Annotated in this window: 55 protein-coding genes and 1 other RNA gene (2 of these 56 cut by a window edge); 23 read left to right on the top strand and 33 right to left on the bottom strand. The window is 38.7% G+C overall.

The annotated features are described in order from the left end of the window. Positions 1-1,528, bottom strand: partial view of an aminopeptidase P N-terminal domain-containing protein gene (locus tag EJ994_RS02470; protein WP_126591051.1) — the 5' portion only. The gene continues 89 nt to the left of window position 1, outside the view; only the first 1,528 of its 1,617 coding nucleotides appear in the window; its start codon is at positions 1,526-1,528; its stop codon lies off the left edge, out of view. Positions 1,529-1,657: 129 nt separating this feature from the next. Here EJ994_RS02470 and gcvT point away from each other — a divergent pair, with 129 nt between their 5' ends. The 6 genes from gcvT to EJ994_RS02440 all read left to right on the top strand — a co-directional run bounded on the left by gcvT (position 1,658) and on the right by EJ994_RS02440 (position 6,212). Next, positions 1,658-2,743 (top strand): glycine cleavage system aminomethyltransferase GcvT, encoded by a 1,086-nt coding sequence (gene gcvT, locus EJ994_RS02465; protein ID WP_126591050.1) that lies wholly within the window; start codon positions 1,658-1,660, stop codon positions 2,741-2,743. A 2-nt stretch (positions 2,744-2,745) separates the two neighbouring features. Beyond that, the gene (locus EJ994_RS02460) at positions 2,746-3,660 is read left to right on the top strand and encodes a glutaminase (RefSeq protein ID WP_126591049.1); all 915 of its coding nucleotides are present in this window, start codon (positions 2,746-2,748) and stop codon (positions 3,658-3,660) included. Between the two features lies 1 nt (position 3,661). After that, complete coding sequence (locus EJ994_RS02455) at positions 3,662-4,483, top strand: sugar nucleotide-binding protein (protein ID WP_126591048.1); 822 nt, start codon at positions 3,662-3,664, stop codon at positions 4,481-4,483. A 23-nt stretch (positions 4,484-4,506) separates the two neighbouring features. Then, entirely contained in the window at positions 4,507-4,794 is a 288-nt protein-coding gene (locus EJ994_RS02450; RefSeq protein WP_099572938.1) for a 4a-hydroxytetrahydrobiopterin dehydratase, read from the top strand. Positions 4,795-4,872: 78 nt separating this feature from the next. Beyond that, complete coding sequence (locus EJ994_RS02445; protein WP_126591047.1) at positions 4,873-5,583, top strand: YebC/PmpR family DNA-binding transcriptional regulator; 711 nt, start codon at positions 4,873-4,875, stop codon at positions 5,581-5,583. 131 nt (positions 5,584-5,714) lie between these two features. Next, positions 5,715-6,212 carry a hypothetical protein gene (locus tag EJ994_RS02440; protein WP_126591046.1) on the top strand — a complete coding sequence of 166 codons (498 nt, stop codon included), beginning with the start codon at positions 5,715-5,717 and terminating at the stop codon, positions 6,210-6,212. Here EJ994_RS02440 and EJ994_RS02435 read toward each other — a convergent pair. The 6 genes from EJ994_RS02435 to EJ994_RS02410 all read right to left on the bottom strand — a co-directional run bounded on the left by EJ994_RS02435 (position 6,202) and on the right by EJ994_RS02410 (position 11,458). Next, on the bottom strand, positions 6,202-6,744 hold the full coding sequence (locus EJ994_RS02435; RefSeq protein WP_126591045.1) for a 1-acyl-sn-glycerol-3-phosphate acyltransferase: 543 nt from the start codon (positions 6,742-6,744) through the stop codon (positions 6,202-6,204). The two genes, EJ994_RS02440 and EJ994_RS02435, sit on opposite strands and share 11 nt — an antisense overlap. Before the next feature lie 62 nt (positions 6,745-6,806). Next, complete coding sequence (locus tag EJ994_RS02430; RefSeq protein WP_126591044.1) at positions 6,807-7,934, bottom strand: iron-containing alcohol dehydrogenase family protein; 1,128 nt, start codon at positions 7,932-7,934, stop codon at positions 6,807-6,809. Positions 7,935-7,941: 7 nt separating this feature from the next. After that, positions 7,942-8,640: an HAD family hydrolase gene (locus EJ994_RS02425; protein WP_126591043.1), complete on the bottom strand. Its 699-nt coding sequence runs from the start codon at positions 8,638-8,640 to the stop codon at positions 7,942-7,944. Continuing rightward, positions 8,631-9,344 carry a 3-deoxy-manno-octulosonate cytidylyltransferase gene (gene kdsB, locus EJ994_RS02420; RefSeq protein ID WP_206507192.1) on the bottom strand — a complete coding sequence of 238 codons (714 nt, stop codon included), beginning with the start codon at positions 9,342-9,344 and terminating at the stop codon, positions 8,631-8,633. The genes EJ994_RS02425 and kdsB overlap by 10 nt, the downstream gene beginning before the upstream one ends. A gap of 19 nt (positions 9,345-9,363) precedes the next feature. Beyond that, complete coding sequence (locus EJ994_RS02415; protein WP_126591041.1) at positions 9,364-9,933, bottom strand: DUF4126 domain-containing protein; 570 nt, start codon at positions 9,931-9,933, stop codon at positions 9,364-9,366. 91 nt (positions 9,934-10,024) lie between these two features. Continuing rightward, positions 10,025-11,458: an ATP-dependent RecD-like DNA helicase gene (locus tag EJ994_RS02410; RefSeq protein WP_126591040.1), complete on the bottom strand. Its 1,434-nt coding sequence runs from the start codon at positions 11,456-11,458 to the stop codon at positions 10,025-10,027. Positions 11,459-11,559: 101 nt separating this feature from the next. Between EJ994_RS02410 and EJ994_RS02405 the strand changes: the two genes are divergently transcribed. From EJ994_RS02405 to EJ994_RS02375, 7 genes are read left to right on the top strand one after another with little or no spacing between them, the layout of a single operon-like run. Further along, positions 11,560-12,207, top strand: coding sequence for a hypothetical protein (locus EJ994_RS02405; protein ID WP_099574461.1), 648 nt, complete (start codon positions 11,560-11,562; stop codon positions 12,205-12,207). After that, positions 12,185-13,021, top strand: coding sequence for a DUF3822 family protein (locus EJ994_RS02400; RefSeq protein ID WP_099574460.1), 837 nt, complete (start codon positions 12,185-12,187; stop codon positions 13,019-13,021). Before EJ994_RS02405 ends, EJ994_RS02400 begins: the two co-directional genes overlap by 23 nt. Then, positions 13,022-13,555: an RsmD family RNA methyltransferase gene (locus EJ994_RS02395; protein WP_126591039.1), complete on the top strand. Its 534-nt coding sequence runs from the start codon at positions 13,022-13,024 to the stop codon at positions 13,553-13,555. A 21-nt stretch (positions 13,556-13,576) separates the two neighbouring features. Then, positions 13,577-13,957 carry a DoxX-like family protein gene (locus EJ994_RS02390; protein ID WP_126591038.1) on the top strand — a complete coding sequence of 127 codons (381 nt, stop codon included), beginning with the start codon at positions 13,577-13,579 and terminating at the stop codon, positions 13,955-13,957. Between the two features lie 9 nt (positions 13,958-13,966). After that, entirely contained in the window at positions 13,967-14,701 is a 735-nt protein-coding gene (locus tag EJ994_RS02385) for a DUF2071 domain-containing protein (protein WP_126591037.1), read from the top strand. Beyond that, complete coding sequence (locus tag EJ994_RS02380) at positions 14,692-15,444, top strand: methyltransferase domain-containing protein (protein ID WP_126591036.1); 753 nt, start codon at positions 14,692-14,694, stop codon at positions 15,442-15,444. Before EJ994_RS02385 ends, EJ994_RS02380 begins: the two co-directional genes overlap by 10 nt. A 9-nt stretch (positions 15,445-15,453) precedes the next feature. Further along, the gene (locus tag EJ994_RS02375; RefSeq protein ID WP_126591035.1) at positions 15,454-15,849 is read left to right on the top strand and encodes a hypothetical protein; all 396 of its coding nucleotides are present in this window, start codon (positions 15,454-15,456) and stop codon (positions 15,847-15,849) included. Positions 15,850-15,924: 75 nt separating this feature from the next. Here EJ994_RS02375 and EJ994_RS02370 read toward each other — a convergent pair whose 3' ends face one another. Together EJ994_RS02370 and rnpB are read right to left on the bottom strand one after the other, a co-directional pair. After that, the gene (locus tag EJ994_RS02370) at positions 15,925-17,442 is read right to left on the bottom strand and encodes an NADP-dependent isocitrate dehydrogenase (RefSeq protein ID WP_126591034.1); all 1,518 of its coding nucleotides are present in this window, start codon (positions 17,440-17,442) and stop codon (positions 15,925-15,927) included. Between the two features lie 401 nt (positions 17,443-17,843). Then, positions 17,844-18,158: RNase P RNA component class A (gene rnpB / locus EJ994_RS02365), an RNA gene on the bottom strand. Positions 18,159-18,264: 106 nt separating this feature from the next. Between rnpB and EJ994_RS02360 the strand changes: the two genes are divergently transcribed. Beyond that, the gene (locus tag EJ994_RS02360; RefSeq protein ID WP_126591033.1) at positions 18,265-20,247 is read left to right on the top strand and encodes a DNA polymerase III subunit gamma/tau; all 1,983 of its coding nucleotides are present in this window, start codon (positions 18,265-18,267) and stop codon (positions 20,245-20,247) included. Here EJ994_RS02360 and EJ994_RS02355 read toward each other — a convergent pair. From EJ994_RS02355 to EJ994_RS02325, 7 genes are read right to left on the bottom strand one after another with little or no spacing between them, the layout of a single operon-like run. Next, positions 20,236-20,589 (bottom strand): transmembrane 220 family protein, encoded by a 354-nt coding sequence (locus tag EJ994_RS02355; protein ID WP_126591032.1) that lies wholly within the window; start codon positions 20,587-20,589, stop codon positions 20,236-20,238. The two genes, EJ994_RS02360 and EJ994_RS02355, sit on opposite strands and share 12 nt — an antisense overlap. A 6-nt stretch (positions 20,590-20,595) precedes the next feature. Continuing rightward, positions 20,596-21,969 (bottom strand): alkaline phosphatase family protein, encoded by a 1,374-nt coding sequence (locus EJ994_RS02350; RefSeq protein WP_126591031.1) that lies wholly within the window; start codon positions 21,967-21,969, stop codon positions 20,596-20,598. A 1-nt stretch (position 21,970) separates the two neighbouring features. Continuing rightward, complete coding sequence (gene eboE, locus EJ994_RS02345) at positions 21,971-23,164, bottom strand: metabolite traffic protein EboE (protein WP_126591030.1); 1,194 nt, start codon at positions 23,162-23,164, stop codon at positions 21,971-21,973. Positions 23,165-23,170: 6 nt separating this feature from the next. Then, the gene (locus tag EJ994_RS02340) at positions 23,171-24,331 is read right to left on the bottom strand and encodes a 3-dehydroquinate synthase (RefSeq protein ID WP_126591029.1); all 1,161 of its coding nucleotides are present in this window, start codon (positions 24,329-24,331) and stop codon (positions 23,171-23,173) included. Between the two features lie 5 nt (positions 24,332-24,336). Next, complete coding sequence (gene eboC / locus EJ994_RS02335) at positions 24,337-25,236, bottom strand: UbiA-like protein EboC (RefSeq protein WP_126591028.1); 900 nt, start codon at positions 25,234-25,236, stop codon at positions 24,337-24,339. Between the two features lies 1 nt (position 25,237). Then, positions 25,238-26,146 carry a TatD family hydrolase gene (locus EJ994_RS02330; RefSeq protein ID WP_126591027.1) on the bottom strand — a complete coding sequence of 303 codons (909 nt, stop codon included), beginning with the start codon at positions 26,144-26,146 and terminating at the stop codon, positions 25,238-25,240. Between the two features lie 3 nt (positions 26,147-26,149). Next, positions 26,150-27,007 carry an EboA domain-containing protein gene (locus EJ994_RS02325; protein ID WP_126591026.1) on the bottom strand — a complete coding sequence of 286 codons (858 nt, stop codon included), beginning with the start codon at positions 27,005-27,007 and terminating at the stop codon, positions 26,150-26,152. 101 nt (positions 27,008-27,108) lie between these two features. On the opposite strand from EJ994_RS02325, the gene EJ994_RS02320 reads away from it, so the two are divergent. Beyond that, positions 27,109-27,690, top strand: a complete 582-nt coding sequence (locus EJ994_RS02320; protein ID WP_126591025.1) for a tRNA-(ms[2]io[6]A)-hydroxylase — start codon at positions 27,109-27,111, stop codon at positions 27,688-27,690. Here the strand turns inward: EJ994_RS02320 and EJ994_RS02315 are convergent. From EJ994_RS02315 to rpsA, 9 genes are all read right to left on the bottom strand, one after another. Continuing rightward, on the bottom strand, positions 27,687-28,586 hold the full coding sequence (locus EJ994_RS02315) for a Ppx/GppA phosphatase family protein (protein WP_126591024.1): 900 nt from the start codon (positions 28,584-28,586) through the stop codon (positions 27,687-27,689). The genes EJ994_RS02320 and EJ994_RS02315 overlap by 4 nt on opposite strands. A gap of 3 nt (positions 28,587-28,589) precedes the next feature. After that, positions 28,590-30,674 carry a polyphosphate kinase 1 gene (ppk1, locus tag EJ994_RS02310; RefSeq protein ID WP_126591023.1) on the bottom strand — a complete coding sequence of 695 codons (2,085 nt, stop codon included), beginning with the start codon at positions 30,672-30,674 and terminating at the stop codon, positions 28,590-28,592. Further along, positions 30,671-31,198, bottom strand: coding sequence for a SixA phosphatase family protein (locus EJ994_RS02305; RefSeq protein ID WP_317128093.1), 528 nt, complete (start codon positions 31,196-31,198; stop codon positions 30,671-30,673). The genes ppk1 and EJ994_RS02305 overlap by 4 nt, the downstream gene beginning before the upstream one ends. Continuing rightward, positions 31,171-31,818 carry a pyridoxamine 5'-phosphate oxidase gene (gene pdxH, locus EJ994_RS02300; RefSeq protein WP_126591022.1) on the bottom strand — a complete coding sequence of 216 codons (648 nt, stop codon included), beginning with the start codon at positions 31,816-31,818 and terminating at the stop codon, positions 31,171-31,173. The genes EJ994_RS02305 and pdxH overlap by 28 nt, the downstream gene beginning before the upstream one ends. A gap of 107 nt (positions 31,819-31,925) precedes the next feature. Beyond that, a complete protein-coding gene (locus EJ994_RS02295) occupies positions 31,926-32,831 on the bottom strand; it encodes a ribonuclease Z (RefSeq protein WP_126591021.1) in 906 nt (301 codons plus the stop codon). Continuing rightward, the gene (locus EJ994_RS02290; protein ID WP_099574444.1) at positions 32,828-33,160 is read right to left on the bottom strand and encodes a ribonuclease Z; all 333 of its coding nucleotides are present in this window, start codon (positions 33,158-33,160) and stop codon (positions 32,828-32,830) included. The genes EJ994_RS02295 and EJ994_RS02290 overlap by 4 nt, the downstream gene beginning before the upstream one ends. A 4-nt stretch (positions 33,161-33,164) precedes the next feature. After that, the gene (locus EJ994_RS02285; RefSeq protein ID WP_099574443.1) at positions 33,165-34,094 is read right to left on the bottom strand and encodes an aspartate carbamoyltransferase catalytic subunit; all 930 of its coding nucleotides are present in this window, start codon (positions 34,092-34,094) and stop codon (positions 33,165-33,167) included. A gap of 1 nt (position 34,095) precedes the next feature. After that, positions 34,096-34,635 carry a bifunctional pyr operon transcriptional regulator/uracil phosphoribosyltransferase PyrR gene (gene pyrR, locus EJ994_RS02280; protein WP_126591020.1) on the bottom strand — a complete coding sequence of 180 codons (540 nt, stop codon included), beginning with the start codon at positions 34,633-34,635 and terminating at the stop codon, positions 34,096-34,098. A gap of 134 nt (positions 34,636-34,769) precedes the next feature. Beyond that, positions 34,770-36,611 carry a 30S ribosomal protein S1 gene (gene rpsA, locus EJ994_RS02275; RefSeq protein WP_126591019.1) on the bottom strand — a complete coding sequence of 614 codons (1,842 nt, stop codon included), beginning with the start codon at positions 36,609-36,611 and terminating at the stop codon, positions 34,770-34,772. A gap of 263 nt (positions 36,612-36,874) precedes the next feature. Between rpsA and EJ994_RS02270 the strand changes: the two genes are divergently transcribed. Then, positions 36,875-37,255, top strand: coding sequence for a LysM peptidoglycan-binding domain-containing protein (locus EJ994_RS02270; protein ID WP_099574440.1), 381 nt, complete (start codon positions 36,875-36,877; stop codon positions 37,253-37,255). Between the two features lie 100 nt (positions 37,256-37,355). On the opposite strand, the gene cmk is transcribed toward EJ994_RS02270, so the two are convergent. The 4 genes from cmk to EJ994_RS02250 all read right to left on the bottom strand — a co-directional run bounded on the left by cmk (position 37,356) and on the right by EJ994_RS02250 (position 45,893). Further along, positions 37,356-38,045 carry a (d)CMP kinase gene (cmk, locus tag EJ994_RS02265; RefSeq protein WP_126591018.1) on the bottom strand — a complete coding sequence of 230 codons (690 nt, stop codon included), beginning with the start codon at positions 38,043-38,045 and terminating at the stop codon, positions 37,356-37,358. 78 nt (positions 38,046-38,123) lie between these two features. Beyond that, positions 38,124-40,577 (bottom strand): endopeptidase La, encoded by a 2,454-nt coding sequence (lon, locus tag EJ994_RS02260; RefSeq protein ID WP_126591017.1) that lies wholly within the window; start codon positions 40,575-40,577, stop codon positions 38,124-38,126. A gap of 207 nt (positions 40,578-40,784) precedes the next feature. After that, positions 40,785-43,730 (bottom strand): discoidin domain-containing protein, encoded by a 2,946-nt coding sequence (locus EJ994_RS02255; protein ID WP_126591016.1) that lies wholly within the window; start codon positions 43,728-43,730, stop codon positions 40,785-40,787. A gap of 69 nt (positions 43,731-43,799) precedes the next feature. Then, the gene (locus EJ994_RS02250; RefSeq protein ID WP_126591015.1) at positions 43,800-45,893 is read right to left on the bottom strand and encodes a galactose oxidase-like domain-containing protein; all 2,094 of its coding nucleotides are present in this window, start codon (positions 45,891-45,893) and stop codon (positions 43,800-43,802) included. A 206-nt stretch (positions 45,894-46,099) separates the two neighbouring features. Between EJ994_RS02250 and EJ994_RS02245 the strand changes: the two genes are divergently transcribed. From EJ994_RS02245 to EJ994_RS02230, 4 genes are read left to right on the top strand one after another with little or no spacing between them, the layout of a single operon-like run. Further along, the gene (locus tag EJ994_RS02245) at positions 46,100-46,654 is read left to right on the top strand and encodes an RNA polymerase sigma factor (protein WP_126591014.1); all 555 of its coding nucleotides are present in this window, start codon (positions 46,100-46,102) and stop codon (positions 46,652-46,654) included. Continuing rightward, positions 46,654-47,214, top strand: coding sequence for a hypothetical protein (locus EJ994_RS02240; protein ID WP_126591013.1), 561 nt, complete (start codon positions 46,654-46,656; stop codon positions 47,212-47,214). Before EJ994_RS02245 ends, EJ994_RS02240 begins: the two co-directional genes overlap by 1 nt. Continuing rightward, the gene (locus tag EJ994_RS02235) at positions 47,195-48,286 is read left to right on the top strand and encodes a hypothetical protein (protein ID WP_126593630.1); all 1,092 of its coding nucleotides are present in this window, start codon (positions 47,195-47,197) and stop codon (positions 48,284-48,286) included. The genes EJ994_RS02240 and EJ994_RS02235 overlap by 20 nt, the downstream gene beginning before the upstream one ends. Before the next feature lie 30 nt (positions 48,287-48,316). Beyond that, complete coding sequence (locus tag EJ994_RS02230; protein ID WP_126591012.1) at positions 48,317-49,042, top strand: head GIN domain-containing protein; 726 nt, start codon at positions 48,317-48,319, stop codon at positions 49,040-49,042. A 55-nt stretch (positions 49,043-49,097) separates the two neighbouring features. Here the strand turns inward: EJ994_RS02230 and EJ994_RS02225 are convergent, their stop codons facing one another. From EJ994_RS02225 to glgB, 4 genes are all read right to left on the bottom strand, one after another. Then, positions 49,098-50,417, bottom strand: a complete 1,320-nt coding sequence (locus EJ994_RS02225) for an MFS transporter (protein WP_126591011.1) — start codon at positions 50,415-50,417, stop codon at positions 49,098-49,100. Positions 50,418-50,484: 67 nt separating this feature from the next. Then, on the bottom strand, positions 50,485-51,294 hold the full coding sequence (locus EJ994_RS02220; protein WP_099574432.1) for a M48 family metallopeptidase: 810 nt from the start codon (positions 51,292-51,294) through the stop codon (positions 50,485-50,487). A 37-nt stretch (positions 51,295-51,331) separates the two neighbouring features. After that, the gene (locus EJ994_RS02215; RefSeq protein ID WP_126591010.1) at positions 51,332-53,731 is read right to left on the bottom strand and encodes a glycoside hydrolase family 31 protein; all 2,400 of its coding nucleotides are present in this window, start codon (positions 53,729-53,731) and stop codon (positions 51,332-51,334) included. A 101-nt stretch (positions 53,732-53,832) separates the two neighbouring features. Beyond that, a complete protein-coding gene (gene glgB / locus EJ994_RS02210) occupies positions 53,833-55,728 on the bottom strand; it encodes a 1,4-alpha-glucan branching protein GlgB (RefSeq protein WP_126591009.1) in 1,896 nt (631 codons plus the stop codon). A 179-nt stretch (positions 55,729-55,907) separates the two neighbouring features. Here glgB and EJ994_RS02205 point away from each other — a divergent pair, with 179 nt between their 5' ends. From EJ994_RS02205 to EJ994_RS02195, 3 genes are all read left to right on the top strand, one after another. Then, entirely contained in the window at positions 55,908-56,495 is a 588-nt protein-coding gene (locus EJ994_RS02205) for a collagen-like protein (RefSeq protein WP_126591008.1), read from the top strand. Positions 56,496-56,653: 158 nt separating this feature from the next. Next, positions 56,654-57,151, top strand: a complete 498-nt coding sequence (gene msrB, locus EJ994_RS02200) for a peptide-methionine (R)-S-oxide reductase MsrB (protein WP_126591007.1) — start codon at positions 56,654-56,656, stop codon at positions 57,149-57,151. A 14-nt stretch (positions 57,152-57,165) separates the two neighbouring features. Further along, positions 57,166-57,671, top strand: partial view of a DUF1572 family protein gene (locus tag EJ994_RS02195; protein ID WP_126591006.1) — the 5' portion only. The gene runs 34 nt beyond the window's last position; only the first 506 of its 540 coding nucleotides appear in the window; its start codon is at positions 57,166-57,168; its stop codon lies beyond the right edge, outside the window.

The raw sequence follows: 57,671 nt of genomic DNA, 5'->3' as shown, positions 1-57,671 counted from the left end.
CGGAAAGATTTACAGGTCCGTCAGCAGTAATTAGTATATCATCTTCGATTCGCACTGCAATACCCCACCATTTCTTATCGCAATCACTTCCTTCCGGGATATAGATTCCGGGCTCAACGGTTATGACCGTATTTGGCTTAAAAGGACCATAAGTTCCCTTGTCATGAACATCAAGACCTAAATAATGCGAAGTCCCATGTGGAAAGTACGTTCTGGCTTCACTAGCTTCTTTTATAATGCCTAATTTAAGGAGGCCATTGGTAACTACTTCACTGGAGGCCTTACCGGGGGCTTGAAAAGGAGCTCCTACTACACTTGCTCTAATCCCCGCTTCCTGAGCGTCATAAACAATATCATAAATTTGTTTTTGGGCCGTAGTAAACTTTCCGTTCGCTGGTATGGTACGGGTAACATCAGCGGTGTACCCGTGGTATTCCGCACCCAAATCCATCAGTACCAAATCATCCCCAACTTTAGTTTTATTATTTTCAATATAATGTAAAATACAACCGTTATTTCCGCCGCCTACTATTGAAGGATAGCCCTCGTATTCCGCTCCATATTTTTTATATACATATTCATGCACCCCTTGAATCTCTGTTTCTGACATATTGGGATGCATCGCTTTCATAACCTCTATCTGCCCCACTGCGGATATTTCAATAGCCTTTTTCAAAAGCACCATCTCTTCCTCCGTTTTCGTTTCTCGTAAAGTGCTCATAATTTCTGAAATGATAGAAGAATCCAGATTGCTAGACTTCTGCACCATCAGAACTTTCTCCTTAATTTCATCTCTTAGACTTTCATCCGCAGCATTTACATAACCGCTTAATAACTTATCCTCTTTTAAATCTGAATAGTAGTTCAAATACCTCCCTAAAGTTTGTGCAACGTTAGCGCTGTTTTCAACTGATGTTGATGTTATCATAGTGTATAACTGCTGCTTTTTTGCATCGTAGTCCGCAGGGTAATTTGACTTCATCTTAAACGTCTTGATCAAGTCGAATAAATCTTCCTTTCCATCCTTATCCCTATAATCATTTTTAAAATCGAAAAAAGATACCTTGTCAAATGAAGTGAAATCTACCGGAATAGAGGAAAATTCGCTACCGTTAAAAGCCATTTCGAAACCAAGTTGTTCTTTGGTTCCGGCCACCCCGAGCCTTTTACCGTTCCATTGTTCTGCTTTAGGGTCTCGCTCTTGAACATAAATAAGTTCATTAAATGTAACGCCGTCAACGCCCGTTTGCGTTTCGGAAAACAAAACCAAAACAGCATTGGGCTCCTTGTACCCTGTCAAGTAATAGAAGTCAGGGTCTTGGTGATAAACATAATCCACATCATTGGCCCTATTTCGCTCTGCATTGGCAAAGAGAACCACGGCGCAATTGGGCGGCATCATTTCACGAACTTGCTCCCTACGCTGCTTATGGAAATTAGCAAAAAGAAAGTCTTTGGGCGTGTCCTGCCCTTGCATTTGGGTTGCAAACAATAAAAGAAACACCGAAACAATAATATTTTTAAGCATGGCTATATTTTAAAATTTCAAAATACTGCTTTTAAATAAATAATCTTTTATAATTATCAAGAAACATACTATTTACCAAGAGCCGTTTACCTAAATAATTCTATAAATTTGCATAAATAAAAAATTAATATGAAAAACACAGCTCTTTCCAAAACTCATGAGTCCCTTGGTGCAAAAATGGTGCCTTTTGCGGGTTATAACATGCCTGTTTCTTATGAAGGTGTAAACGCCGAACATGAAACCGTACGCAAAGGTGTTGGTGTTTTTGATGTTTCGCATATGGGCGAGTTTTTGATATCAGGACCCCAAGCGCTAAACCTCATTCAGAAGGTTACATCTAATGACGCTTCCAAACTCACTATTGGCAGGGCCCAGTATAGCTGTCTGCCTAATGAGACTGGCGGAATTGTAGATGACCTCATTGTCTATAAAATTAAAGAAGAGCAATATTTACTGGTGGTAAATGCCTCGAATATTGAAAAGGACTGGAACCACATATCAAAATATAATACGGAATTCAACGCTGACATGCGTGATATTTCAGAAGATTACTCGCTATTGGCCATTCAAGGACCAAGAGCGGTTGAAGCAATGCAGTCCTTATCCTCGGTGGATTTGGCAGATATCAAATTTTACAATTTCAAAGTGGCGGATTTTGCCGGTGTTGAACACGTGATCATTTCAGCAACCGGATATACGGGTTCTGGTGGTTTTGAAATTTACTGTAAGAATACGGATGTAAAGCAAGTTTGGGACAAGGTATTTGAAGCTGGTGCCGAGTTCGGGATAAAGCCGATAGGACTAGCGGCGCGGGACACCCTACGCTTGGAAATGGGGTACTGCCTATACGGAAATGACATCAATGATACTACTTCGCCCTTTGAGGCGGGACTCGGTTGGATTACTAAATTCACGAAGGATTTTGTAAATAGCGAGGCACTTGCCAAAGAAAAAGCGCATGGCCCAGAGCGCAAGTTAATTGCTTTCGAATTGGACGAAAGAGGAATTCCACGTCATGACTATGATATTGTCGACGGTCAAGGAAAAAAAATCGGTATGGTCACTTCGGGTACCATGTCCCCGTCATTGGGTAAAGGTATCGGTTTGGGGTATGTACCAATTGTCTTTTCTGAAATCGGTAGTAAAATTCAGATACAGATACGAAAAAAGGCTGTTCCGGCTACAGTCGTTAAATTACCTTTTTATAAAAGTTAGAAATGCCAGATTTTCAAAAAAGCATTGATAGCATCTACAAGGAAGTACTCGAGAGTCCGGATAGTGGTACCGTGGCTTCTTATATTCCAGAATTAGCGTCTGTAGAAAGTTCCAAATTCGGGATTCATCTTATTGATACCAATCAGCATAACTATGCCGCTGGTGATTCTGGAGAAAAATTTTCTGTACAAAGTATTTCAAAAGTTCTTACGCTTTCCATGGCTTTAGGACGAATTGGCGAAAAGATTTGGAGGCGAGTGGACGTAGAACCTTCTGGGGACCCATTTAACCACCTTTCTCTTTTAGAGCAGGAAAATGGAATTCCTAGAAATCCATTAATTAATGCCGGAGCCATCGTCATCGCTGATATTCTAGTTACCGAACTAGAAAATCCGAAGGAGGATTTCTTGACTTATGTTAGAAATTTGGCGGATGACACCAGTATTTCCTATGATGAAAAAGTAGCCTTATCCGAGAAAGAAACAGGTTTCAAAAATTATGCGGCGGCCAACCTTTTAAAATCCTACGGCAACCTTAAAAATGATGTTGAAGATGTTTTGGATTTTTATTTTCACCAGTGTTCCTTGAGCATGAGTTGCAAACAACTTTGTGATACGTTCTATCTTTTTATGAACAGGGGAAGATGTAAAAGAGATATTGGTTATCTGGATATTAATCAGATAAAGCGTATTAATGCGCTAATGCTCACCTGTGGGTTCTACGATGAAGCCGGCGAATTTGCCTTCGAGGTAGGCCTACCTGGGAAAAGTGGTGTAGGTGGCGGTATCGTTGCCCTACTTCCCAATGAATTCTGTGTAGCAACATGGTCTCCAGGTCTTAACAAGAAAGGGAATTCTGCACGCGGTATGCAAGCGCTAGAACGTTTAACTACGATGACCGAATTATCAATATTCTAGTTTGGAAAACAAAAAAGTCTTAATACTCGGTGGTAGCGGTTTTTTGGGGAATGCCATTTACAAAGAACTGCGTGGCTACTTTGATACTTATGGCACCTATTGCCATTCTGGAAGGACCTTTGAGTCTAATAAGCAGTTTATACAGTTCGACTTGAACGAAGACGATATCTTTCCGATTCTTGAGCGTATTAGGCCTACGACTATTATTTCTGCGTTGCGCGGAAGTTTTGCGGCTCAGGTTATTACCCATCAGCATATTGTGGAATACTTGAACAAAAATAACTGTACACTCTATTTCCTTTCTTCGGCCAATGTTTTTGATGCTTATAGTAAATACCCCTCTTACGAAAATGACAAAACACTTTCCGAAAGCGTCTACGGGCGTTTAAAAATTAAAATAGAGAACATGTTGCTTAGACTCCCATCAAAAAAAATGGGCATATTAAGAGTTCCCATGGTGTTCGGTAATAGTTCTCCTAGGGTAAGGGAAATGAAAAGACAAATATTGGTGAACGAGCCGGTAGAAGTTTTTCCTAATCTAATTTTAAATGTGACCAACGACGATAAGCTTACGCAGCAAATTCATTATCTTATCAACAGAAATAAAACAGGGATTTATCATTTAGGAAGTTCAGATTTGGTACATCACGAAGATTTTATAAAAGAAGTTTTAGAACGTGTGGGAAATTTTAATCCTATCATCAAAAGGGTATACACCACCAATGACGATAGATACTTGGCCGTTCTACCAAAATCCAACAAACTACCTAAAAACCTGAGGTTTACTTACCAAGACATTATAGACCATCATGTTTTAAATTGATATTAATTGCAAAAAATATACAAATGGAAAAATTTACTGACAAACAAATAGCAGACTACCTAGGCCAACTTGAAGGTTGGGAATATGTTGATGGGGCCATTGAGACTACCTTTGAGTTTAAGGACTTTAAAGAAGCGTTCTCCGTCATGACTAGAATAGCTTTTGAATGTGAAGCACAAGGACATCATCCAGATTGGAGCAACGTCTATAAAACGGTAAACATAAGGCTCAATACCCATGATGCAAATGGTGTAACGGAGAAAGACTTTGCTTTGGCCAGAAGTATTGAAGATATTATTGAAAGTGATTAGAGATACGTCGCTTACTACGTAACTAAACAAGCATTCAATATTTTATTACATTTGAAATTATAATCCTAAAGAAAACACATGGGAAGAGCTTTTGAATTCAGAAAAGCAAGGAAAATGAAGCGATGGGCAGCCATGTCCAAAGCGTTTACACGTATAGGCAAAGACATTGTCATGGCCGTAAAAGACGGAGGTCCGGACCCGGATTCCAATGCCAGATTACGAGCGGTCATACAGAACGCCAAGGCTGTAAACATGCCTAAAGACAATGTGGAACGAGCCATAAAAAGAGCAAGTGATAAAAGTCTTGGCGATTACAAAGAAGTACTATTCGAGGGTTATGCGCCCCATGGTATTGCCATACTTGTAGAAACCGCAACGGATAATAATACTCGCACGGTTGCGAATGTACGTAGCTATTTTAATAAATGTAACGGTAGCCTTGGAACATCCGGTTCTGTTGAGTTTATGTTTGACCATACCTGCAATTTTAGAATTCCCGCAGAAGGTATTGACCCGGAAGAACTGGAGCTTGAGATGATAGATTACGGTGCCGAGGAAGTTTTTGTGGATGAAGACGGCATACTTATCTATGCTCCTTTTGAAAGTTTTGGTGCCATACAGAAAGAATTAGAAAACCGTGAAATAGAAATACTCTCCTCCGGTTTTGAACGTATTCCTCAAGTTACCAAAGCACTTACCGAGGAACAAGCCGCCGATGTAGAAAAACTTCTAGAGAAAATCGAAGAGGACGACGATGTGCAGAACGTCTATCACACTATGCAGGAGTAATATTTCTTTAGGTTACTATTTCATAAGTGACACCTATAATAATTTATTGTTCGTAAAAAATCCTTAGTTTTTCTTTACGCGTATCCTGTAATTTTATTTACATTAAAACGACTGTTTATAAAAATGGTCATATGAGGAATCTACTTTATTTTATTTTTTTTAATTTTTCCTTATTAGTAACGGGACAAGAAATGACTTCTGACAGGTTGGGGCAACTTTTTGAAGAAGTGGCAGAAACCGTTGTTGAAAATGGAAATTCATACAATATCCTATATAAAGAAAAGCCCATATTCTGCATTTTCGATGAACGGGCAAACAGAATGCGGATTATATCACCTATAGTTGAACGTGAGGAAATTGGCGAAAAGGAAATCTTAAATGCCTTAGTAGCAAACTTTCACTCAGCATTGGATGTAAAATACGCCTTAAGTGATGAAATCATCTGGTCCGTTTTTACCCATCCCTTAAAAGAACTATCAGACGATCAAGTTTTAGATGCGCTGGACCAAGTATATTTGGCATCAGCGACATTTGGCAACAGCTATACGAGTACCTCAATAGTGTTTCCAGGAAACACTAAGAAGGAAGAAAAACATACCAAGAAGTTGATTGAACGATCTAAAAACTGAACTTAGGTACCTTTCCTTTAACATTCTCAAAAAAGGACTCGTACACCTTGAAATCGGCTGTCATGTCTGCTGTTGGAAAATAAGGTTCTGATATTTTAATTTGTTTATTACCGTAGTCGAACGCAACGAGTACAATAGGAACGTTTGCGGCTTTGGCAATATAGTAGAAGCCCGTTTTCCACTTCGTGACCTTTTTACGGGTACCTTCTGGCGATAATGCCAATCGAAAAACGTTTCTTTCCTCAAAAATTTGAGCGGTTGCACTTACGGTATCATTAGATTTACTTCTATCGATGGGTGCCCCACCTGTCCATTTGAAAAACCATCCCAATGGAGAATCAAAAAGACTCTTTTTGCCGATATAATTTATTTCCTCGTTCCAAACTTTACGTACCAAAAGTCCCAAAAAAAAGTCCCACCAACTTGTATGTGGTACTACGGGGATTACAAATTTATTGAGGTGAGAAGGGAACGCTCCTTCAAGTGACCACTTCAAAACTTTAAAATAGATAAACTTTGCTATTTGCTGCATCGATAATTATTGATTGCTAATTTTGTTCTCGACTGCCTACAAACAGACCGCTATCAAGAGAATTAAATCTTCTGGTAGATTGATTTTAGTTTTTCGGGAGTTATTAAGTTTCTCCAATTATCTCCCAATGCATTTTCCCAAAGCGGTTCCATGCTTAGAGCTACAGTTACCATTTTATCGAAATCCGTTTCGGATAAATTTTTACAGATTCCGTTGGGAAGTTCAATCTGGTGCCGCTGCATCATTTTATTGAACGTAGCGACCCCTTCTGGATAGAACTCTTCCAAATATTGAAAAACCAAACAGTTTCCAATGCCATGCTTTACCCCTAAGAGATATCCAAGGCCATAGCTCATAGCATGAGCAATACCCACTTGAGAGTATGCGATGCTCATGCCCCCATGCCAAGAAGCCATCATTAACTTATCCTGAGATTCTGACTTTGACAAGTCTGTCAAGAAAACCTCTTTGCACAAATCCATTGCCTTTTCTCCATAACTCTGACTAAAGGCGTTCAGATATGTGCCATTCAAGGACTCCACGCAATGAATATAGCAATCCATACCGGTGTAGAACCACTGGTCGTGCGTTACCCCTTTCGTGAGCTCCGGGTCTAGAATGACTTGATGAAACGTTGTTTCGTCAGAATTTATGCCTAGTTTCTTTTCCGGACCTAATAAGACCGTAGTTCTGGAAACCTCTGCACCTGTTCCGCTAATGGTAGGAACACCAACATGATAAATAGACTTTTTATGTACCAAATCCCATCCTTGGTATTCCGAAGCGCTTCCTTTATTGGTCAAAAGAATAGCTACCGCTTTGGCCAAATCTAACAAAGTACCGCCTCCTATACCAACAATACCTGAAGGGAATTCTTGGTACTCTTCTCGGATCATGGCGACCAAGGCGTCTACTTGAGTCGTCTTAGGTTCCTCCTCGGCCGATATAAAAACAATTTGATCACAGAAAATTTTTGGTATCCGTGGAATCAACGCTGTTCCTTCAAACACATCGTCTACCAAAAATATGATAGGCGACTCGGAATGTTTTCGTTTTGGCAATAGGATATCCCCCAACTGATCAAAACTTCCGTTGCCAAAAACAACTCTTGGAACCATGGGAAAGTTCCTATATTTTTCTGAAGCTCTAGTAGGTATCTTCTTCAATTTTATTTTCTTTTTAATCTCCATTTAAATTCTACAGATATTCCAATACATCGACCAATTTTTGGACGGTCAAATATCCTTTTTTTTCTTTTGGCTCCTCTATTTCTTCATGCTTCCAAGTGGTATGAAACGGAACATGTACGGCCTTAGCGCCAATATTGACCAAGGGCAATACGTCTGATTTTAAAGAATTCCCGATCATTAAAAATTCGTTTGTAGAAATTTCTAAGTGATCTAATAGATCCTTGTAATTTCTTTCTTTTTTATCACTTAATACTTCTACATGATGAAAATAGGTCGATAGGTTAGATTTGCTCAATTTCCTTTCTTGGTCTAATAAATCCCCTTTTGTTAAAACTATTAACCTATATCTTCCTTGTAAACTTTCTAAAACCTCCTCTACGCCGTCTAAAAGCTCTACCGGATGGGCAATCATCTCTTTTCCTAGATTCAACAATTCCAAAAGCGTTGCTTGAGAAATATTATTATCCGAAAGTTCTAAAGCGGATTCTATCATGGAAAGCATAAAACCTTTGATACCGTATCCATACAGTTCCAGATTTTTCATTTCCATTTTAAATAGCTCTTGGTCTATTTTATTCTTCGTTTCATAACCTTCCAGTAATTCTGCGAACCGCTCTTCTGCATGCCTGAAATAGGTTTCGTTTACCCAGAGCGTATCGTCGGCATCGAACCCGATGACTTTAACCTCTTTGAAATCTATCTCCATGCAGCCTGTGCTTTTTCCAAATCTTCTGGAGTATCAATCTCTATCCCCGAGACCGATGTTTCTACCATCTTAATCTTTTTACCGTATTCGAGATAACGGATTGCTTCAATTTTCTCCGTTGCCTCCAAGGACAACATCGGTAATCTTTGAAAATCCATCAAGGCGCGTTTTCGAAACGCATATATTCCCTTATGCTTGTAATATATCGTATGGTTATCTTTTGCTCTTGGGAACGGTATAGGCGACCTGGAGAAATATAACGCAAAATTCCTGTTGTCCACAATTACCTTTACCGTGTTCGGATTGTTTATCTCATCGTCTTCCGTTATTTTAACCATCAAAGAGGCCAAATCTATCTCCTTCGCTACGTCTCCCCTAAAAACTTCGATAACCCCGGCTAAACTCTCTTTATCAGTGAAGGGTTCATCTCCCTGCACGTTAACAATGATGTCCACGTCCATATCCGTGACCGCCTCTGCGATACGATCACTACCACAATCGTGTTCCTTTTTACTCATAATGGCCAGACCGCCCTCTTTTATGATGGTTTCATAGATGACGGTGCTGTCCGTAACCACATAAACCTCGTCAAAAAGTCCGGTTTTGACCGCCGCTTCATAAGTGCGCACAATTACAGGCTTCCCTGAGAGGTCTTGCATTAACTTAGCAGGAAACCTGGATGCCGCATACCTTGCCGGTATCATTGCTATTATCTTCACTACTCTATGTTTTTTGCTTTGGTCTTAAACTTCTATAAATTCTAAAAATAATCGTCAATATAATGATTACCAATACGGCAGCAAGAATAGGTGCAAAAATCGAGGCCACCGTAACCACGGCCGCTGTACCGGTCTCTACCGTTGCGACCACCGGATTAGCTAAACCACCCGTTGTTGCCGTTGATGCCAACCTCCCAGTAGCTCCGGCACCCTTAATCGCCGTTGCCGTGCCACCCCCTGCTATGATTGCCAAGGACCACGTAACCACAGGGTCTAAATTCGCTACCGTAGATACCATTACCGCCGTGCCGGCAATTGCCGCCAACGGTACTGCTATGCTATCCAACAAATTATCCAACCAAGGAATGAAATAAGCGAAGATTTCCACACCCGTAGCTATTCCTAATGTCAGTACCGCGGCCAAACTTCCAATCCACTCCCAATTATCGTTCAAATCCCAAACACCGAAATAAGATGCTAAACTAAGTGCGAATAATGGCAGAAAGACCCTAAAACCAACCGAAGCGGCAAGGCCAACTCCCAGAAAGATGCTTAATATAGTTTCGGTAGTCATGCTCTAATTATACTTTTAATAGGGTAATCTTTTTGATATATTCACTTTCAAAAAACTACAACCCTTTATAAATGACTAAAATAACCTTTTCCTATTCAACAAAAAAATCATCCTTAAAGCCAATTAAATATAATTTTCTTTTGGCCCGGGTAACAGCGGTGTAAAGCCATCGTAGGTATTCTTTGTCTATACCATTGGGCAGATAAGGTTGCTCTACAAAGACGGTGTCCCATTGTCCGCCCTGTGATTTATGACAGGTAATGGCATATGAGAATTTCACCTGTAAACCATTAAAGTATTTATTGTTTTTAACCCCAAGAAATTTCTTGTATTTGGATTTTTCATGTGCGAAATCTTTCATGACTTCTTGATAGAGCCTGTTACCCTCTTCGTAGGACAATGACGGTGATTCCGCTTTTATGGTATCTAACAACAAGACCGTTTCAAAGGGTTTCATATTTGGATAATCTACCATTTGCACCTTTACCTCAGCAAATTTAAATCCGTAAAGGTCCTTAAAAGCGAAGATTTCTAAAATTTCAATAATATCTCCGTTTGCGATAAAACCTGCTTCCGAGTTCGGTTTTAGCCAAAAGTAGTTGTTCTTAACGACCATCATAAAATCACCCGCAGCAAGCTCATTCTCCAAAAACAATATACGTTCCCTAATATTTAGATTGTATAAATTGGCCCGCTTGTTTGATCTAACGATTATCGCTGTTTCTTCTTTTCCGTTTCTAGAATAGGATTCGTCTATAGCTTCCTGGATTTCATGACCGTCTATTAGTCTTACAATATCTTTATAAGGGTTTACATCAAACTGAAAACTTTCATAGTAGTCGCCCTGCAATTGCTCTCTTAAGAGCGTTGCATTGGCCAATATGCCCGAATCTTTGGCTTGCCTAACGACTTCATCCAATTCTAAACGAACGACCTCTTTATTATAATTCAAGGAAAGTTTATCCCCGTCCAAAGCTGGGCTCAACATCAAATGCACAGGAGGTAACTGGGCCGTATCCCCTATTAACAACAGTTTACAGTTATGTCCGGAGTATACGAACATCATTAAGTCGTCCAAAAGTGAACCGTTCTCAAAGAGTTTAGAATCTGCCGGAGTATCCGGTATCATGGAAGCTTCGTCCACAATGAACAATGTATCGCGATGTTTGTTGGGCGCTAAAACAAATTGAACTCCCCCTCCGCTTTGTTTCTTAGGAAAATATATTTTCCTATGGATTGTGAAAGCTTGCGTTTTTGAGTAATTGGACATCACCTTGGCCGCCCTGCCCGTCGGAGCCATAAGAACAGATTTCATGCGCGTCTTCCAAAGGCTGTTCACTAATGTTCCAACCAGCGTTGTCTTACCCGTACCCGCAAATCCTTTCAGCAAAAAAACCTCTTCCTTGACCTTTGATAAGATGAAACTGGCCAACTTTTGCAGCACCAGTTCTTGCTTTAATGTGGGTATATGGGGAAATTTAGACTTTAGTTCAGAATAAAAAGTAGCGTCTGTTAATGGTTTCATCGGTGCCCAAAGATAAAGAGGATTTTTAGCGCAAAACCTTTTCTCATTAAAAAAAAATTGTAGATTTGTGAGAACCACTAAATTAAATTAACACTTAAGAAATGAAGACCATTATTCAAATTGTACTTTGGATTGCTTGTATAGGATTAGGTTACCTTATTTATAATTCGGTTACCGGACCTATTGAATTTAAGAAAGTAAAACAAGAACGCTTTGGCAAGGTAATCGCCAAGCTGAAGGATATTAAAAACTCACAAGAGGCCTATAAAACTGTTAATGGGAGGTATGCAAAAGATTTCAATAGCCTTATCAAATTCATAGATACAGGCAAATATGTGATTACCCAACAAAGAGATTCCTCTTTTATGCAGTTTGATGAAACCTATCAAATTGATTTACTTAAAGAAGTAAAGATTATTGATACCCTAGCTTTTGTTTCTGTTAAAGATTCTCTTTACAAAAAGGATACACGCTATAAAAACCTTATGGAGGTACCCGGAGTACCAGGTGAAAAAATCATCATGAAGGCCGATATTATTGAGAAAAGCGGCTACAGAGCTCCTGTTTTTGAAGCAAAAGTGCCTAAAAGTATTTTATTAAAAGACCAACCCAAAGACCTTGTTGCCCGTGAAAATGCTCAAATGAGCGTTGAGGAGGTTAACGGAAGCGAAATTGTAGTTGGGTCTTTACAAGAAGTAAGTACCAGTGGTAACTGGCCATCGGTTTATGACAAAAAAGAAGATCAATAACGGTTTAGATATAGCCGATAAAAATTTTGAGAAATTGTCCATTCAGGTTAGCTTGAATGGACTTTCTTTTTGTGTGGCAGATGCAGTTTCACAAAGAATCCTTTATTCCGATAAAAAGGTATTTTCCGAGGAGCTAAACCCTATTACGGTTTTAAAGGAACTCAAAGAATTAGTTCAAAAACAAGACTTAGCCAATAAAGCATTCGACGAAGTCGTTGTTATTCATAGAAATACACTTTTTGCCTTGGTACCTAAACCCTTGTTCCAGGTAAACGAACTCTCTAACTATCTTAAGTTCAATACTAAGGTTTTACCTACCGATACGTTGGAATACGACGAAATAAAAAATCAGGATATGGTTAATGTTTATGTGCCGTACACGAACATTAATAATTATATCTATGACCTTTTCGGAGAATTTTCTTTCTTTCATAATGGCTCTATACTGGTGCAGTCCCTTCTTAATAGTTATTCTAAAAACAAAGAGGATGTTTGTTACGTAAATGTTGGTAAGGGGCAGATGGACATTATGGTCTCCTCTGGCAAAAATTTAAAATTGTATAACAGCTTTCTTTATGAAACAAAAGAAGATTTTGCCTATTACCTCTTGTTTGTTTTAGAACAACTGGAATTGGATACGGAAACCGTTCCCGTAAAACTCTTCGGTTCTATATCAGAGGATGACGAACTTTTTCAACTCTGCTATACCTATGTTCAAAACATTGCTATTTTCGCTCCTAATGCAACTCATCATTTAGAATTGGGTGAACCTGGTGATGAATCTATTGATTTTACCATACTAAACTCCCTTTAAATGCGAATTATATCAGGAAAACATAAGGGACGAAATCTTATGGCGCCCAAAAAATTACCGGTACGGCCTACTAAAGATATGGCCAAGGAGGCATTGTTCAATATTTTAAATAATCGCTACTACTTTCCAGATTTAAAGGTCTTGGACCTTTTTTCAGGTACGGGCAATATCAGTTATGAATTTGCATCTAGGGGAGTTGACCAAATACTTGCCGTGGATGTGGATATGGGCTGTATTAATTATATTGATAAAATATCGACTCAGTTAGAATTGGATATCAGAACACTTAAAGCTGATGTTTTCTCTTTCTTAAGCAAGAATTCGGAAAAGTTTGATATCATCTTCGCCGATCCTTTTTATAGCATGGAATTGACAGATTTTGCAAAAATCCCCGAACTGGTCTTTACCAAGGAAATGCTTTTGGAAGATGGGGTTTTAATTATAGAACATTCCAAACACACCAGTTTGAAACACTTACCTCATTTTGAAAGTTCTAGAAAATATGGAGGTAGTGTATTTAGTTTTTTCAAATAATAACAAAGAACGTCAATTTTAGTGCATCTAAAGAACCTTCACAAGGTATTAAATTATAGTATTGCCAGTATTTGGCTTGTCAATGGTCTAGTTTGTAAAGTGCTGAACTTTGTTCCCAGACACCAACAAATTGTTGCAGAGATTTTGGGTAATGAGCACTCAAGATTACTAACTATCGCTATTGGCTTTTCCGAAATCATAATGGCTATTTGGGTAATATCTCAATTTAAGTCTAGGATAAATGCGGTCGCTCAAATTATTATAGTTGCTTTGATGAATCTGTTAGAATTCATTTTAGTTCCCGAACTATTGCTATGGGGGAAACTTAATTCGTTCTTTGCTTTACTATTTATTGGAGTAGTATATTACAATGAGTTTATTTTGAAAAAAGAATTACCCTGAAAAGTTAGCATGGAATTTTTAAAAAATCACCCCTTTGCTGTAAAAACCTATTTTGAAAATTCTATTGTGCTAACATATGCCATAGCCAAGGAAGAACTTGAAGGATTAATTCCTGAATGCCTAACACTAGATACCTTTGATGACAAATGGGCTTTTATAGCATTGGCAATGGTAAATACCAAAGGACTAAGACCAAAAGGTTTTCCGAAGTTTATGGGGAATAATTTCTTTTTAATTGGATACCGGGTATTTGTTCGTTACACGGACAAGAGCGGTAAGCGTTTAAGGGGATTGTACATTTTAAAATCAGAAACCAATAAACATAAAATGTCATTCTTTGGAAATATATTTACGCACTACAATTACACTACCACAGACATTACTTATGACAATGAAGATTCTAACTTAACCATTAGTTCCAAAAAGTCAGGGTTGAATGTAGTAATGGACATAAACCAGGACGGGGTTCCATTACCAAACGGTTCCCCATTCCGGGAATGGAAGGAAGCAAGACGTTTTGCAGGCCCGTTACCATTTACTTTCACTTACAATAAAGAAAAAAAAGAAGTTTTGATAATTGAAGGAGTTCGGCAAAATTGGAAACCTGTACCATTAGCTGTTAAAAAGGCTGAAGTGGGTTTTCTCAAAACAAAACATTTTAAAAATATAATTTTAGCAAATGCTTTCGTTGTAAGTAATGTTCCATATTACTGGAAAAAAGGAAAGATAGAAGCATGGAGCTAAAAAGAAGAAAATTTCAAGGTGTTCTAAATATATTAAGCTTTAACAGACACTTCTATGTAATAGGCTTAATTGTATTGATTTTAATTATCCTTGGGTTAGCGCTTTTCAACGTACCTGTACTATGGCATTGGGTAATAATTGGGGCATTTCTCTATGGATTACTAACGCCCTTGGTGGTTTCGGCTTACGTGTACGATTTTTCTGGATATTACAATTTTAAGTGGCTAAAAGACTTAGGCTTGATACATAAAACTCCAAAGCATATTGTTAATATTAATGCCGGTTTTGATGAGACAAGTTTTATTTTAAAACATAATTTCCCCAAATCTGAATTAAAAGTATTCGATTTTTATAATTCAAAACAGCATACGGAACCAGCAATTGTAAGAGCTAGAAAAGTTAGTCTGGTTTATCCCAATACAGAACAAATTAGTACCGACCATATACCGGTAGCAGATAAATCAGTGAACATGATTTTTTTATTGTCTGCTGCCCATGAAATTCGCACGCATAAGGAAAAAGTAGTTTTTCTTAAAGAATGTCGCAGAATTTGCAAAGAGAATGGTAAAATAATTACTGTTGAACATTTAAGAGATTTGCCTAACTTTTTAGCCTTTTCTGTAGGCTTTACTCATTTTTTCTCACGAAAAGCATGGAAAAAAGCATTTGATGAATCTGGATTTTCATCCTTTGAGGAAACAAAATTCACTCCGTTCATGTCAATCTTCAACTGTTCTCCTTAGCACTAAACTATGCAAACTCATATCAAGATTATCGGGGCATTACTAATAATTCTAGCAATGGTCCATGTGATTTTCCCAAGGTACTTCAAATGGGAGAAGGAACTCAAAGCCCTAAGTTTGATTAACCGGCAGATGATGGTGATACACACCTTGTTCATAGCAATCACCGTATTTTTAATGGGCCTACTTTGCCTTACCTCTTCGGAAGATTTAATCAATACTTATCTCGGCAAGCGTATTTGTTTAGGGTTGGGACTATTTTGGACCATTAGACTCATCGTACAATTTTTTGGATATTCATCAGAATTATGGAGAAGAAAAAAATTCGAAACCACTATTCATATGTTCACCATTATACTGTGGAGTTATCTCAGTAGCGTATTTTGGCTTAGTTATTTTGCTTAGATTCTTTTAGTAAAAAAAATTATAAAAAAATCCACGCAATTGCGTGGATTTTTTAAGCTAACTCAATAATTTCTATTATTCCCCCTGCCCCAGTGAGAATCCTCTTTTTCCGTCAAACTCATAAAGATTTTCCGTTTTAATCACATCGAAACCTTTGGTATGCAATTTTGACAATAAAGCTACTATTTGTTCAAAATTTATTGGTGTGTAGACTGGAGCTTCTCCCGTATTGATTTCTGCGCTTTTAGCGACGAACCTACATCTCCAATGGTCCGTACAATACGTCTCTTTCATACCTTCAGGAAAAACCTTTACGCCCCTGTTGGTAATCATCTTTAATTTTAATTTAAATGCATTTATCTTGGATAATGCCTGCCCTATTTCCTCTGGATCATTTCCTTTCCAATCAATAAAAACATCTACACCAAGCAATACTTTATTTTCAGACTTTCTCGTGTACTCAGGTATTTCTATCTTTCCTTTTCCTTTAGACATATTACTGCCAACGAAATGCTTTGGCTTCTCACCGAGTCTAGAAATGATTTCATCTGCAAATTCTGACGTAGATACTTTTTTGACACTGTTATCTTCTCCATAGATATCTGCCGTGTGAAAACCTGCTTCGATTGTTGCCAACCAGGCATTCTTTATTTTATCGGCAATGACTGTTTGACCTACGTGGGCAAGCATGGATATTGCAGCGTTGATCAAACCGGAAGGATTAGCTATATTCTGCCCGGCAATATCAGGAGCCGAACCATGTATGGCTTCAAACATTGCCACATTCGTGCCAATATTTGCCGAACCCGCCATGCCTACAGAACCGGCAATTTCAGCAACTATGTCGGAAACGATATCTCCGTATAAATTTGAAGTCACCACAACATCATAGTTTTCAGGGTTTGCGGCCAATCGGGCTGCACCTATATCTATTATCTGTGTTTCGTTCTGTATCTCTGGATATTCCGTAGCGATTTCATCAAAAACCTGATGGAACAAACCATCCGTGAGTTTCATGATATTGTCCTTTACCATACAGGTTACTTTCTTTCGTCCGTAAACCCTAGCGTATTCAAAAGCATATCTCACAATTTTTTCGCAACCAGGCCTTGTAATCAACTTTAAACATTGCACTACATCCTGTGTTTGTTGGTGTTCGATACCGGCGTATAAATCCTCTTCGTTTTCCCTGATCACCACAACATCCATTTGTGGAAAATTCGTTTCCACGTAAGGGTACAATGCGCTTACCGGCCTTACATTTGCAAATAATCCAAGAGATTTGCGCAAGGTTACGTTCAAACTTTTGTAGCCCTTACCTTGGGGTGTAGTGATAGGAGCCTTTAATATAATTTTGTTCTTGTTTATAATCTCCCAAGTTTCCTTTGCAATACCAGCGGAGTTTCCGGATAAATATACCTGTTCTCCCAACTGTATGTACTCCGGTTCAATATTTGCACCTGCGGCTTCAAGAATTTTCAAGGTGGCATCCATAATTTCAGGACCTATACCATCTCCTTTAGCTACTGCAACTTTTACTGCAGTTTCATTTAAATTTTCATTTGATTTTTGATGCAATACACTTGATTTCATATAAACGCTGTTTTAGTTATCGAGTGTAAAGTTCAACTAATTAATTCATATATTTTTATTTATGTTTTTGATGATATGCATTAAAATATTTTATAATTTACGTAATACTTCTGCTTCGGTTGAAATAATCGCACATCAGATTGACGATTGTAATAAGTCCATCTCAAAGAGAAATAATAGCTTTACTCTAAACTAATCGTTCACTTATTGGAATAAAGTGCTTCAATACACATAATATGAGGGCTACACTAGCTACCATTGGGATTCTATGAAGTACTCTGGGTTCGATAAAACTACGCAAATCACAGATTTGCCAAAGAAATACTACATATTCTGGATAGACCCTTCGACTTCGCTCAGGGTTCAATAAAACTACGCAAATCACAGATTTGCTGTTTTATTGAAAAAGCAGGCCATAAGCCGGATTCTGTGTATCTAGAACTGCGTTCTAAATTACCTATCATTTATCTAGGCCCTTAGTTACCCAAAGACTCTAACCGCCTACCCTTCGACTTGGACGTGCCGCCCTCAAACGTCGGTTTACATGACGTTTCACCGTATAGAGTTTACCTGGTTTCACTACAGCCGAACTGTACTTGCTTTCTGTTGCACTTGTCCTCACCTCTCGGCGGACGGGCGTTACCCGCTATACTGCACTATGGTGTCCGGACTTTCCTCGTTTTAATAAATTAAACCGCGATAGGTTGGCCTGCTACGAACAAATGTACTGCAATTGTTGATAACTAAGGATGATCTCTGTTTTAAATACCTCCTAGAATTAAGCTCAATTTTTATATTTGTATAGGCACGAAAAACTCTAATTTGGAACCATTTATAGTATCGGCACGGAAGTATAGACCTCAAACATTTAAAGATGTTGTTGGGCAACGGGCCATTACCAATACTCTCCAAAATGCAATAGATAACAATCACTTGGCACAGGCCCTGCTTTTCTGCGGCCCCAGAGGTGTCGGTAAAACTACATGTGCTAGAATTCTTGCAAAGCAAATAAACGCCGACGGAACCGAAAGTCCGGATGAAGATTTTGCCTTTAATATTTTTGAACTGGATGCGGCTTCCAACAATTCCGTTGATGATATCAGAAGTTTGATAGATCAAGTGCGCATACCGCCACAAGTGGGTAAATACAAAGTCTATATCATTGACGAGGTACATATGCTATCCACAAGTGCCTTCAACGCCTTTTTAAAGACCTTAGAGGAGCCTCCAAAACATGCTATTTTTATTCTTGCCACAACGGAAAAACACAAAATTATTCCTACGATTTTATCTCGTTGTCAAATTTTTGATTTTAAGCGGATAACCGTAAAGGATGCCGCAGAATATTTGAAATATATTGCGGAGAGCCAAGATATCAATGCTGAAGAAGATGCGCTACATATCATTGCTCAAAAAGCGGATGGCGCCATGCGTGATGCACTCTCCATCTTTGACCGGGTTGTAAGTTTTTCCGGAAAGGACCTCACTAGAAAAGCGGTGACAGAAAATTTAAACGTCTTGGATTATGATACCTATTTCGAGGCAACCGACCTGATATTAGAACATAATATTCCGCACTTATTGGTATTGTTCAACACAACCTTAGGTCTTGGATTCGACGGGCATCATTTTATAGCTGGTCTGGCTTCACATTTTAGGGATTTGATGGTATGCCAGCATCAAGACACCATAGCGCTCTTAGAAGTGGGTGAAATGGCTCAAAAAAGTTATCGAGAACAATCCCAACGTACGTCGAGTAGTTTTCTATTGAAAGCATTGGATATTGCCAATGATTGTGACCTGAAATACAAAACCAGTAAAAATCAACGGCTTTTGGTAGAGCTTTCGTTGATGAAATTAGCCTCTATCGACTTTGATGGAGAAAAAAAAAATCCTGAATCAGTAGCAGTACAGGACAAAACAATAGACTTTATTGCCCCTGCCTCCTTTTACGAGAACACTACCCCAAAACCAAAGCAAAACGCGCTTTCCGAACCTAGTAACGAAACGAATACTTTACCCGAGCAGCGAGCGGAAACATTTCAAAAATTAGTTGAGCAACATGCCCCTAAAGCGGAAGAACGAGAAGAAATAGAGGCTCCTCATTTTATAGAAGACAACATTCAGCAAGGCACAGCACCAATAAAAAAAGTACAGCCCCTTACAAATACTACTGAAATACCGACTACGGTACAAGAACCGGTTGCTAAAGAAATTAATACAAAAAATAACGGCCAACCCACGGAGCCGGTATACAAGGTTTACCCCTCTACTAATGCCGTTAAAACAACAACCACACGACAAGAACCGGTTGCGAAAAAAATTAATATTACCGTACCCGAAAAACGGGTTTCTGGCCTATCCATCTCTAGTTTAAAGGCTAAAAAAGAGCACGAACTCAACAGAATTGAGGTTGTTCTAGACGAGGATGCGCTACCTAAGGACGACTTTACCGAAGAAGAGTTAAGAAAACACTGGGCAGATTTTGTTCAAGAAATTGATGCTAAAGGTCAAAAAATACTTGCATCGAACTTAAATACGGATATTCCGAAACTAAAAGAAAATTTCACCATTAGTATTGAACTTCCTAATGGTACGATGAAAAAGGAAATTGAACGTGGCAACTACGACCTTATGGAATACTTAAGGGCTAAGCTCAACAATCACTTCATTCAACTTGAAATTTCCGTAAACGAGGCCACTGCTAAGAAATTCGCTTTTACCCCAGAGGAGAAGTATGAAAAGTTAAGAGAAAAGAACCCGGCCATAGACCTGTTACGAAAAGAGTTTGACCTAGATCTTTGACATTCTCTTTAAGCCAAAGACGTACAGAAAAAATACGATAGCGATTATTAAGAGTCCAAAGGCCTCTCTACCCAGCTCAACCGTCCTAATATCTCCATCATTTAAATCGAAACCTTGAAAATCCGGTGGATATAAATAAACAAAGCCTGCGAAACATAATACCCCTAAAACTAAAGGCACTACTATTTTTAATCTGTTAAGTACAAAAAGCAGTGAAATTACCGCGGCGATGGCATAAATTATAATCCACACCAATGAATCTGGATCATTGTACTGCACCACCGCACCTAAAGTGAATAAAACAGTAAACAAACAACCGATAACCTTAAATAATATATTCATATCAACTTATTTTATTACGTGATCTTCAATGATTTTGCGTACAGCTACGGCTTTAATCATGGCCTCTTCCTGCGGTATGCTATAATTGGTAATTAACATAGGGTAATCTTCTATATCTTCTGGAATGCGCCCATGGGATCCTTTGATCAATGTAGCATCTACAGGTATAATATTCATTACCGTTCTAAAGCCCAACCTCTTTTTAAAAAGCTTCCAAAGCACCTTAGCAGTTACAAATTTATCCTTAGGATTGGTCAACATTTCAACGGGATCGTATCCCGGTTTTTTATGGATGTCCACCATTCTTGCATAATCTGGTGCCTTGGCATCATCCATCCAAAAATAATAGGTAAACCACGAATCCTTATCGGCTAGGACGACGAGGTCACCACAGCGTTCATGTTGCAAATGTTCTTTTTGGATTTCTGTTCCGGACAGCACCTGCTGTACGCCATCTATCTTTTGCAATAAGTTCTTAATGGCCATAATGCTAGATTTGTCCTTCACGTACACATGGGCTATCTGATGATCTGCAACGGAAAACGCATTACTAGCCCCAGCATCTAAAAGCTCTAGACCGCGCTCCGTTCTTATGCTCAGGTAGCCATTTTTCCTTAAGACCCGATTAAGGTGTACGGGATTATTTACATTAGTAATACCATACTCAGATAGTAGAACAATGTTTGCACCTTGGTTTTCATAATAATTTACCAACTCCGCCACTACCCCATCTATCTCCCGTAAATCTTTGGCGATGCTATCAAAATCAAGTCCGTAGCGCTGTAGATTGTAATCTAGGTGTGGTAAATAGATAAATGTTAAGGTAGGATCATGAAGTTTATCCGTTTCCATTGCCCCATCCGCTATCCATTGCGAAGAATTAATCGTGGTTCTAGGCCCCCAAAATTCAAATAAGGGAAAAGTACCTAAAGTGGCCTGAACCTTATCTCTCAAATCTGCTGGATGTGAATATATATCGGGTATTTTACGACCGTCCGCCAAATAATTAGGCCTAGGTGTTATGCTATAGTCTGCAGTGGAATACATATTGTACCACCAAAAATGGTTAGCACAGGTAAAGTCCGGGTTTTTTGCTTTTAAAACATCCCATACTTTCGGTTGTTGTACCAATTTATTGGACTGCCGCCAAAACTTAACCTCACATTCTTCCTTAAAATACCAACCATTGCCCACGACACCATGTTCCGATGGCCATTTACCGGTAAGGTATGTAGATTGCGCTGAACAAGTAACCGCTGGCAATACGGGTTTTATGTAGTTGAATGTTCCCTTTTCTAAAAACGATTTTATAAAAGGAGTATGTTCACCTATTAGGCGTTTGGTTAAACCTACCACATTGATGACTACCGTTTTTTTCATACTATAAGCGGTCTTTTAACCAGTTGATCTCACGAACAATTGAGTTCCCCAGATCTTCCTTTAGTTCAATAGGTAAGACATCCCAAGTATAGGTCTCTATCTCAAGATGCTCCGTCAGCGGATTCTCTTTTAAGAAAGTTATTACTTTTAAAATATGGTCTTGCGTAGAAAACAACGGGCCAAATTCTTCCACAAAAATGGGCACATGAAAATGGGCTCGCAGTTCCTTAAAACTATGCTTATTCTCTAAAACTACGGGAAGATCGTTATATGTTTTTACCCCATTATCCATTTTTTCCGTTACCTGATGTAAATAGGTGGGTTCGTTGAATTGTGAAAGTAATTTCCAAATCCTTGCATCATCCTTGCCATTAAACAAGATTTTCAGGGCAGCACTGACTTGAATCTTACCTACATTAATATGGGCCGATTTAAACTTCTTAAAAGTATCAGTAGGCTCCTCATAAGCCAAGGAAAAATGGCAAATATCATAACAAACGGTTATGTGCCTTTTTATAATGTTCTCAATTTCGGAAGCTTCAAGACCTAGCTCATCCTTCAACGTCATAAGTCCTATGGGAACTAAATATTCCTCATAAAAAGAGAGCACCTCATCACTATTCTCCAAGAGACCGTCCGGCTCTGGCTCTACATCTAAATGCATATATGTTCCGGTAACTCGCTCCAAATCAAAAAGATGTTTTGCTACCTTGATCATATTCCTAGCACCAAGCTCAAAAGCTCTGTTTTTATCCGCATTGGTCTTATGCCAATATTTATAACTAATGGGAGAAGTGGATATCCCTCCCGAAAGTCCTTTGGGCAGTAAGGTTTCTAGTTGATTGAAAAGCCTAATGGTATAGTCAACACGCTTCTGGGCCGTCCAATCTGGTGCGTGTACGTTTTCTTTCACCCGTTCATCATGAAAGTTTCCGTAGGGAAAACCGTTCATGGTAAATACATATACGTTGTTTTGATTTAACCATTGCTTAAAACCTACCATATTATTGCCCTGCCCTAATTCTTCACTGGCTTTATTGGACAAACGCAACCCTAATCCAAAGGAATGCTCCGGTGATACCTCTTGCTTAATTTTAGGAACGTAATCTTTCAAACTCTGGAAAGTACTTTCCCAATCCTGTCCTGGATGTATATTCGTGCAATACGAAAGATGAAAAGTATCTTCTATGAACATGTCTGATTATTTTAAAATTGGTTGGTCCCGGAGGTCTTCTATCGCTTTTCGCATTAGGGCTACATCTATTTCGTGTACATCGTGCTTTTTACCAATTTCGGATAGTAATGTAATGGTTAGTTTACCTCCTAAATGTTCCCTGAATTCTTCGATACCACCTAATAGTTGACTTATTTCTTCTCCTGTTCCTATCGGAAGTTGCAAATTAAAGCCTATGGTACTAAGCACCTCCAATATTACCTGCAATTCCTTTTCTGTAATTAGTCCAACTAAATGAGCATAGGTAACATCTAAGGCTATACCCATGGCAACGGCCTCTCCATGACGCAATTCATAATTGGTCATATGTTCTAGTTTATGCGCCGCCCAGTGCCCAAAATCCAGCGGTCTTGAAGAACCAGATTCAAAAGGGTCTCCTCCTTGCGCGATATGATGCATGTGCATTTGGGCGCATGTATAAATAACATGATGCATGGCATCCATCTCCCGCATCTTCAATGGGATGGCGTTTTTAGCTATATACTCAAAAAAAAGCTTGTCCTTTATCAGCGCAACCTTAATGGCTTCGGCAATACCGGAAATCCAATCGCGTTGTGTTAATGTCTTTAGAAAGTCGCTATCGTTTATAATCGCAAAAGGTGTGGCGAAAGTTCCCAAGAAATTTTTTTTTCCAAAAGCATTAACGCTATTCTTTACGCCAACGGCAGCATCGTTTTGCGCGAGTACCGTGGTAGGTATCCTAATTAACTTTACACCCCTATGGGCAATTGTAGCGGCATAGCCAACCATATCTATTACGGCCCCACCTCCTATGACAACCACAAAAGAATGTCTGCAAATAGCGTTTTCGTTGATGCCCTTGAGTATCGTATCTACGAGTTCAGCTTTGTTTTTGGACTGCTCTCCCCCCGCAATGAGTAGCGTCTGCGTATAATTTAAATGATTAGGGTTTGCTTCGCAATATGCTTCTATTTGATTTAACAAATCTGGATGCGCTGCAGAAACGACTTTATCGATTACGAAGAGTAATTTTATTTTTTCATCGGCTTTGTAACCCTTTAAAATATCTAGAAATACACTGTTGCCTCTTTGAAACAAACCTTGGGTAAAATACAAGTTGTATTCATACCGAACCGAAAAAGACTGTGTAATAGGCTTTAATTTCATATGGCTTAAGTAACCGCAAATAATTTAGAGAGTACTAAAGATAGGGGCAAAAGTAATAAAACGGCTAATCCAACATAAATATTGGAAAAACCAGCGGCCCAGCAGGCATCTATGACCACTAAGGATACTACCCCTACAATAACAGATTTCTTAATATTCTCGGGAGAATTTATCCGATATGCCTTCCATAGAGGCCTAAAAATTAAAACAACAAATAAAAATAGAAAAGGTAATGCCCATAGCAAATTAGTAGTATAAATACCGATAGCGAGCGTTAATAATACCACAACGACAATATACATCACCGCTGCTTTTATAATATGATTTTTGTTGTTGCCATGTACCTCCCCCCTACTTATTAAAGTAATAGCAAAAATATAGAGAACCGGAATGATAGCGACCCACCAAGTCGTGATATCTCCGATTATGGACATCCCCAACATAAGATTAAGACCTCTGCAAGTACCCATATTTAATGGGCCAAAAAAACCAAATTGCTTAAAATAAGCATCGTAAGAAAAGATTGAAGCCGTGAGCACCAAAGCAATTATTCCGCTTAATAGCGTTACGTTTAAAGCTAAGATTAACCCAACAAGAATTAATAGGCTACCCCAAAGTACGGCCTGCCGTAATGAGACTACACCATTGGGAATTGCTCTTTCGGGCCGTTCGACAGCATCTAACTTTGCATCGAAAACATCATTGAAAACTACGCCACCTGCATACAAGCATATTGACGAAACCACTAGTAAAATTAGTTTTGAAGCATCATCCGTAATAGCAACAAAATCATTGTTAATGCTAAAAAAATCAGCTATAGCCGCACCAGCAAGAATATCAGCTGCAGCAGTAGGCAAATTTGCAGGTCTTGCCAAACGGGCAAAACCCATAATTTTTTTTCTCATTCTAGGTGATTTGGTCATCATCAATCCGAGGTTTCTGACCACGTAGTACACTATTGTCGTTAAAAAGTTGGGACTGATCAATGCTATTTGGTTTCATCCAATGTTCCTCTTTCATTTTTCCGTTTTTACCAAAGGCATCTAATGCATTTTGATAGCATGTTTTTACGACATCCTCCTTGGGAATACCTCGTTTAAGCATTAATGAAGCTGTTTTTGGAACAGCTAACGGGTCGCTCACGCCCCAATCTGCAGAGCTATCAACGATAATATTAGTACTGCCAAATTTACGCACCAACTCAACCATACGTTCATTACCCATTTTGGTTTTGGGATAAATTGTGAAAGCTGCAATGAAACCTCTATCCAGTACCTCTTTTACCGTCTCTTCGTTATTATGGTCTATGATTACATTAGCGGGGTCTAATCCGTGTTCTAGACATACCTCCATACTTTTAATGGTGCCTGCCTTTTTATCTCTGTGTGGTGTATGGACCTGAACGGTCATATCCAATTCCTTGGCCATATCCAATTGCATCCTAAAGAACTTATCCTCTGCCGGAGTCTGGTCATCGTAACCAATTTCACCGATCGCCACAACATTGTCTTTATGCAGATATAGCGGCAACAATTCAATCACTTGTTCTGCTAGTGCTTCATTATTAGCTTCTTTGGAGTTGAGTCCTATCGTACAATAATGCTTTATCCCAAATTGACTTGCCCTAAAGGGTTCCCAACCTACCAAACTACTGTAATAGTCTTGAAAAGACCCTACTTGTGTTCTGGGTTGCCCTAGCCAAAAGGATGGCTCTATGACGGCTACAACACCTGCTGCAGCCATGACTTCATAGTCGTCTGTAGTGCGCGAGGTCATGTGCACATGCGGGTCTATTATCATCAATTTATCTTCCATTGTCTATTTCTTTAAGGTGTTCCAAGTTATTTCTTTTGATGCAATCTGTTTTTCCAATTTCGGATATTGGTTGAGCAATTTCAGTGCCCTATCATCTTGAGAATAAAAACAACAGAGTCCGCCGGCCCTATTTTCAATCTCATTGTCACTAGAAAGTAGACGTTCCATATCCAAAAGCAATACATCGTCTATGAATTTAGTTACCGGACGCCAAAACATAGGGTCAATATTCCTAGAGGCGGCCCACCGTTCATGTGCATAGTCCGAAATAATACGGGAAAGGTCCTTGTTTGCTCGCTCATCAACGGCTTGTATCAGAGATAAGTCCCTTTCCATAAAGGCAGCTTTAAGATACATTTGGTTCCATTGTTGGTCATTGAAATACTTAGCGGGATAGAGGTTATTTAAAGTTATAGCATCAAAAATGGTAGCGATGTTAGTGCGCAAAGCTTCTACTGCCGTATTCTTGAAGCGTTGGGCATCTGGCAATAAAACCAAATATTTTAAAAATGTTTCTAGCTCCGCCGTATCCGCAACCTCAATGATACGATTCACTTGAGGACTAAAGTGACCGAAATCTATTTCCAGTACTTTTACTAAAAGATAAATTCTTGACACTTCCAGTAAACTTGCCTTGTGGGCGGAAAACAAAGTAATTGCATCAGAAACCTTTGGGTTTGACTCCATGGATTGGTCTGCACTAAACTTTGAAGCCAATAGACTATAGCCCATGAACAAATCCCTTGTAGTTCGTGAATCTTCAATTTTAGCGATACGGTCTAACAACCAAGCCATTGCTTCTTGCTCGGCGCAAGAACTTAAGATCTCATAAATGTCCTTGCTTACGTGCATGTATGCCATCTGGAATAGTTTCTCTCAAAAATAATTATTAAAACCCATTATTCTTACTTTTGCAGCATAAAGCGTACACTGTTTATGCGGTGCAGTACTAAAAAGAAAATATGCTAGGTCTTAAACTACCAACGGACCCAAGATGGGTAAATATTGTTGAAAAAAATATTGATGAAATACTTACGGACCATGCTTATTGCGAACAAAAGGCAGCTAGCACGGCTATTTCCTTGATTGTCTCTTTCCCGGAGTATACGGAACTTATTGAAGAAATGATCGCCTTATCGCGAGAGGAAATGGGCCATTTTAAAATGGTACATGATAGAATCATTGCACGGGGAAAAACATTAGGAAGAGACCGCAAGGACGAATATGTGCTACAACTGGTTAAATTTTTCCCTAAAGGTGGTAGTAGAACCACACAACTGGTACATAGACTGCTTTATGCCGCACTTATTGAAGCAAGAAGTTGTGAGCGTTTTAGACTTTTGTCAGAGCAACTAGAAGATAAAGAATTGGCTGAATTTTATTATAAATTAATGGTGAGTGAAGCTTCTCATTACACCATGTTCTTGAAATTTGCACGCAAGTACGGTGAATTGGAAACCGTGAATAAAAAATGGCAGGACTTGCTTGATTACGAAGCGGAAATCATGAAAAATTTAAGCACTAAGGAAACTATTCACGGCTAAGCCTTATTTTCTTTTTGACTATAATATAGGTTTTTGATAATCCCGTCCGATAGTCCAATCTTGGGTACATGAATTTTTTTTGCACCACTCCACTTTGCTGCGGATAAAAATATTCGCGTTGCGGGTATGATAACATCCGCTCTATCGGGATTCAATCCCAATTCGGATACACGGTCGTCATAACTTAAACTTTCCAAAAAGCGATACTGTGCGTTCAGCCAAATATAAGACAAAGGTTCTCCCTCCTTTCTACCGGACATCTTATGCAATTTATTTATATTTCCCCCAGAACCTATAATCGATAGCTTTGGTGCATCCTTGACATTTTCTTGAATCCATTCTTGCAACCTTAACCAGGTACTTTCTTTTACTAAGTCCTTTAATAATCTTACCGTACCTAACTTAAACGACTTGGATAACTTTATTTTTCCTTTTGTAAACAAAGTAAACTCAGTACTACCACCTCCAACATCGATATACAGATAAGATTGGTCTTCCTTAATAATTTCCTTTAAATCCGTGGAAGCTATTATTGCTGCTTCTTGTTTGCCATCTATGACCTCTATCTGTATGCCCGATTTCTCGGCAATGAGATTGATGACCTCATTACCGTTATTGGCTTCTCGCATTGCGGAAGTTGCGCATGCCCTATAATTTTGGACACCAGCAACATCCATTAAAAGCTTAAAGGCCAGCATGGTCTTTACCATACGGGCTACATTGTGTTCTGAAATTTCTCCTACGGTAAAAGAATCCTCACCCAAACGAACGGGCACCCTGATAAGGGCACTTTTACGGAACTGTGTTTTCTTACCCTGCTCTTCTATTACGTTATGGGTCAACAGACGTATGGCATTAGATCCAATATCGATAGCCGCAAACTTTTTTACTTTCAAAAGTTACTCTTTTAATTTCTCAACATAATAATCATATAGTGCAAACTGAGAACGTACTTTTTTCCTATTGTCCTTTCGGTATGCATTGTCCTGAGCTTCATTGAAAACCCTTGCTTTTACATTGTCATTCCAGGAAATGTCAAATGTATCTATCAATTCCTGTTTAACATCCTCATCATAGATAGGACAACCAACCTCTACCCTATTCTCTAAGTTACGAGTCATAAAATCTGCTGATGAGATATAGACTTTAGTATCCCCGTCATTACAGAAAATGAACATTCTCGGATGTTCCAGAAATTTATCGACCACACTAATGGCCTCAATGTTTTCACTCATTCCTTTAACACCCGGAATTAAACAACAGATACCACGCACAATTAACTGTATTTTGACCCCTGCATTACTTGCCTTGTACAATCTATCGATCATACTATACGAAGTGAAGCTGTTCATCTTAATTCTTATAAACGCCTCTTTGCCTTGGTTAGCATTTTCAATTTCCTGATCAATCAAACTCTTAAACACTTTCGTAGTGTAGTGAGGCGATACGATCAGGTGCTTATATTTATTAATCTTATAGGTTGTTTCAAAAAAGTCGAAAACCTTGTTCAATTCCTTCAAAATGGGCTCGTGGGCCGTAAATAAGGTATAATCGGTATAAATTTTAGCCGTAGATTCGTTAAAATTACCCGTGCTAATAAAACCATAGCGTTTCATCTGCCCTTCTTCTTCCCGCTCAATTAAACAAATCTTACTATGCACTTTAAGTCCCGGTACACCAAAAATTAACTTAACCCCTTCCGCCTGCAGTTCTTCCGCGTAACGAATATTAGCATGCTCATCAAATCTGGCGCGTAACTCTATTTGTAGCGTAACCTGTTTTCCGTTCTTCACCGCATTTGACAAACATGCCGCTACCTGAGAATCATTTGCCAATCTGTACACCGTAATCTTAATGGTCTTGACCTTAGGATCCAATGCAGCTTCCCTTAGAAATTTGAGTACATAAGAAAAGGTATGATAGGGTGTATACTGCAAATAGTCCTTATCGGCTATTTTCTCCAGTAAGCTACCCTCCAAGCTTAAGCCCTTTACCGGTAATGGCGTGATTTTATCATATAACAAGTCTTGCCTACCTAAACTTGGAAAACTTAAGTAATCTCTCTTATTATGGTACCTTCCTCCCGGGATAACGCTATCCGTATCCTCAACGTTCATCTTTTCCTTTAAGAACTTCAAGGTATCCTTTCCTATTTTCTTGTCATACACAAAACGTACGGGGTCGCTGATTTTTCGATGCTCTACACTGGAGTATATCTTTTCGATAAAACTTTTGCTCAGGTCATTATCAATATCCAGTTCAGCGTCTCTAGTAATCTTAATCATGTGGGCTGAAATGGCACTATAATCGAACATCGTAAATATGCTATCCATACAAAAACGGATGACATCGTCTAGCATAATTACGTAATCCTTTGCTCCCTCTTTTGGTAACACAACAAATCGTTCGATTCCTTTGGGAATCTCTATTAAGGCAAACCTTTTTTCAACCTTACTGGAAGTTTCCCTTGTTCTATCATCCGGTTTTAGTAACATACGTATGGCCAAATAAGCCGCGGTATCCTTCAGCGTTGGGAATTCAGCATAATCGCTTAATATAATGGTGGTTAGCTGCGGACTTACATTTTGAAGGAAATACTTCTTTACAAACTCTTGTTGTTGATTTGATAATTCTTTTTCCGTAATCAAGAAAACATTTTGCTCCTCTAATTCATTTTCGATATCTCGGATGATATCAATACTTTTTGCCTGTTGCTTAATGACAATTTTAGTTATTTCCTCTAGTAAATCTTTGGCAACCTCGCCTCCTAAAACGCTTTTGCCTTTTTTACCTGCCTCTACAATTCGTTTTACCGTGGCATAACGCACCTTAAAAAATTCATCTAGATTATTAGAAAAAATTCCTGCAAACCGTAAACGTTCTATTAAGGGTACGTTCTTATCCGCGCTCTCTTGCAGGACTCGTTCGTTAAATCTAAGCCAGCTAATTTCTCTATTAATATATTGGTTCTTGTTCTTCATCATTTCTTTAACAGCTTTGGAAAAATGGTTCGTATCGTTGTTCCTTTGGAAAGCGACTCCCAAGATTGTATTGCAAATTGTAGCTGAACAAATCCTGCGGTCGGTACGTTTTCAATATGTTGATGTCCCAATGAATTGGTAATGTGTGTAAAAGCGTGGTTATGACCAAATAGCAAAACCGTGTTTAAATCGTTTGGCAGCTTTTTTACAAAATCTAATACATAATTCCCAGAAAAATCATAGAGTTCAGGGACTACCTGAAATTTATTCAACGGAAATCTTATCTGTCTCAGACAAATCATTGCGGTATGTAAAGCCCTGTTCGCCGGACTCGAAAATGCGAAATCTATGTTCAACTCCTGGGTTTCCAATTCTTGACCGATACGTTTGCTGTCGTTAATTCCTCTCTGCAGCAACGCCCTATCTTCATCATTCACATTTAGTTCCCAAGAGGATTTTCCGTGGCGCATTAATAATAGATTCTTCATTTGCTTTATACTTATGGCGCCAAGCGCTCTATTTTCCAATCAAAATCTTTTTGAAGCGTGTAACGTATTCTATCGTGTAATCTATTAGGTCTGCCCTGCCAGAATTCTATAGATACCGGCTTCACTATATAACCGCCCCAGTGGTCAGGTCTTTTAATTTCTTTTCCTTTGTATTCGGATTCCAAGGCCTCTAGTTTTTCTTCTAGAATATCCCTTGAGCTAATAACACTGCTTTGATCAGATACTATGGCTCCCAACTTACTTCCATCCGGTCTAGATTCAAAGTACCCATCGGATAGATTTAAAGCTATTTTTTCTGCGCTACCTTTTATGATTATCTGTCTTTCTAGATTGGGCCAAAAGAAAGACAGGCACAGCTTAGGGTTTGCGTCTATAGCCTTACCTTTTTCACTATTATAATTGGTATAGAAAATAAAACCCTCGTGATTGTACTTTTTAAGTAATACTACCCTGTTCTTTGGAAACCCATCTAACCCTAAGGTAGAGACGGTCATAGCGTTGGGCTCATCTAACCCGTCTGCCTGTTCCACTTCATAAAACCATGTTTGAAAAAGCTGCATGGGATTGTCGGGAATACTATCCTCTAACAATTCGCTCTTTTCGTATGATTTTCTATAACTACCTAAATCTTTCTGCATCTTTACACTTTAGAAGTAAGATACTCAAAGTTGCGGAAAAGAAGTGACAATTTAAAGTTGGAATTTTGCTTTTATCAAAATTTTAGTGAAAGGAAAGTACTTTGGACTTAAAATTGAAAAGTCTTCCCGTCTTCTGCAAGTTCCACATAAGGAAATAGGGTTTGCGCTTCCTCTTTGAATAGAGAGATACTCTTATATCTTGTAGAATAATGTCCTAAAATAAGTGTTTTTACCTCTGCCGATTGCGCAATGGTTGCCGCCTCCTTTGCCGTGGAATGTTTTGTTTTAACTGCTAAGGCCGATTCGGAATCTAAAAATGTAGCTTCATGATACAACACATCTACATTCTCTATAAGCGGAACAATGGTCGGCTTATAAACCGTATCACTGCAGAAGGCATATGATTTAGGTTTCTGAGGGTCCGTAGAGATTTTATTGTTGGGCACCACTTCTCCAGTATTGGAAACCCCATCCTTACCCAATTTAATATTCCTATAATATGCTTTATCTATACCGTATTTCTCTGCCGCAGCAATATCCAATTTGCGCTCCCCCAACTTTTCCTTGAAAAGGTAACCGTTGGTGTAGATGCGGTGTTCCAGTGGTATGGTCCTAACACTTACCTTCTCATCTTCATAGATTAATTCACTTTCGTTGGAAGTAAGTTCATGAAAGTACAAGTGATAGTTGGTCCAAGAATCTCCTAATTTTAATAAGAGTGTAATCGCTTCCTTTATACCTTTGGGACCGTAAATATGCATTTCTTTGTCCCTGCCCAAAAGACGAAAAGTAGAAATAAGTCCGGGAAGACCAAAAAAGTGGTCTCCATGGAGATGCGAAATAAAAATGTGGTTAATTCTAGAAAATTTTATTTTGTGTTTGCGCAGTTGCACTTGGGTTCCTTCACCACAATCTATCAAGAACATATGATTCTTAATTTCAAGAACTTGAGCCGTAGGATTCGTTAGTGTTCTTGGAGTAGCGGCATAACAACCTAATATTGTTAATTTCACAGGCCCAACTCTCTTTCGATTTCTTCCATTTCAATAATATCCTTAGCCTCTTGGATGGTAGGGGTTACTATGATTTCTTCAGGAACATCATCATAAGATACCTTGTCCGTTACTATGACAAAGGATTTGCCATTTTGCTTATGCTTCTTAGAAAATTGTAGAAACTCTAGCACATCTCCCGTTGTAAGTTTCTCAAAAGAGAAAAGGTTCAAAACCAAATTATCATTCGCAACCTTTTTATATTCCCTTTCTAAGTTTTCCAAAAACGCGGCTATAGAAATCTTTTCCTGATAGACGATTGACGTATTCCCCTCTTTATCAAAAATCATAGGTCTATTGTTTTATTTTGGAAGCTAATAAATAGATTACCGCCATACGTATAGCAACACCGTTCTCTACTTGGTTTAGTATTATGGATTGGTTGGAGTCCGCCACATCACTTGTAATTTCTACACCTCTGTTTATGGGGCCTGGGTGCATAATTACAATCTCTTTGTCCAAACTATCCAGAAGCTCTTTATTTACTCCAAATTGTTGTGTGTATTCCCTTGTGGTTGGGAAATAGCTAATATCTAAACGTTCGTTCTGTATGCGCAGCATATTGGCAACATCGCACCATTCTAACGCCTTTCTCAAATTGGTCTCAACGCTTACACCGAGAGATTCTATATATTTGGGAAGCAGTGTTTTAGGACCGCACACTTTTACATTTGCACCTTGCAATTTTAATGCGAAAATATTGGATAAGGCCACGCGAGAATGCAGAATATCCCCCACTATAACAACATTCTTGTTCGCCACATCGCCTAGTCTTTCCCTAATCGAATAAGAATCTAACAATGCCTGTGTAGGATGTTCATGAGCACCATCTCCTGCGTTGATAATCGCGGCCTTTACGTGCTTCGAAAGGAAAATACCCGCTCCAGGATTCGGATGGCGCATTACCACCATATCAACCTTCATGGATAAAATATTATTGACCGTATCTATTAAGGTTTCTCCTTTTTTAACGGAAGACTGGCTAGCCGAAAAATTCAACACATCGGCTGAAAGTCTCTTTTCTGCCAATTCAAACGATAGTTTTGTCCGCGTACTGTTTTCGAAAAATATATTGGCAATTGTAATATCCCTAAGCGAGGGTACTTTTTTTATGGATCGGTTAATTACTTCCTTAAAATGGTCAGCAGTTTCAAAAATGAGTTGAATATCCGACTCATTCAAATATTTTATACCCAACAAGTGATTTACACTCAGTTCGCTCATCTTACCTATTCATCAAATAAATTACATCCTTACCGTCATTCTCCTTCCACATTACTTTTACTTTTTCATCATCTATAGCATCTACCTGTCTTCCCCTATAGTTGGGCTGTATGGGCAAATGACGACTAAACCTCCTATCTATAAGGGTTAGAAGTTCAACTTCAGACGGTCTACCAAAAGATTGTAGCGCCGTAAGCGCGGCATTTATGCTTCTTCCTGTATAGAGCACATCATCAATTAAAACCACTTTTTTATCTTCAACTAGAAAATTGATTTTGGTTTTAGTAGCCTCAAGTGTTTTATCACCCCTTCTAAAATCGTCACGAAAGAACGTCGTGTCCAAAAACCCAAGATTAATATGTTTTACCCCATATTCCTCTTTTAATATTTTACATAATCTATTGGCAACAAAAATACCCCTTGGCTGTATGCCAATGAGCGCTGTATTTTCAAAATCTAAATGGTTTTCAAGAAGTTGGCAAGCCAAACGATGAAGAATGATGTTTATTTCTTTTGAGGAAAGTAGTACTTTTTGACTCATAGATGACCGCAAAACTTTGCTAAAAACAAAAATAGACAATTCTATTAAATAATCTTTTACCTTACCCCTAAAGAAAAAGCCTCAATGAATTCATTGAGGCTTTTGGTACTATTATAAAGTTAAAATTACAGTGCTTATTTCTTTTTCTTAGAATCAGCCTCCATCTTATCTTTTAACGCTTGTAATGCATCATTAGCATCTCCCAATGTGGGTTTAGCCTCATCTGCAGCAGCAGCTTGTCTCTTAACGGCCGCTTTTACATTACGTTTCTCTTCCTCTCTGAAGATTGCTGTATGACTAGCAACAACTCTCTTGAAATCTTTGTTAAACTCAATGATCTTAAATTCAGCTTCCTCTCCCTTGCCAAGTTTCTTACCATCTTCTTTTTCTAAATGACGTTGTGGTACAAATGCCGTAATATCATCATTGAACTCAATGGTAGCTCCCTTGTCAACAATTTCGGTAATCGCTGCCTTGTGAACCGTATCTAAAGCGAATTCCGTCTCATACTTGTCCCAAGGATTCTCGGTCGTCTGCTTATGACCAAGACTTAACTTGCGTCCTTCTACATCTAACTCCAATACTTCAACTTCCAAGGTGTCACCAACATTGGTAAATTCTGATGGATGTTTGATTTTCTTGGTCCAAGAAAGGTCAGATATGTAAATTAGACCATCTATTCCTTCTTCTAATTCTACGAACACTCCAAAGTTGGTAAAGTTTCTAACGATACCTTTGTGTTTAGAACCTACAGGATATTTAGTCGTAATATCCGTCCATGGGTCTGGCGTCAATTGTTTGATACCTAAGGACATCTTGCGATCTTCACGATCCAAAGTAAGTACTACAGCTTCTACCTCATCACCTACTTTTACAAAGTCCTGTGCGGAACGTAAATGTGTAGACCATGACATTTCAGAAACGTGTATTAATCCTTCAACACCTTCAACAACTTCAATAAACGCGCCGTAATCCGCTATTACAACTACTTTACCTTTTACTTTGTCACCAATCTTGATTTCATCACTTAGCGCTTCCCAAGGATGCTTCTCTAATTGCTTAAGACCTAATTGAATTCTAGACTTGTTTTCATCAAAATCAAGGATTACAACGTTCAATTTTTGATCTAGCTCTACCACCTCGTTCGGGTGATTGATTCTGCTCCAAGAAAGGTCTGTAATATGTACGAGACCGTCAACACCACCAAGATCAATGAACACACCGTAAGAAGTAATGTTTTTAACAACACCTTCCAGTACTTGTCCTTTTTCTAGTTGACTGATGATTTCTTTTTTCTGCTCCTCAATATCCGCTTCGATAAGCGCTTTATGGGAAACAACAACGTTTTTGAACTCATGGTTGATTTTCACCACCTTGAATTCCATTGTTTTATTTACATACTGGTCGTAATCGCGGATAGGCTTCACGTCTATTTGAGAACCTGGCAAGAACGCCTCGATTCCAAAAACATCAACGATCATTCCACCTTTAGTTCTGCATTTTACAAATCCACTAACAATTTCTTCTTTATCGTGCGCCGCATTTACACGGTCCCAAGCCATAATCGTACGTGCCTTTCTGTGCGAAAGTACCAATTGACCGCTTTTATCCTCACGGATGTCAATAAGCACCTCTACCTTATCACCTACTTTTAAATCTGGATTGTAACGGAACTCGTTCAAGGAGATAACACCTTCGGACTTTGCGTTAATATCAATGATTGCCTCCCTATCCGTAATGTATACTACCGTTCCTGTAACTACTTCCTCATCGGCAGTATCTACAAAGTTCTCAGCTACCAATTCTTCGAACTCCTTTAATTTGGAATCTTCAACACGCTCAATTCCTTGCTCGTATTTCTCCCAATTAAAGTTTTCTAAAAATTCTTGTGGATCTTGTTTTGGTGTCTCCACCGCTTTTTCTTGTGCAACTTCAGCAGTTTCTACTACCTCAGCTTGTGTTTTTTCTTCAGCCATTTGCTGATCATTAATTTGTATCCTGTATCGTTTTTAAGAGCTAAACAACAGATACAGAAGTTGTTATATAAATTTTTGTTTTCCCTTTTCCGCTCTTAGTAATGTTGTAAAAAAGGTTTGCAAAAATACAATTAAAAAAGGTTTATACAAAGAATAGTTTCCACAGAAAAAGAATTATTTCAGGATTTACTTTTTTTTAAGTTTAAAGTCTTTAAATATTGCTATCTTACCACGAGAATTTTTAACCATTAAAAATAAGCAACATGAGCGTTAAAGCTAAATATCAAGGTGTTCTAGACCTTGGCGAACAACTAGGAATTAAAGATGGAAATGTAACCGAAGAAGGTGGTGTCCTAAAAATAAAAGGAGAGGCGAATACGCCTTACGAAAAGGATTTATTATGGGATAAAATAAAAGCCATCGGAGGCGAAAGTGCTTCGGACATCAAAGCAAATATTTCTGTTGGCGATAGTTCTGTTTATCACAGACATACCGTGGCCAGCGGAGAATCTCTAAGTAAAATTGCAAAGCACTATTATGGTGATGCAATGAAGTACAAGCAAATATTCGAAGCCAATACAAATATCTTGAAGAATCCGGATGTGATTCATCCTGATCAAGTTTTGGTTATTCCAAATCCATAGTTGGACGTTAGACAAAATTTAAAAATGCCGATGACATATCATCGGCATTTTTTGTTTGTATTATTGAATTTTCAAACAGCCTTGGATAAATACATCAGACTTACCTATCTATAACGTGTAAAGCATGATTGTGTAACCTTTCAAACTGCTCTTTTAGACCCATATCACTATTATCGAATTCCACGGCATCATCAGCTTTTTTCAAAGGAGAAATTTCACGATGAGAGTCAATATAGTCACGCTTCTGAACATTCTCTAGAACATCTTCATAAACTACGTTATCTCCCCTCTCCAATAGTTCTTTATATCTTCTATACGCCCTTTTTTCGGGAGATGCAGTCATGAAAATTTTAAGTTCGGCATTAGGAAAAACCACGGTACCTATATCCCTACCGTCCATTACAACACCTTTTTCCTTACCCATTTCTTTTTGTAGCTCTACCAACTTGGCTCTAACCTCTTCTATTTCTGCGACTTGGCTTACGTTCCTAGACACTTCCAAAGTGCGTATATCTTTTTCTACATTCTTACCATTCAGAAACATTTCTGCGAAACCAAGTTCTTCGTTATAGGAGAATTTTAAAACAATGTCCTCTAATGACCTTACTAATCCGTCAAAATCGTTTTTACCAGAACCTATGAACCCTTTTTGCATTGCAAATAATGTAACCGCCCTATACATAGCACCTGTATCTACGTAGACGTAGCTCAGTGCTTTTGCTAATTGTTTGGCTAGAGTACTTTTCCCTGTAGAAGAAAATCCGTCTATGGCTATGGTAATTCTTTTCATCTAAGCTAAATAACAACTTTCAGTTTACTAAAATAGTTAGAATTAGTGCTCATGCATAACCTTAGGGATGACTATTTTTTACGATAAGGACTTTGCGTTTTTAACTTTAGTATTCGTTATGGCTATAGCTATCACTTCATGCATCTCTTTTACATAATGGAATGTGAGGCCCTTTAGGTAGGATTCTTTAATTTCCTTTATATCTCGTTCGTTGTCCGCACAAAGAATTATTTCCTTGATTTTAGCACGTTTGGCCGCTAGTATCTTTTCTTTTATACCACCAACGGGTAACACTTTACCCCTTAAAGTAATTTCACCCGTCATCGCTAAACTTTTCTTTACTCTTTTTTGGGTAAATAAAGAGACTAGCGAGGTAAGCATCGTAATACCAGCGCTTGGACCATCCTTTGGTGTTGCTCCTTCCGGCACGTGTATGTGAACATTATAGTTTCCAAATACCGAGCTGTCAATTCCAAACCGCTCTGCATTAGACTTGATATATTCCATGGCTATGGTAGCCGATTCCTTCATTACCTTGCCTAAGTTACCTGTGATGTTCAAGGTGCCTTTTCCTTTCGATAAAATGGATTCTATAAATAGTATATCTCCACCCACACTTGTCCATGCAAGACCAGTAACAACGCCCGCTACTTCATTGTTCTCATATTTTCCGCGTTCCATTTTGGGCGCGCCAAGCACATCAATAATGTCTTCATTGCTGATCTTTACATTATAAGATTCTTCAATTGCAATGGACTTGGCCGCATAACGCACCATCTTAGCGATTTGTTTTTCCAAAGAACGCACGCCAGATTCACGGGTATACCCCTCAACGATTTTTTCTAATTGTGGCTTTGCAATTTTCAAATGTGTTGCGTCCAAACCATGTTCCGCTAATTGTTTAGGGAGCAAATGCTTTTTTGCGATCTCCACCTTCTCCTCTATGGTGTAACCAGTTACGTTTATAATTTCCATACGATCGCGTAAGGCCGGCTGAATTGTTCCAAGGCTATTTGCCGTAGCTATGAACATGACTTTAGAAAGGTCATATCCCATCTCAAGGAAATTATCATAAAACTCGCTATTCTGCTCAGGATCCAATACCTCTAGCATCGCGGATGATGGATCGCCCTGATGACTATTGGAAAGTTTGTCTATTTCATCTAAAATAAAAACCGGGTTAGAAGTCCCCGCCTTTTTAAGGCTCTGTACAATTCTACCGGGCATTGCTCCTATATACGTTTTTCTGTGACCTCTTATTTCAGCCTCATCCCGTAATCCCCCCAGGGAGATACGCACGTATTCCCTTCCTAAAGCCTCAGCTACAGATTTTCCCAAGGATGTTTTACCCACACCTGGAGGTCCGTACAAACATAGAATTGGGGATTTCATATCGTTACGAAGCTTCAGAACCGCTAAATACTCAATAATCCGTTTCTTAACATCTTCCAAACCGTAATGGTCCCTATCTAAAATACGCTCCGCACGCTTCAGATCAAATTTATCCTTTGAGAATTCGTTCCAGGGCAAATCTAGAAAAAGATCTAGGTAATTACGCTGTATGGAATATTCTGCCACTTGGGGGTTCATACGTTGCATTTTTGCCAATTCCTTGGTAAAATGCTCCTTTACCTTTTTACCCCACTTTTTCTTTTTGGACTTATTACGCATCTCATCAATCTCCTCATCATAAGAAACTCCACCCAATTCTTCTTGAATGGTCTTCATTTGTTGATGTAGAAAATAATCGCGTTGTTGTTTATCTAGATCACTTCTCACTTTAGACTGAATATCATTTTTCAATTCTAATTTTTGAAGTTCTACATTCATATACTTTAATGTAGCAAGGGCTCTCTCCTTTAGGTCACCGATTTCCAACAATTCCTGTTTGGCTTGGACTTCCAAATTTAAATTGGACGAAACAAAGTTGATTAAGAAAGAATCGCTTTGAATATTCTTTATAGCAAAGGAAGCCTCGCTCGGAATATTGGGATTGTCGCGTATTATCTTTAATGCTAAATCTTTTATTGATTCTATAATAGCCGAAAACTCTTTGCTGTTTTTTTCAGGTCTGGTTTCCTGGGTTTCCCTTACAGTAGCGGTCAAATACGGCTTTTTGGAGAGTACCTCGGCTACCTCGAACCTTTTCTTTCCTTGAATGATTACCGTGGTATTTCCGTCTGGCATTTGAAGCACTCTTAAGATACGGGCAACGGTTCCCAGTGTATTAATATCCTTTACATCGGGATTCTCAGTTTCCTCGTCTTTTTGCGAAACTACACCAATTACCTTTGAGCCGTTATTGGCATCTTTAATCAGGCGAATAGATTTATCTCTCCCGGCAGTTATAGGAATTACCACCCCGGGGAACAATACCGTGTTACGCAATGGCAGAATAGGCAAGGTTTCGGGTAGTTGCTCACTATTCATCTGCTCCTCATCCTCCGCCGTCAAAAGCGGGATTAACTCAGAATCCTCATCGATTCCCTGCAAGGACATATTGTCAAAATTTGAAAATTTAGAATCTCCCATACCTATATTTCGGTCATTCTGTCATTAAAATGACGATGACATCTTTTTTTAAATCTTTGTGAATATTGCGGAACAACTATTAATACTTAGTCGTCCGCATCTTTAGCTATATTTTTCAAATCAATAATTCAATTCTTATGCCAAGCTTAAAAAAAAACCTTAGACCATGGTCTAAGGTTTCATAAATTTATGTAACGTAAGAAGATTTTATTTTTTCAATAGGACGACTGACCTGCTCGTCTTTCCTATTTCTCCATCCACAATAACATAATAAATACCATCTATTAGACTATCCAAATTTATAGATGCAACCGTTTCATGATTTTCATCCAATACCACTTTTATCATACTCTGACCCGCAGAATTTATAATGTCAATAGTAATTGCAGTACCAAGATACATTGACAGGTCTATATTTATAATTCCCTCCGTTGGATTGGGGTATATAATTATATCATTTTCTTGGATACCACCAGACAAGATTTTCGTATCATTTGTTAAACTTAGTGTCTTGCTAGTAACTGTATTTTCCCTCAATACAATGTTCCTGAAAGAACTATCTTGGACATTAGCGTTACTATCCTTGTCACCGGCGAAAACAAGATAGGCGAAACCACCTGTGAAATACTGTCCAACGGGTATGGAGAACGAAACCCAATCACTACCGCCGTACGTACGGAAATCCTGATTTCCATAGTTTTGAGTTCCCGCCAACTGAAACGAACTTACAGCATCAGAACTTTCAAGAGTATTATCATTATCAAAACCGATTCCATGTATCTCGCCAAGACCGGTAACACGCAAATCGAACTCCAACACCGTTCCAGAAGTAATCTCGTAGGACAACGGCACCTTCTTCCAAGAGTTGCCCGTCATTCGCAACGTGCCGCCGCCGTCCAACACCTCATGGGAGCCATTGTCCTGAGAACCCGGAGCATAAGAACTAACCACCTCTCCAACATCGTTAACGCTCAAAAGACCATCAGGATCAGCCGACTCAAAAGTAACTATTATATCATCAATGAAACCGCCATCGTCCGTAGTTACGGTAATTGTCGTTTCACCAATGGATAGTGCGGATATCCTACCGTTCTGGTCAACCGAGGCTATATCATCATCGGAAACACTCCATGATACATTACGGTCCGTCGCATCCGAGGGCAAAATCTCATAAGATGGATTACCTACGGCACCAACGGAAAGAGTAAGCTCCTGAGGATTAACAACTATTCCCGAAACGGCAACAGGTGAAACTTCCCTCAATACAATGTTCCTGAAAGAACTATCTTGGACATTAGCGTTACTATCCTTGTCACCGGCGAAAACAAGATAGGCGAAACCACCTGTGAAATACTGTCCAACGGGTATGGAGAACGAAACCCAATCACTACCGCCGTACGTACGGAAATCCTGATTTCCATAGTTTTGAGTTCCCGCCAACTGAAACGAACTTACAGCATCAGAACTTTCAAGAGTATTATCATTATCAAAACCGATTCCATGTATCTCGCCAAGACCGGTAACACGCAAATCGAACTCCAACACCGTTCCAGAAGTAATCTCGTAGGACAACGGCACCTTCTTCCAAGAGTTGCCCGTCATTCGCAACGTGCCGCCGCCGTCCAACACCTCATGGGAGCCATTGTCCTGAGAACCCGGAGCATAAGAACTAACCACCTCTCCAACATCGTTAACGCTCAAAAGACCATCAGGATCAGCCGACTCAACGGTAATTGTCATGATTTTTTCACAGTCCTGAATTATTTCGGTCGTGCTAATGGTAATTTCAGAGGCAGAAGCCCAGGCTTCCCCGTTAATCTCAGCTAAAGATACCAATCTTACATATTGCCCCAAAGTAGTTTGAAAATTAATGGTTTTAAGACTATTATCTCCTACCCAATTACCTTGAACCAATGGGTTGCCCCAATCATTGGTATTGTCACTTATATATACTTCATATTGGACGATTGTACCATTTAAGATATTATCTTGTCTTGGTAAATATGTTAGACCATTGATCTCAAATGTACCTCCCAAATCAAATTGAATTTCATGAGGTTGGCTATCATTAGTATTACCAGACCATCTGGTGTGCCATATTGTAGAAGAATTTCCATCTAGGACATTGATTGCACGACCGTCTTCAGCATCTACTTCTTCACTGTCGGTAAAAACTACTGAAATATCTGGATTATTAGCACCTGAACCACTCAATTGAGTGATAAAGGTATAGTCTCCTTCTTGAGATTTTGAAATATCAGTAAGTGTGTAACCGTCTAAACTATTCCCATCAAGATTTAATCCTTCGGGAGAAATTATCTCATACTCAACTCCATCTGGAAAAAGACTCAGTGTAATATCGTCACCCTCTTCTAAATTGACCTCAGTGCCTTGTATGCTTGTCAAACCATTTATGCTATACTGTGTAAAAATATCATTGCACACTAAGGTTTCATCCGTTCCTATATTCACTGTTAAGGTCTTGGTGCATCCATCAGCTGTTGTGAATGTGTAATTACCGGAATTCGATAAAGTGACATTACCCAGATTGTAATTGTCTTGTTCGAATGAGCCATTTGGTAATGTAATTGTCACGTCAATACCGTTTGGAAGTATGCTGAGAACTAGTTCGTCACCTTCATCCAAAGTAATTTCCTCGGCACCACTTTGCCAAACACCATTTATCCTATATTCTTGTTCTATTAAATTACAGTCTCCTGCTATTCTAACATCAATAACAGCAGTACATCCGCTAGCAGTGGTGAGTGCATATTGCCCTAAATTATTATTTTCAATTCTACCGTTGCCTCCATTAAAAGTGTTAATTTTATATGAAGTTGTATCTTCGAAGTTCGGAAAATTATCTATCGAGCTAAATGTATTTTGTTGATTAAAAGGTAAGGTAACAAAGTATTCTTCGTCTGTGGCAACATTTGCTCTGATATATACCTCATCGCCAATATTAACATTGGCTACATTTCCCGTTTGCCATGAACCGCTAGCGCCAATTTTAAATTGAGCGCTTATAGTTCCCACTTCGCAGGTGACAACATCGGGATTATTCTGTTGTACGCCCAAATCATAAAATGCTTCAATTTCATTAGGACCCAACGCACTATTAAAAACCTTCAATTCATCTATGCGACCGTCCAACTCATCCGTAATTCCACTGATACTTTGAACCTGCCTATCATCGTAAAACCCAGAAGTTGTAAATGAAGATTAAAACTGTTCAGAAGATTCCAAATTTATTTGGCCAGAGGCTAAATCACTACAAATTTCTACTCCATTTGCGTATAATCTACCTACTTGACCATCAAATGTGGCTGCTATATGGACCCACTTTTGAGCAGGTGAATATCCTACATAGCAATTTACTGAACTACCGTTATTTGTTGGAAACTCTAATTTATAAAGACTATTATGAAATCCAAAAAACAAGCTAGGATAATCATGTGATAAAATTGCAACATTCTTCTCTATTTCATCACGATAAACCCATGCCATAACCGTTAATTCTTCATCAATAGAAGCCATAGAGTCGGAGTAAGGCACTTCCACTATACTATTACTTTCAAACTCTTTCCCATCCATTTCCATCGCATTCCCGAACAATCCATCAGAAGTCCAATAACTTTGTGTAACAGGAATCGGATTCTTATTATTATCACGTTCCACTATTGTGGCATTATTTCCATTACCTGAACTATCTACGACGTTAATACCTGTTCCCTCTTCGAATTTTAAATCTAAAACTAAATTCGGCAAATTTTCTACAGGTAAGGCAGAGCCAACACGAACGGTTTCGGAAATACTCGGAACCCCAAAACTGTCTAATGCAAAGAGCATATAGTTTCCTGGAGGCAAAAGTTCCCTATTAGGTATAGTCAAGTTGTACGCCCCAGCATTCTCACTAAAAGATATTGGGATTCTTCTTTGTTCATTGTTAACACTATGAGTAGCTGATGAGAATCTAATAAGACTAAATTCTACTATACCTTGAGTTCCTGTTACAGAAATATCACTATTATAATCAGCAACTTCAGGTGCTTCAATTTCAGGTCGAGTGGCCAAGGAACCATTAGTATTAAAAAGATAGGGCGGACTATATATTTCAGCATCAAAATGATTCAAATCATCACAATTTCCACACAAACCCCCACCCCCTATAAAAACTCTTCCATCGTTTAAAAGTATTCCAGCGCTATGGTACGTTCTTGGAACTTGCATACTGGCTACGGTTCTAAAGGAATTAGTATCCGGATTATAGATTTCTCCTGTTAAATACGCTCCTGTATCAGAAAAATCATCTGCTTTGTCCATTCCTCCCACAATCAAAACTTCACCATTAGGCAAGACAACACTGCTAACAAAAACTCTTGCATTTTCCATAGAGTTTAAGGTTGGTATTGTTTGTACATTATTCTCATCATTAATATCAATAACATAGGAATTTTCGTTTGCGGGAGAGTCGAGTGCATACGTACCACTACCCCCAACTTTGAGTAATTTACCAATATCAAACATCACTGTATTACCATTCATAGAATAGGTGTCATTTAATCGTTTTCCTGCAGAGGAAAATGAACCATTGCCATTATTTCCTTTTTCATCTATCCAATGCATAGTTTCGCCGGGTCCCGCATGAAAAATTTTCCCATTTGGTGCAGGCCATAACCAAGCATGATTATCTAATCTATAAATTCCCTGCCCTTCTGAATCGGAATCATTTACATTCCAGAGTATTTCATTTTGAAGACCGCTAAGAACTCTCCAACCCGTTTCAGGACGCCAAATTTCGGCATCTTTATTTCCCTCTCCACCACTCCATGAACCTCCGATTGTAAAGGTTGAACCATCAGATAACGTCACTGCACCATGATAACCCCTAGGTATATTCATATCATCTGCCCTAATCCAAGTTTCTGTAGTTGGATTATAAATACTTGAACGCTCACTTGAACTTCCTCCGGTAGCCATTATTCTGCCATCAGGAAGATTTGTTATTCCTGGACAAAACATATCGTGATTAGTCTGCGTAACAGTTCTGGCTAATACATCACCATCTGCGCCAATGGAAGGATCAAAAATTTGAGTGAATGTAAATCCGTCTTCACCACCAAAATTATCGTGAAATTTAGACGACCAAGTAATGAGTCGCCCGTCAGGTAAATTGGCTACGGCTACAGGAACTAAATCAAAGGGTATTGGGTCACTCCAAGCACCGTTTTGGTAGTTATCTTGTCCATTTAAAGTCGTAAGCGTAATTAAAAAAATAAAAATTGGTTTAATGTAGAATGAATGATTTATTTCCATTAGTTGGTTTTTAGAATTTGCCGGTAAATTCTGGCTGCAAAATAGTCGAGGAAGTAATCAAAAATATTTTAATCCCATAAGAAGGCATGTATTTATTATCTTAAATCGATGAAAATCAATTAAATTCGATAAAATACATTCTTACCTTATCACCAAACTGTAACAATCTGTAAATTGTTTCATCTCTATAACAAACCAATCACTTTTTGAGCCAAAAAAAAGTACATATTGATGCATTACTGCAATCGTGCATGCTAGGAAAACAAAGTGCACAGCTAGAAGTTTACAACAGGTACTACAAAGCCATGTACAACACGGCCGTACGAATTGTAAAAGACAGCGCGGAGGCGGAGGATATTATGCAAGAATCGTTTCTTAACGCGTTTACGAAACTGCATACTTTCAAAGGTGAAGTAGCCTTTGGTGCCTGGCTAAAGCGAATTGTAGTAAACAACAGTATTTATCATTACAAAAAGCAACGGAAGAAAAATGAAGTTGCATTAGATGATTTAATGTACAAGGTCGAAGATAATGACGGAATTGCTTCAGATCATGTGTTTACGGAACAAAAGGCTCAAAAAGTGATGGAAACCATGAAAAGTTTGAAAGATAATTACAGAATTTCTTTGACCTTACATTTAATAGAAGGTTACGACTATGAAGAAATTGGTACCATTATGAACTTAAGTTATGCAAACTGCAGAACAACAATTTCCAGGGCTAAGGAAAGCCTTAGAAAACAACTTTTAATTGCGAACTAATGGAAAAAGATTATAGAGACGAATTCTTGAAAAATATTACGGGTTCTTTCGATTTTGAGGAGCCGGATAACGGGCACGAACAGCGTTTTCTGGCCAAACTAAATAAAGCCCAAGGAACTGCTAGTATTAGCCAAAAGAAAACATTTTGGTGGAAACCCTTATCCATAGCGGCTTCTATTGTCTTGGCCTTTGGTATTTTTTACGGTATTAACAACACCGAACCGAGTGTTGACGAACGTGTCGCAAAGATTTCACCGGAAGTTTCCAACGCACAATTTCATTTTGCAAGTCTTATTCAAGAGCAGGTAAAAGCATTAGAAGCAGAAAGTTCACCGGAGACTCAGAAAATCGTGGCAGATACCATGGACCAACTTAAGAGTTTGGAAATGGATTACAACAAATTAGAAGGAGAATTATTGAAGGGAGGAAATAGCAAACTAATTCTAAGCGCTATGATTACCAATTTTCAGACTAGGATCGATCTATTAAATGATGTCCTTAACCAAATTGAAACAATTAAAAATTTAAAAAACTATAATGATGAAAACTTTACTATTTAAATACCTTACCATTTTAATACTGGCAAGTCCGGGATTGATCCTTGCCAATGATGGTAAGCCCAGAGGAAAACACACCAAGGAAAAAACCATTAAAAAAGAGTTTAGTGTAAACGTAGACGCGTTACTAAAAGTGAACAATAATTACGGGAACCTCAATATTACTTCCTGGAACGAAAATAGAGTGGTTATTGAAGTTCACATTAAGACCAATGGTAATAATGAGGAGAAAGTACAACAGAAGTTAAATGAAATTTCAGTTAATTTTGAAGCTAGCAAAAGTGTTGTCTATGCAAGAACTACCTATGGAGAAAAGAAAAATAATTGGGGTTGGAATTGGGGTAAGAACAACAATGTAAATATGCAAATCAATTACACCATAAAAGTACCGATAAAGAACAGTGTTAACCTAGACAATGATTATGGCAATATCATCCTGGATCGTGTAGATGGTCATGCGAAAATCAATTGCGACTATGGTAGAATAGAAATAGGCGAATTAAGAGGTAGAAACAATCAACTTAATTTTGACTATACTTCAAAATCCACAATCGGTTTTATTAATAGTGGAGAAATAAGAGCGGATTATTCAGGTTTTACTATAGGAAAGGCCGGAAATTTAAAAGTGAACGCAGACTATACGAATGCCAGTATTGACAAAATGGAAAATCTAGACTATACCAGCGATTACGGTAGTATTGAAGTAGGTGAAGCCAACAATGTGCTCGGAAATGGTGACTATATTACGGTTAAACTAGGGGAAATACATGGCAACGTCGATATTACCTCGGATTATGGCTCTATTAGGATTAACGAATTGGCCCAAGATGCAGGAAATGTCTCCATAAAATCAGACTACACGGGTATTAAAATAGGTTATCATTCAGCGTATCACTTCAATTTTGATATCACCACTAGATATGCCGGTGTTAGCGGTAAGGAGGATTTTGACATCAATATCAGTACTGAAAAATCCTCTTCAAAACATTACGAAGGTTTTTATGGCAGCAAGGATAGCGGTAATATGATTACCTTGAACAGTGAATACGGAGGCATAAGTTTTACAAAAAAATAACAATCAAAAAACAATTAAAATCAACACAAAATGAAAAATTTAACAACACTAGCAGTAGTATTAGCATTAACGGTTTCCTGTTCCGCGCAATGGGGTAAAAAAGTAAAAGGAAACGGAAACACGGTAACCATAGACCGCTCAACGGGCGACTATGATGCCATAGCGGTCTCAGGATGGTTTGATGTGGATTTGATAGAAGGTGAGGAAGGGAAATTAACTATTGAAGGAGAATCTAATCTCTTAGAGTACATTGTAACCGAAGTGAAAAACGGAAAATTGGTTCTTAAGACGGAAAAGGGTGTTAACCTAAAACCTTCCAATTGGAACAGCGGAATAAGAATTACCGTTCCTGTTGAGCAAGTAAGTTCAATAGCGCTCTCAGGTTCAGGTGATATCGTTGGTAAAAAGACCATCAAAACGGACCGTTTGAGTACATCTATGTCCGGTTCTGGGGATATTACCTTGGATGTAGAGGCTAAATCTGTAGACGCGAGCATGTCCGGTTCAGGTGATATTACTTTCAGCGGAAGAACTTCTGATTTTGAAGCTACTATTTCTGGAAGTGGTGATATCAAGGCTTTTGAACTTGAGGCGGATAATGTGAATGCCACTGTCTCAGGTTCCGCGGATATTAAGGTAACTGCCAATAAAATGCTCAAAGCGAGAGTTTCCGGGTCCGGGGATATTACCTATAAGGGAAATCCGGAAAAACTAGACACTAAAACCTCAGGGTCAGGAGATATTTCAAAAGGATAACATCAAAAACACGAACAATCAACAACTGGGAAAGCCTCTTTTTTAAGGGGCTTTTTTATTTGTCCTTTACCCGAGTGAGTAATAACATACCAATAAGAAAAAATAAGCCCAAAAAGATAATGGCATTTCTCATGCTCCCCGTAAATTGCGCTACAAAACCATATAAGAAAGTTCCTATAATGATTCCTATTTTCTCCGCAACGTCATAAAAACTGAAGAAAGAGGTAGTGTCTGTGGTTTCGGGCAAAAACTTGGAATATGTAGATCTCGATAATGCTTGAATACCACCCATAACGATACCTACACATCCGGCAGCAATATAAAAATCCATGGGTGTTATTACAAAATAGGCGTAGATACAAATAATAATCCATAATGCATTTACTACAATAAGTGTTTTGATATTACCAAAGTTCTTGGACGCCCATGCAGTCACCGTGGCTCCTAAAATAGCCACAATCTGAATAACCAAAATACTTACAATAAGTCCTGTAGTTCTTTCGCTATCCGTACCCCAGGCTATTTCCTCCTCCCCAAAGTAGGTAGCAATCAACATCACGGTCTGCACCGCCATACTGTAAACAAAAAAAGCGACCAAATACCGTTTTAGCTTTATCTGCTCACCCAATTGGTGCCAGACATCCCTAAGCTCTTTAAATCCGTTTAAGATAACATTGGTACGCTCTCCTTCTTTTCTATGACCCTTAGGTAGGTGATAAAAAGAGTATTGGGCAAAGATAATCCACCAAATACCAACGGATACAAAGGAGTACTTCATTGCTTTCACTTCGGCGATACCACCTTCATCAGACACTATGTTGAAAAAATCGGGTTTCATCACCATGGCAAGGTTAAATAAAAGCAAGATGACGCTACCTATGTAACCCATGGAAAACCCTTTTGCGCTTATCCTGTCTTGTTGTTCTGGAAAGGCTACATCTGGCAGATACGAATTATTTATAGCGAAGCTGACCCAAAAACCTACCAGTCCAAAGAAGTAGCAAAGGAGACCTATATAAATATTTTCTAAGGAAAACCAGTAAAGTCCAATACAGGATACGCCTCCGAGATAACAGAAAAATTTCATGAACACCTTCTTATTACCCAGATAATCGGCAACACCTGAAATTAAAGGGGTAATGATCGCTATAAAAACAAAGGCGGCAGAAGTAACATAACTTATTAAAGGAGCTCTGGCAATCTCTCCTCCAAAAACAACCACTTTTTCTATTTCTGCCACTCGAAATAGGGCTCCATAAAAAATGGGGAAAATAGCAGACGCAATTACAAGACTATATACCGAGTTCGCCCAATCATAAAAGGCCCAAGCGTTCAATAATTTTTTACTCCCTTTAATCGCTAAAGTTCTGGTCATACTAAAAAATAAAAGCCGCTCTCATGTTAAGAGCGGCTTCAATATACAATAAAACTCGTATTGGACTTTATTTAAATTCCGTAACACCAAATTTGGCAGCTTCGGCCGCGGCTTCCGGAGCCCAAACCGTAAGGTTATTAATCCTAGTGTCGTTAGAAGGGTGTGTGCTCATGAATTCTGGCGGGGCTTGTCCACCACTATTGGCTTTCATACGTTTCCAAAGCTCAGCAGCCTCATAAGGGTCATAACCGGCAATGGCCATAATCTGCAGACCAATACGGTCCGCTTCTGTTTCATGACCTCTACTAAAAGGTAGCATAACACCGACCTGAGAACCGACCCCATAGGCCTGATTAAATATGTTTCTGGTCTTTGGGTCTTTGATAGCAATATTACCGGCAACTGCACCAAGCTGTTGCATCATCCCAGCACTCATACGTTGTGCTCCATGATCCGCCAAAGCGTGAGCAACTTCATGACCCATAACCACGGCTACGCCCGTTTCTGTCTGTGTTATAGGCAGAATACCTGTATAAAAAACAATTTTACCACCTGGCATACACCAAGCATTGACAGCATCGTCCTGTACCAGGTTATATTCCCATTTGTAATCGCTTAGGTAACCAGGATATCCGTTTGCGGCCAACCATCTTTCCGCTGCAGCGGAAATGCGCTGACCTGTTCTTGTAATCATGTTCGCCTCTTTGGTACCGGTAATGACTTTGTTTTCTCCCAAAAACTGGTCATACTGAGCAAAAGCCATTGGAAAAATCTGACTATTAGGATAAAAATTCAAGGTTTTCTGGCCAGTAAAAGGATTTACCTTACATCCTGAAACGCCTATAAAAAGGGTGATTATTAAAATTATTTTTTTCATATTATGTGTGTTTAGCATCGGACAAAATACAAAATTTTTATTTTCCCGTGATGTGCAACAGCGTAAAGTTTTTGTCTATATGCAAACTCTGTTCGCCATTTGGTTTTACCGATTTTAAGGAAACCTCTTCATTGTCCACCTCAATTTTGGCTATTTTAAATGGGAGGCCATGAAAATTAAATTTCAACGTTTCATATTCCGTAACAAAACTACCATCTTTAAACTGCTGTACGGTCACGGACTTTTCTTTTCCCGTAAATTTAAAATTACGGAAGGAATATCTTCCTTTTTTATAATCATATCCGTCAGCTGCGTCTTCATACACCTCGGAGGTCTCAACACCCAATTTGTAATACGTATCTAAAATAAGTTCCTCTATCTTTAATTCGCCTACGTACTGCTGTACGGGATATTTAGGGATGATCGCACCTTCCTTAATATAGACAGGCACCTTGTCCAGATCTGCCGTAACCCAACTTTCTTTACCACCTTCAACGAGTTCCTCGGTCCAAAAATCATACCATTTACCTCTTGGTATGTACATTCTTCTACCCTTGGCATTCGGTTCTTGAATAGGACAAACCAGTATTTGTTCTCCAAATATGAATTCATCTGTCCTAAAATGGGTCTGTGCGTCTTCCTGATCAAAAAGTACCAAGGGCTGTAGCATTGGTTTCTGTTCCTTACTGTATTTATAGAACATGGTATATAAGTAAGGTAATAGTTGGTATCTTATCTCTATGAACTTCCTTACGATGTCCGTAATCTCGGTACCAAAAGACCAAGGCTCTTGATCACCATGATCACCACTAGAATGTACCCTACAGAAAGGATGAAAAATACCAAGTTGTACCCATCTAGCAAACAACTCACCATTCGGTTGTTCGGCAAAGCCACCAATATCGGAACCTACAAACGAATAACCGCTCATGCACATACGCTGCATTTGCACATTGGCAATCCACAAATGTTCCCAAGTTGCAACATTATCCCCGGTCCAGGTCGAGGAATAGCGCTGTGTGCCGGAAAAAGCCGCTCTTGTAATTACAAAAGGCCTCTTAGGATATACATATTTTTTAACACCTTCGTAGGTAGCCCTAACCATCTGCATGCCATAAATATTATGTGCCTTCCTATGTGTACAGGGATGACCATCGTAATCGTGCCTTGTATCCAACGGGGCAGTTTTGGACGGTACTTCCATTACGGCTGGTTCGTTCATGTCGTTCCAAACGGCATGTACCCCCAGATCGGACATAAATTCTTTGTAAAGTTCTGCCCACCATTCCCGAACTTCAGGATTGGTGAAATCGGGGAAATTACAATCTCCAGGCCACACTTTCCCGCGCATTAGAGGACCATCTCCCCTACTGCAGAAAAAACCCTTTTCCAATGCCTCTTTATAAATCCAATACTCCTTATCTATTTTTATTCCCGGGTCTATCATTACAACGGTTTTAAAACCGTCTTCTTCCAACTCACCGATCATTCTTTTAGGATCCGGAAACAATTTTTTATCCCAGGTAAAACATCTGAACCCATCCATATAATCAATGTCCAGGTAGATAGCATCGCAGGGAATATTAAGGTCCCTAAATTGCTTTGTAATTTCCTTCACATTACTTTCCGGGTAATAGCTCCATTTAGATTGATGATATCCCAAAGCCCACATTGGAGGTAGTTCCGGAGTACCCGTTAAATTTGAATATGCAGCCACCACTTTAGACATTTCCGGACCGTAAAAGAAATAATAGTTCAGCTCGCCACCATCGGCCCAAAAACTAGTAGTATTTCTCCTTTCATGGGCAAAATCAAAATGGGTCTTAAACGTATTATCAAAATATATTCCATACGCACGTCCTTTATGAAGCCCCACGTAAAAAGGTATAGCCTTATATAAGGGGTCTTGGTCTTTGCCATAGGCATATTGGTCGGTTACCCAATTGTGTATGCGCTTTCCCTTAAGATTACTATGTGTTGCCTTATCTCCCATGCCGTAAAAACTCTCACCGGTCTGGGTAATTTTACTCATCTTAACGGTATTACCGCCATACTCATAGTTTTCTTCCCAGTGAAAACCTATTTCATCTTCGTTGATGATATTTCCGTCTAAATCCGATATCTGGGTTCGTAGGGATTTTTTATCCACTAGAACATGAACTCTAGCGGTTTTAATGATATATTCCGTATCATTCTCCTCTACTTCCAGACTACTATAACCCAGCGTAGCTTCTGGATCTATAGCGTATGAGAAGTCTGGTTCAAAAACGTAATTGGTCGCGTACCTAAAACGTATTAAACTTCCTCGCAAAATAGTTACTTGTAAAATAACCCCATTTTCCGTAGTAAAGTAAAGTTTGTCGGTATCTTGTTTAAAATCAACTATCTGGTTGGGGTAAAGATTACCCTTATATTCTAATTCTGTATTTGTAATCATTGATTAATTATTTTAAATCAATAGCAAAAGAAGCACAATAACACGGAAGCACGAAATATTATCCGAGCAATTACAAACTATAACGATTTAGGAAAAGAAAGTTACTTTATAATGACAATTCCTAACGGGGGAATGGTGATTTCTGCCGAATTATTATACCCGTGCCATGCTTTTTTCACAGTTTTTATGGAAGTGTTGAAATTTCCCCCTCCGCCATATTCTTTTGCGTCGCTATTAAGAATTTCTTTAAGCTTCCCCTTTTTATGAATTCCAATCTTATATTTTTCTCTTAGAATAGGAGTGAAATTACAGGCAATTATGAGGTCATTTTTTTCATCATGTCCTTTTCTGATATAAGTTAGAACAGAATTCTCATGATCTCCATAATCGATCCATTGAAAACCTTCCGGGCTAAACTGCTTTTCGTAAAGCGCTGGATAATTTTTATATGTGGCATTTAAATCCTTAACAAATTGTTGCACACCAGAATGTCCGTCATATTGCAGCAAATGCCAATCTAAACTTTGTTGAAAATTCCATTCTGCCGTTTGTCCGAATTCGCCGCCCATAAACATAATGTTAGTGCCAGGGTGCGTGAACATGTAGCCAAAGAGTAATCTTAAATTGGCGAACCGCTGCCATTCGTCACCGGGCATCCTATACACCAAAGATTGCTTTCCGTACACTACCTCATCGTGTGAAAAAGGCAGCATAAAGTTTTCCGTAAAGGCATACGTCATACTAAAAGTCAAATCGTTCTGATGGTGTTTTCTGTATATCGGTTCTTTTTTGAAATATTCTAGCGTATCGTGCATCCAACCCATCATCCATTTCATTCCAAAACCCAAACCTCCTAAGTTTACCGGTTTGGAAACTCCGGTGAAGGCCGTTGATTCTTCCGCAATGGTCTGTACTCCATCAAAACTGGAATATATTTCTTGGTTGAGCTCCCTAATAAAGGACATGGCTTCCAAGTTTTCATTATTCCCGTACATATTAGCTTCCCATTCGCCTTCTTCTCTAGAGTAATCTAAATAAAGCATAGAGGCCACGGCATCTACACGTAATCCGTCTACATGAAATTGTTCTAACCAAAAAAGTGCATTACTTATCAAAAATGCCCTTACCTCGTTTCTTCCGTAATTGAAGATTAAACTTTTCCAATCTGGGTGATAACCCCTTCTCCTATCCGGATGTTCATATAAGTTAGAACCGTCAAAAAACCCTAGTCCGTGAGCATCCTCAGGAAAATGTGATGGAACCCAGTCCAGGATTACACCAATATCGTTTTGATGAAAAGCATCTACCAATAATTTAAAATCCTCTGGACTACCAAATCTAGAAGTAGGCGCAAAATATCCGGTTAGCTGATATCCCCAAGAAGGATCGTACGGATATTCCATTATTGGCATGAACTCAACGTGGGTATATCCCATTTCTTTAACGTAACCAACCAAATCCTTGGCCAGCTCCTTATAGGTTAAAAAATCTCCATCTTTGTTTCTTTTCCAAGAACCTAAATGCACTTCATAAACGGAGTAAGGTCTATCCAATCCGTTTTTTTCCTTTCGATAACCCATCCAGGCCTTATCCTTCCATTTATAATCGGAATTCCAAATAACGGATGCCGTCTTAGGCGGATGTTCACATTGTCTTGCAAAAGGGTCTGCTTTTTCTGTCCAAATATCATTGTTGTTGGACTGTATCTTATATTTATAAATATCCCCGGAACCTACAGCGGGGATGAAACCTTCCCATATGCCACTGGAATCCCAACGCACATTCAATTGATGTGTACTTGCATCCCAAAAATTAAAATCCCCAACAACGGATACCGATTTGGCGGAAGGGGCCCAGACCGCAAAATAAGTACCTTCTACACCGTCTACTTTTGTAGGATGTGAACCTAGTTTATCATAAAGACGATAGTGCTTTCCTCCCTTAAAGAGGTCAATATCAAAATCCGTGAACAAAGAATGGACAATAACTTTAGACATGTGTATATTAATTTTGCGGTAAATCTAATCAACTTTAAATTAAGGAGTAGAATTTAGTAGTTTTACTTGATTACATCCAATTAAATATCTCAATTTATTTTTCAAATTACGAAAATGGAACGCTTTTTGAAAACACTCAGGTTATTAAGGAAATAGTAAACCAAAAAAATCAATACATCATGAAAAAATTAAGTTTAGTACTAGGTTGTTTATTCGCTTTATTATTCATCGCCTGTGAAGGCCCACAAGGACCTCCAGGGTTTGATGGAATACAAGGTCCACCGGGTAGGGATGGCTTAGATGGCGAGGATGGCATACAAGCCCAGATATTTGAAGTTGATGGGGTTGACCTTACTTACATAGACTCAGAAAATATTTGGGAAACCGCATTTGACTTTTTAGAATTTACAAACTTTGAAGTATTAAAGGAAGATATCATTTTAGTTTATAGGTATGATGGTCCGGTAGAATTTAATGATGGTGCCGTAGAAGATTCGTGGGGATTAATTCCTCAAAACTTCTTCTTGAACGAAGGTATCATACAATATGTCTCCTCACATACTTTGAGAGATGTGGTTGTTTTGATTGATGGTGATTTCGATTTAGTTAATCTGAACGAGAATTTTACAGATAATCAACTTTTTAGGATTGCCATCATACCAGCGGTGGGTGCTTCAAGTGGTAAAATGGATACGTCTAGCATGTCATCCTTAATGTCAAGCTTAGGAATTTCAGAAACACAGATTAAAAAAATAAAAATGAATTAAAAAAAGCATACGAAGCTAGTAAAAGCCTCACGAGTTCGTGAGGCTTTTTTATACCAAAAAATAGCGCCTTTATAGAAAACTTAACAGTAGTATCCTTTTAAGTAACTTAAATTTGAAAGGAATTGATAAAAGAAAAGACGAAGTAAAAAAATATAATTATGAAATTAAATGCCTTGATCATTTTACTAATATTTGCAGCTAGCTGCAAAGGTGTTTCCCAAGAGAAGGGAGAAATGGCAAAAAATGAAAGCCAGAACGTCAAAGAATTTGCCGTTCAGAAAACCGAAGCGGAATGGAAAAAAGAACTCACCGATGCGCAGTTCTATGTGCTAAGAAAAGCGGCCACAGAAAACCCCTTCACTAGTGACCTCCTAGACAATAAAAAAGAAGGCGTTTATGTTTGTGCAGGCTGTGATACGCCATTATTCAAAAGTGCCACAAAATTTGATTCCGGTACGGGATGGCCCAGTTTTTATGAAGAAATTGAAGGTAATGTAGCCTACGACGTAGATTATAAAATAGGCTATAAGAGAACGGAAGAGCATTGTGCTACTTGCGGCGGACACCTAGGTCATGTTTTTGAGGATGGTCCTGCACCTACGGGCGAAAGGCACTGTATCAACGGGGTTGCACTTAAATTCGTTCCGGAAAACTAAGAATACCGCCTGTAATGGAATTTGCCCAAAACTATATCGAAAGTGCTCGTTTTGAATTTGAGCGCTACAAAACATTGGGCGACAGAACTTTTGAACAACTTTCAGAAGACGATTTACAATGGGCTTACGCAGCTACCGATAACTCCATTGCTGTAATCGTAAAGCACATGGTGGGTAATATGCGCAGCAGATGGACAAATTTTCTGACCGAAGATGGTGAGAAAAAATGGCGTTTTCGCGAAAAAGAATTTACCCTCCCTCCTGTATCCAAATCAGAGACCATTGTCCTTTGGAACAGTGGTTGGGATTGTCTTTTCCACGCGCTTGATCAAGTAAGCGAGTCTAATTTCAATCAGAAGATCAAGATTAGGAATGAAGAACATACGTTGGTAGAAGCTATCAACAGACAGCTTGCACATTATGCAAACCATGTAGGGCAAATTGTGCTTTTAGGAAAGATGCGGAAAGGAAAAGACTGGATTTCCCTGTCCATACCAAAGGGCGGATCGGTTTCTTTTAA

Origin of the sequence: Maribacter sp. MJ134, assembly GCF_003970695.1 — a bacterium.
Lineage (GTDB): Bacteria > Bacteroidota > Bacteroidia > Flavobacteriales > Flavobacteriaceae > Maribacter.
The sequence above is the reverse complement of the archived record's forward strand: the minus strand, read 5'-3'. Positions and strand labels throughout refer to the sequence as shown.

Excerpts from the sequence above, each read along its gene's own strand:
- gcvT (WP_126591050.1), top strand. The coding sequence starts at position 1,658 with ATGAAAAACACAGCTCTTTCCAAAACTCATGAGTCCCTTGGTGCAAAA.
- EJ994_RS02460 (WP_126591049.1), top strand. The coding sequence starts at position 2,746 with ATGCCAGATTTTCAAAAAAGCATTGATAGCATCTACAAGGAAGTACTC.
- EJ994_RS02450 (WP_099572938.1), top strand. The coding sequence starts at position 4,507 with ATGGAAAAATTTACTGACAAACAAATAGCAGACTACCTAGGCCAACTT.
- EJ994_RS02445 (WP_126591047.1), top strand. The coding sequence starts at position 4,873 with ATGGGAAGAGCTTTTGAATTCAGAAAAGCAAGGAAAATGAAGCGATGG.
- EJ994_RS02440 (WP_126591046.1), top strand. The coding sequence starts at position 5,715 with ATGAGGAATCTACTTTATTTTATTTTTTTTAATTTTTCCTTATTAGTA.
- EJ994_RS02435 (WP_126591045.1), bottom strand. The coding sequence starts at position 6,744 with ATGCAGCAAATAGCAAAGTTTATCTATTTTAAAGTTTTGAAGTGGTCA.
- EJ994_RS02430 (WP_126591044.1), bottom strand. The coding sequence starts at position 7,934 with ATGGAGATTAAAAAGAAAATAAAATTGAAGAAGATACCTACTAGAGCT.
- EJ994_RS02425 (WP_126591043.1), bottom strand. The coding sequence starts at position 8,640 with ATGGAGATAGATTTCAAAGAGGTTAAAGTCATCGGGTTCGATGCCGAC.
- kdsB (WP_206507192.1), bottom strand. The coding sequence starts at position 9,344 with ATGATACCGGCAAGGTATGCGGCATCCAGGTTTCCTGCTAAGTTAATG.
- EJ994_RS02415 (WP_126591041.1), bottom strand. The coding sequence starts at position 9,933 with ATGACTACCGAAACTATATTAAGCATCTTTCTGGGAGTTGGCCTTGCC.
- EJ994_RS02410 (WP_126591040.1), bottom strand. The coding sequence starts at position 11,458 with ATGAAACCATTAACAGACGCTACTTTTTATTCTGAACTAAAGTCTAAA.
- EJ994_RS02405 (WP_099574461.1), top strand. The coding sequence starts at position 11,560 with ATGAAGACCATTATTCAAATTGTACTTTGGATTGCTTGTATAGGATTA.
- EJ994_RS02400 (WP_099574460.1), top strand. The coding sequence starts at position 12,185 with ATGACAAAAAAGAAGATCAATAACGGTTTAGATATAGCCGATAAAAAT.
- EJ994_RS02395 (WP_126591039.1), top strand. The coding sequence starts at position 13,022 with ATGCGAATTATATCAGGAAAACATAAGGGACGAAATCTTATGGCGCCC.
- EJ994_RS02385 (WP_126591037.1), top strand. The coding sequence starts at position 13,967 with ATGGAATTTTTAAAAAATCACCCCTTTGCTGTAAAAACCTATTTTGAA.
- EJ994_RS02380 (WP_126591036.1), top strand. The coding sequence starts at position 14,692 with ATGGAGCTAAAAAGAAGAAAATTTCAAGGTGTTCTAAATATATTAAGC.
- EJ994_RS02375 (WP_126591035.1), top strand. The coding sequence starts at position 15,454 with ATGCAAACTCATATCAAGATTATCGGGGCATTACTAATAATTCTAGCA.
- EJ994_RS02370 (WP_126591034.1), bottom strand. The coding sequence starts at position 17,442 with ATGAAATCAAGTGTATTGCATCAAAAATCAAATGAAAATTTAAATGAA.
- EJ994_RS02355 (WP_126591032.1), bottom strand. The coding sequence starts at position 20,589 with ATGAATATATTATTTAAGGTTATCGGTTGTTTGTTTACTGTTTTATTC.
- EJ994_RS02350 (WP_126591031.1), bottom strand. The coding sequence starts at position 21,969 with ATGAAAAAAACGGTAGTCATCAATGTGGTAGGTTTAACCAAACGCCTA.
- eboE (WP_126591030.1), bottom strand. The coding sequence starts at position 23,164 with ATGTTCATAGAAGATACTTTTCATCTTTCGTATTGCACGAATATACAT.
- EJ994_RS02340 (WP_126591029.1), bottom strand. The coding sequence starts at position 24,331 with ATGAAATTAAAGCCTATTACACAGTCTTTTTCGGTTCGGTATGAATAC.
- eboC (WP_126591028.1), bottom strand. The coding sequence starts at position 25,236 with ATGAGAAAAAAAATTATGGGTTTTGCCCGTTTGGCAAGACCTGCAAAT.
- EJ994_RS02330 (WP_126591027.1), bottom strand. The coding sequence starts at position 26,146 with ATGGAAGATAAATTGATGATAATAGACCCGCATGTGCACATGACCTCG.
- EJ994_RS02325 (WP_126591026.1), bottom strand. The coding sequence starts at position 27,007 with ATGGCATACATGCACGTAAGCAAGGACATTTATGAGATCTTAAGTTCT.
- EJ994_RS02320 (WP_126591025.1), top strand. The coding sequence starts at position 27,109 with ATGCTAGGTCTTAAACTACCAACGGACCCAAGATGGGTAAATATTGTT.
- ppk1 (WP_126591023.1), bottom strand. The coding sequence starts at position 30,674 with ATGATGAAGAACAAGAACCAATATATTAATAGAGAAATTAGCTGGCTT.
- pdxH (WP_126591022.1), bottom strand. The coding sequence starts at position 31,818 with ATGCAGAAAGATTTAGGTAGTTATAGAAAATCATACGAAAAGAGCGAA.
- EJ994_RS02290 (WP_099574444.1), bottom strand. The coding sequence starts at position 33,160 with ATGATTTTTGATAAAGAGGGGAATACGTCAATCGTCTATCAGGAAAAG.
- EJ994_RS02285 (WP_099574443.1), bottom strand. The coding sequence starts at position 34,094 with ATGAGCGAACTGAGTGTAAATCACTTGTTGGGTATAAAATATTTGAAT.
- pyrR (WP_126591020.1), bottom strand. The coding sequence starts at position 34,635 with ATGAGTCAAAAAGTACTACTTTCCTCAAAAGAAATAAACATCATTCTT.
- rpsA (WP_126591019.1), bottom strand. The coding sequence starts at position 36,611 with ATGGCTGAAGAAAAAACACAAGCTGAGGTAGTAGAAACTGCTGAAGTT.
- EJ994_RS02270 (WP_099574440.1), top strand. The coding sequence starts at position 36,875 with ATGAGCGTTAAAGCTAAATATCAAGGTGTTCTAGACCTTGGCGAACAA.
- cmk (WP_126591018.1), bottom strand. The coding sequence starts at position 38,045 with ATGAAAAGAATTACCATAGCCATAGACGGATTTTCTTCTACAGGGAAA.
- lon (WP_126591017.1), bottom strand. The coding sequence starts at position 40,577 with ATGGGAGATTCTAAATTTTCAAATTTTGACAATATGTCCTTGCAGGGA.
- EJ994_RS02250 (WP_126591015.1), bottom strand. The coding sequence starts at position 45,893 with ATGGAAATAAATCATTCATTCTACATTAAACCAATTTTTATTTTTTTA.
- EJ994_RS02240 (WP_126591013.1), top strand. The coding sequence starts at position 46,654 with ATGGAAAAAGATTATAGAGACGAATTCTTGAAAAATATTACGGGTTCT.
- EJ994_RS02235 (WP_126593630.1), top strand. The coding sequence starts at position 47,195 with ATGAAAACTTTACTATTTAAATACCTTACCATTTTAATACTGGCAAGT.
- EJ994_RS02230 (WP_126591012.1), top strand. The coding sequence starts at position 48,317 with ATGAAAAATTTAACAACACTAGCAGTAGTATTAGCATTAACGGTTTCC.
- EJ994_RS02225 (WP_126591011.1), bottom strand. The coding sequence starts at position 50,417 with ATGACCAGAACTTTAGCGATTAAAGGGAGTAAAAAATTATTGAACGCT.
- EJ994_RS02220 (WP_099574432.1), bottom strand. The coding sequence starts at position 51,294 with ATGAAAAAAATAATTTTAATAATCACCCTTTTTATAGGCGTTTCAGGA.
- EJ994_RS02215 (WP_126591010.1), bottom strand. The coding sequence starts at position 53,731 with ATGATTACAAATACAGAATTAGAATATAAGGGTAATCTTTACCCCAAC.
- glgB (WP_126591009.1), bottom strand. The coding sequence starts at position 55,728 with ATGTCTAAAGTTATTGTCCATTCTTTGTTCACGGATTTTGATATTGAC.
- EJ994_RS02205 (WP_126591008.1), top strand. The coding sequence starts at position 55,908 with ATGAAAAAATTAAGTTTAGTACTAGGTTGTTTATTCGCTTTATTATTC.
- msrB (WP_126591007.1), top strand. The coding sequence starts at position 56,654 with ATGAAATTAAATGCCTTGATCATTTTACTAATATTTGCAGCTAGCTGC.